Origin of the sequence: Microbulbifer elongatus (genome assembly GCF_020524885.1) — a bacterium.
GTDB lineage: Bacteria > Pseudomonadota > Gammaproteobacteria > Pseudomonadales > Cellvibrionaceae > Microbulbifer > Microbulbifer elongatus_A.
The window spans coordinates 1-56260 of sequence record NZ_JAIVKJ010000004.1 but is presented as its reverse complement, the minus strand read 5'-3'; the positions used below and the strand labels follow the sequence as shown (position 1 = coordinate 56260).

Annotated in this window: 60 protein-coding genes and 1 tRNA gene (1 of these 61 cut by a window edge); 26 read left to right on the top strand and 35 right to left on the bottom strand. The window is 57.8% G+C overall.

Features of this window, described 5'->3' with window-relative positions; all coding sequences use genetic code 11:
* The 4 genes from LC059_RS14800 to pilG all read right to left on the bottom strand — a co-directional run.
* Positions 1-37 carry the 5' end (the start) of a methyl-accepting chemotaxis protein gene (locus LC059_RS14800; RefSeq protein ID WP_226704641.1) on the bottom strand. Its footprint begins 2141 nt before the window's first position, so the window shows 37 of its 2178 coding nt (coding positions 1-37); its start codon is at positions 35-37; its stop codon lies beyond the left edge, outside the window.
* Between the two features lie 264 nt (positions 38-301).
* Entirely contained in the window at positions 302-844 is a 543-nt protein-coding gene (locus LC059_RS14795) for a chemotaxis protein CheW (protein ID WP_226704640.1), read from the bottom strand.
* Positions 845-862: 18 nt separating this feature from the next.
* Entirely contained in the window at positions 863-1225 is a 363-nt protein-coding gene (pilH, locus tag LC059_RS14790; RefSeq protein ID WP_226704639.1) for a twitching motility response regulator PilH, read from the bottom strand.
* A 232-nt stretch (positions 1226-1457) separates the two neighbouring features.
* Positions 1458-1853 carry a twitching motility response regulator PilG gene (gene pilG / locus LC059_RS14785; RefSeq protein WP_010132439.1) on the bottom strand — a complete coding sequence of 132 codons (396 nt, stop codon included), beginning with the start codon at positions 1851-1853 and terminating at the stop codon, positions 1458-1460.
* Between the two features lie 393 nt (positions 1854-2246).
* Between pilG and gshB the strand changes: the two genes are divergently transcribed.
* The 9 genes from gshB (at position 2247) to LC059_RS14740 (ending at position 11296) form a co-directional block, all read left to right on the top strand.
* On the top strand, positions 2247-3203 hold the full coding sequence (gene gshB / locus LC059_RS14780; RefSeq protein ID WP_226704638.1) for a glutathione synthase: 957 nt from the start codon (positions 2247-2249) through the stop codon (positions 3201-3203).
* Positions 3204-3309: 106 nt separating this feature from the next.
* Positions 3310-4257, top strand: a complete 948-nt coding sequence (locus LC059_RS14775; protein ID WP_226704637.1) for an energy transducer TonB — start codon at positions 3310-3312, stop codon at positions 4255-4257.
* 102 nt (positions 4258-4359) lie between these two features.
* Positions 4360-4944, top strand: a complete 585-nt coding sequence (locus LC059_RS14770) for a YqgE/AlgH family protein (RefSeq protein WP_226704636.1) — start codon at positions 4360-4362, stop codon at positions 4942-4944.
* Positions 4945-4951: 7 nt separating this feature from the next.
* Positions 4952-5377 (top strand): Holliday junction resolvase RuvX, encoded by a 426-nt coding sequence (ruvX, locus tag LC059_RS14765; RefSeq protein WP_226704635.1) that lies wholly within the window; start codon positions 4952-4954, stop codon positions 5375-5377.
* Between the two features lie 89 nt (positions 5378-5466).
* Complete coding sequence (gene hemC / locus LC059_RS14760) at positions 5467-6411, top strand: hydroxymethylbilane synthase (protein WP_226704634.1); 945 nt, start codon at positions 5467-5469, stop codon at positions 6409-6411.
* 42 nt (positions 6412-6453) lie between these two features.
* Positions 6454-7257: a uroporphyrinogen-III synthase gene (locus LC059_RS14755; RefSeq protein WP_226704633.1), complete on the top strand. Its 804-nt coding sequence runs from the start codon at positions 6454-6456 to the stop codon at positions 7255-7257.
* 209 nt (positions 7258-7466) lie between these two features.
* A complete protein-coding gene (locus tag LC059_RS14750) occupies positions 7467-9035 on the top strand; it encodes a uroporphyrinogen-III C-methyltransferase (protein WP_226704632.1) in 1569 nt (522 codons plus the stop codon).
* Entirely contained in the window at positions 9032-10285 is a 1254-nt protein-coding gene (locus LC059_RS14745; protein WP_226704631.1) for a heme biosynthesis HemY N-terminal domain-containing protein, read from the top strand. Before LC059_RS14750 ends, LC059_RS14745 begins: the two co-directional genes overlap by 4 nt.
* Before the next feature lie 201 nt (positions 10286-10486).
* Positions 10487-11296 carry a glycosyltransferase family 25 protein gene (locus tag LC059_RS14740; RefSeq protein WP_226704630.1) on the top strand — a complete coding sequence of 270 codons (810 nt, stop codon included), beginning with the start codon at positions 10487-10489 and terminating at the stop codon, positions 11294-11296.
* Between the two features lie 132 nt (positions 11297-11428).
* Here LC059_RS14740 and LC059_RS14735 read toward each other — a convergent pair whose 3' ends face one another.
* From LC059_RS14735 to LC059_RS14725, 3 genes are all read right to left on the bottom strand, one after another.
* Positions 11429-11605, bottom strand: a complete 177-nt coding sequence (locus LC059_RS14735) for a PLDc N-terminal domain-containing protein (RefSeq protein WP_226704629.1) — start codon at positions 11603-11605, stop codon at positions 11429-11431.
* A 57-nt stretch (positions 11606-11662) separates the two neighbouring features.
* A complete protein-coding gene (locus LC059_RS14730; protein ID WP_226704628.1) occupies positions 11663-12064 on the bottom strand; it encodes a hypothetical protein in 402 nt (133 codons plus the stop codon).
* Between the two features lie 857 nt (positions 12065-12921).
* Positions 12922-13707: a sulfotransferase gene (locus LC059_RS14725; protein WP_226704627.1), complete on the bottom strand. Its 786-nt coding sequence runs from the start codon at positions 13705-13707 to the stop codon at positions 12922-12924.
* A gap of 1018 nt (positions 13708-14725) precedes the next feature.
* On the opposite strand from LC059_RS14725, the gene LC059_RS14720 reads away from it, so the two are divergent.
* The 3 genes from LC059_RS14720 (at position 14726) to LC059_RS18140 (ending at position 15872) form a co-directional block, all read left to right on the top strand.
* On the top strand, positions 14726-15052 hold the full coding sequence (locus LC059_RS14720; RefSeq protein ID WP_226704626.1) for a transposase: 327 nt from the start codon (positions 14726-14728) through the stop codon (positions 15050-15052).
* A gap of 85 nt (positions 15053-15137) precedes the next feature.
* Positions 15138-15776 (top strand): IS3 family transposase, encoded by a 639-nt coding sequence (locus tag LC059_RS14715; RefSeq protein WP_226704803.1) that lies wholly within the window; start codon positions 15138-15140, stop codon positions 15774-15776.
* Entirely contained in the window at positions 15777-15872 is a 96-nt protein-coding gene (locus LC059_RS18140; RefSeq protein WP_226704625.1) for an IS3 family transposase, read from the top strand. It begins immediately after the preceding gene.
* Between the two features lie 410 nt (positions 15873-16282).
* On the opposite strand, the gene ubiD is transcribed toward LC059_RS18140, so the two are convergent.
* From ubiD to LC059_RS14645, 13 genes are all read right to left on the bottom strand, one after another.
* Positions 16283-17746: a 4-hydroxy-3-polyprenylbenzoate decarboxylase gene (gene ubiD, locus LC059_RS14705; protein ID WP_226704624.1), complete on the bottom strand. Its 1464-nt coding sequence runs from the start codon at positions 17744-17746 to the stop codon at positions 16283-16285.
* Positions 17747-17913: 167 nt separating this feature from the next.
* Positions 17914-18192, bottom strand: coding sequence for an RNA recognition motif domain-containing protein (locus tag LC059_RS14700; RefSeq protein ID WP_226704623.1), 279 nt, complete (start codon positions 18190-18192; stop codon positions 17914-17916).
* A 297-nt stretch (positions 18193-18489) separates the two neighbouring features.
* Complete coding sequence (rho, locus tag LC059_RS14695) at positions 18490-19749, bottom strand: transcription termination factor Rho (protein ID WP_043319751.1); 1260 nt, start codon at positions 19747-19749, stop codon at positions 18490-18492.
* A 455-nt stretch (positions 19750-20204) separates the two neighbouring features.
* Positions 20205-20531, bottom strand: coding sequence for a thioredoxin TrxA (trxA, locus tag LC059_RS14690; RefSeq protein ID WP_226704622.1), 327 nt, complete (start codon positions 20529-20531; stop codon positions 20205-20207).
* Between the two features lie 217 nt (positions 20532-20748).
* The gene (hemW, locus tag LC059_RS14685) at positions 20749-21975 is read right to left on the bottom strand and encodes a radical SAM family heme chaperone HemW (RefSeq protein ID WP_226704621.1); all 1227 of its coding nucleotides are present in this window, start codon (positions 21973-21975) and stop codon (positions 20749-20751) included.
* Positions 21976-21979: 4 nt separating this feature from the next.
* Complete coding sequence (gene rdgB, locus LC059_RS14680) at positions 21980-22624, bottom strand: RdgB/HAM1 family non-canonical purine NTP pyrophosphatase (RefSeq protein WP_226704620.1); 645 nt, start codon at positions 22622-22624, stop codon at positions 21980-21982.
* A gap of 106 nt (positions 22625-22730) precedes the next feature.
* Positions 22731-23180 carry a DUF4426 domain-containing protein gene (locus LC059_RS14675; RefSeq protein WP_226704619.1) on the bottom strand — a complete coding sequence of 150 codons (450 nt, stop codon included), beginning with the start codon at positions 23178-23180 and terminating at the stop codon, positions 22731-22733.
* A gap of 74 nt (positions 23181-23254) precedes the next feature.
* Positions 23255-23845 carry a methionine biosynthesis protein MetW gene (gene metW, locus LC059_RS14670; protein WP_226704802.1) on the bottom strand — a complete coding sequence of 197 codons (591 nt, stop codon included), beginning with the start codon at positions 23843-23845 and terminating at the stop codon, positions 23255-23257.
* Positions 23845-25080 (bottom strand): homoserine O-succinyltransferase MetX, encoded by a 1236-nt coding sequence (metX, locus tag LC059_RS14665; protein WP_226704618.1) that lies wholly within the window; start codon positions 25078-25080, stop codon positions 23845-23847. Before metX ends, metW begins: the two co-directional genes overlap by 1 nt.
* Positions 25081-25165: 85 nt before the next feature.
* Entirely contained in the window at positions 25166-27142 is a 1977-nt protein-coding gene (locus LC059_RS14660; RefSeq protein WP_226704617.1) for a dynamin family protein, read from the bottom strand.
* A gap of 188 nt (positions 27143-27330) precedes the next feature.
* Entirely contained in the window at positions 27331-27936 is a 606-nt protein-coding gene (locus LC059_RS14655; RefSeq protein WP_226704616.1) for a YggT family protein, read from the bottom strand.
* 23 nt (positions 27937-27959) lie between these two features.
* Positions 27960-28787, bottom strand: a complete 828-nt coding sequence (gene proC / locus LC059_RS14650; protein WP_226704615.1) for a pyrroline-5-carboxylate reductase — start codon at positions 28785-28787, stop codon at positions 27960-27962.
* 70 nt (positions 28788-28857) lie between these two features.
* The gene (locus LC059_RS14645; protein WP_226704614.1) at positions 28858-29553 is read right to left on the bottom strand and encodes a YggS family pyridoxal phosphate-dependent enzyme; all 696 of its coding nucleotides are present in this window, start codon (positions 29551-29553) and stop codon (positions 28858-28860) included.
* 85 nt (positions 29554-29638) lie between these two features.
* On the opposite strand from LC059_RS14645, the gene LC059_RS14640 reads away from it, so the two are divergent.
* Genes LC059_RS14640 through LC059_RS14625 form a run of 4 tightly spaced genes read left to right on the top strand, consistent with a single transcriptional unit; the run spans position 29639 to position 34182 of the window.
* Positions 29639-30673 carry a type IV pilus twitching motility protein PilT gene (locus LC059_RS14640; protein WP_226704613.1) on the top strand — a complete coding sequence of 345 codons (1035 nt, stop codon included), beginning with the start codon at positions 29639-29641 and terminating at the stop codon, positions 30671-30673.
* Between the two features lies 1 nt (position 30674).
* Positions 30675-31823 (top strand): PilT/PilU family type 4a pilus ATPase, encoded by a 1149-nt coding sequence (locus tag LC059_RS14635; RefSeq protein ID WP_226704612.1) that lies wholly within the window; start codon positions 30675-30677, stop codon positions 31821-31823.
* Between the two features lie 25 nt (positions 31824-31848).
* Positions 31849-32466, top strand: coding sequence for a LysE family translocator (locus LC059_RS14630; RefSeq protein ID WP_226704611.1), 618 nt, complete (start codon positions 31849-31851; stop codon positions 32464-32466).
* A gap of 15 nt (positions 32467-32481) precedes the next feature.
* A complete protein-coding gene (locus tag LC059_RS14625) occupies positions 32482-34182 on the top strand; it encodes an amidohydrolase (RefSeq protein ID WP_226704610.1) in 1701 nt (566 codons plus the stop codon).
* Between the two features lie 6 nt (positions 34183-34188).
* Here the strand turns inward: LC059_RS14625 and LC059_RS14620 are convergent, their stop codons facing one another.
* Positions 34189-34950, bottom strand: coding sequence for a LytR/AlgR family response regulator transcription factor (locus LC059_RS14620; RefSeq protein ID WP_226704609.1), 762 nt, complete (start codon positions 34948-34950; stop codon positions 34189-34191).
* The gene (locus tag LC059_RS14615) at positions 34947-36215 is read right to left on the bottom strand and encodes a sensor histidine kinase (RefSeq protein ID WP_226704608.1); all 1269 of its coding nucleotides are present in this window, start codon (positions 36213-36215) and stop codon (positions 34947-34949) included. The genes LC059_RS14620 and LC059_RS14615 overlap by 4 nt, the downstream gene beginning before the upstream one ends.
* Before the next feature lie 126 nt (positions 36216-36341).
* Between LC059_RS14615 and argH the strand changes: the two genes are divergently transcribed.
* The gene (argH, locus tag LC059_RS14610; RefSeq protein ID WP_226704607.1) at positions 36342-37763 is read left to right on the top strand and encodes an argininosuccinate lyase; all 1422 of its coding nucleotides are present in this window, start codon (positions 36342-36344) and stop codon (positions 37761-37763) included.
* A 68-nt stretch (positions 37764-37831) separates the two neighbouring features.
* On the opposite strand, the gene cyaY is transcribed toward argH, so the two are convergent.
* Complete coding sequence (gene cyaY / locus LC059_RS14605; protein WP_226704606.1) at positions 37832-38164, bottom strand: iron donor protein CyaY; 333 nt, start codon at positions 38162-38164, stop codon at positions 37832-37834.
* Positions 38165-38302: 138 nt separating this feature from the next.
* Between cyaY and lptM the strand changes: the two genes are divergently transcribed.
* From lptM to xerC, 5 genes are all read left to right on the top strand, one after another.
* Positions 38303-38533, top strand: coding sequence for an LPS translocon maturation chaperone LptM (lptM, locus tag LC059_RS14600; protein ID WP_226704605.1), 231 nt, complete (start codon positions 38303-38305; stop codon positions 38531-38533).
* Positions 38530-39783 carry a diaminopimelate decarboxylase gene (gene lysA, locus LC059_RS14595; RefSeq protein WP_226704604.1) on the top strand — a complete coding sequence of 418 codons (1254 nt, stop codon included), beginning with the start codon at positions 38530-38532 and terminating at the stop codon, positions 39781-39783. The genes lptM and lysA overlap by 4 nt, the downstream gene beginning before the upstream one ends.
* A 22-nt stretch (positions 39784-39805) precedes the next feature.
* Positions 39806-40636 (top strand): diaminopimelate epimerase, encoded by an 831-nt coding sequence (gene dapF / locus LC059_RS14590; protein ID WP_226704603.1) that lies wholly within the window; start codon positions 39806-39808, stop codon positions 40634-40636.
* Between the two features lie 61 nt (positions 40637-40697).
* Complete coding sequence (locus LC059_RS14585) at positions 40698-41459, top strand: DUF484 family protein (protein WP_226704602.1); 762 nt, start codon at positions 40698-40700, stop codon at positions 41457-41459.
* A gap of 5 nt (positions 41460-41464) precedes the next feature.
* Positions 41465-42391, top strand: a complete 927-nt coding sequence (gene xerC / locus LC059_RS14580; protein ID WP_226704601.1) for a tyrosine recombinase XerC — start codon at positions 41465-41467, stop codon at positions 42389-42391.
* A gap of 140 nt (positions 42392-42531) precedes the next feature.
* Here xerC and LC059_RS14575 read toward each other — a convergent pair whose 3' ends face one another.
* The 5 genes from LC059_RS14575 to LC059_RS14555 form a co-directional block, all read right to left on the bottom strand.
* On the bottom strand, positions 42532-42744 hold the full coding sequence (locus LC059_RS14575; RefSeq protein WP_226704600.1) for a hypothetical protein: 213 nt from the start codon (positions 42742-42744) through the stop codon (positions 42532-42534).
* Positions 42745-43182: 438 nt separating this feature from the next.
* On the bottom strand, positions 43183-43521 hold the full coding sequence (locus tag LC059_RS14570) for a P-II family nitrogen regulator (protein WP_043319767.1): 339 nt from the start codon (positions 43519-43521) through the stop codon (positions 43183-43185).
* 115 nt (positions 43522-43636) lie between these two features.
* Complete coding sequence (locus LC059_RS14565; protein ID WP_226704599.1) at positions 43637-44896, bottom strand: ammonium transporter; 1260 nt, start codon at positions 44894-44896, stop codon at positions 43637-43639.
* 91 nt (positions 44897-44987) lie between these two features.
* Positions 44988-45326 (bottom strand): P-II family nitrogen regulator, encoded by a 339-nt coding sequence (locus LC059_RS14560; protein WP_226704598.1) that lies wholly within the window; start codon positions 45324-45326, stop codon positions 44988-44990.
* A gap of 57 nt (positions 45327-45383) precedes the next feature.
* On the bottom strand, positions 45384-46109 hold the full coding sequence (locus LC059_RS14555) for a TorF family putative porin (protein WP_226704597.1): 726 nt from the start codon (positions 46107-46109) through the stop codon (positions 45384-45386).
* A gap of 437 nt (positions 46110-46546) precedes the next feature.
* Here LC059_RS14555 and LC059_RS14550 point away from each other — a divergent pair, with 437 nt between their 5' ends.
* On the top strand, positions 46547-46768 hold the full coding sequence (locus LC059_RS14550; protein ID WP_226704596.1) for an accessory factor UbiK family protein: 222 nt from the start codon (positions 46547-46549) through the stop codon (positions 46766-46768).
* Between the two features lie 71 nt (positions 46769-46839).
* Positions 46840-48330 (top strand): YifB family Mg chelatase-like AAA ATPase, encoded by a 1491-nt coding sequence (locus tag LC059_RS14545; protein WP_226704595.1) that lies wholly within the window; start codon positions 46840-46842, stop codon positions 48328-48330.
* A gap of 40 nt (positions 48331-48370) precedes the next feature.
* Here LC059_RS14545 and LC059_RS14540 read toward each other — a convergent pair whose 3' ends face one another.
* From LC059_RS14540 to LC059_RS14515, 6 genes are all read right to left on the bottom strand, one after another.
* Positions 48371-48913, bottom strand: a complete 543-nt coding sequence (locus LC059_RS14540; protein WP_226704594.1) for a GNAT family N-acetyltransferase — start codon at positions 48911-48913, stop codon at positions 48371-48373.
* A gap of 17 nt (positions 48914-48930) precedes the next feature.
* A complete protein-coding gene (locus LC059_RS14535; protein WP_226704593.1) occupies positions 48931-49434 on the bottom strand; it encodes a GNAT family N-acetyltransferase in 504 nt (167 codons plus the stop codon).
* Positions 49434-49889: a YaiI/YqxD family protein gene (locus tag LC059_RS14530; protein ID WP_226704592.1), complete on the bottom strand. Its 456-nt coding sequence runs from the start codon at positions 49887-49889 to the stop codon at positions 49434-49436. The genes LC059_RS14535 and LC059_RS14530 overlap by 1 nt, the downstream gene beginning before the upstream one ends.
* The gene (locus tag LC059_RS14525) at positions 49889-50161 is read right to left on the bottom strand and encodes a DUF3565 domain-containing protein (RefSeq protein ID WP_226704591.1); all 273 of its coding nucleotides are present in this window, start codon (positions 50159-50161) and stop codon (positions 49889-49891) included. Before LC059_RS14525 ends, LC059_RS14530 begins: the two co-directional genes overlap by 1 nt.
* Before the next feature lie 56 nt (positions 50162-50217).
* Positions 50218-51648, bottom strand: coding sequence for a hypothetical protein (locus tag LC059_RS14520; protein ID WP_226704590.1), 1431 nt, complete (start codon positions 51646-51648; stop codon positions 50218-50220).
* A gap of 84 nt (positions 51649-51732) precedes the next feature.
* A complete protein-coding gene (locus tag LC059_RS14515) occupies positions 51733-52629 on the bottom strand; it encodes a helix-turn-helix domain-containing protein (protein WP_226704589.1) in 897 nt (298 codons plus the stop codon).
* Between the two features lie 194 nt (positions 52630-52823).
* Here LC059_RS14515 and rep point away from each other — a divergent pair, with 194 nt between their 5' ends.
* Positions 52824-54857, top strand: a complete 2034-nt coding sequence (gene rep / locus LC059_RS14510; RefSeq protein WP_226704588.1) for a DNA helicase Rep — start codon at positions 52824-52826, stop codon at positions 54855-54857.
* A gap of 94 nt (positions 54858-54951) precedes the next feature.
* Here the strand turns inward: rep and LC059_RS14505 are convergent, their stop codons facing one another.
* Entirely contained in the window at positions 54952-55371 is a 420-nt protein-coding gene (locus LC059_RS14505; RefSeq protein ID WP_226704587.1) for a c-type cytochrome, read from the bottom strand.
* 354 nt (positions 55372-55725) lie between these two features.
* On the opposite strand from LC059_RS14505, the gene LC059_RS14500 reads away from it, so the two are divergent.
* Positions 55726-55802, top strand: a tRNA-Arg gene (locus tag LC059_RS14500).
* Positions 55803-56260 lie beyond the last annotated feature (458 nt).

The window sequence follows — 56260 nt, the reverse complement described above, 5'->3', positions numbered from 1 at the left end:
GCAACGCGGAAAATGAACTCTGGGAGCCTGTTTTCATAATTTACTCCTGGCGGACCTGCATATACCTCAGGCCAATTCTTGTTATTACCACTAGTCTGAAGCCTTTTGGCTTCTCATCCCGTACTACCCAACCAAGTGGGCATCCCCAATACAACCGGCTACTGCCGACAACGGTTTGCTGCAGCCGTGAATATTCGCAACTGCAAAGGTTTAACGCACAGCGGGCGCTTCACCTCAGTCGCCACCCCGTTGGTGGTGGCGTGCCCGAATCAACGGACACCAGAAAACAGAAAGCCGCGGCTCAGTGAGCCGCGGCGTCTGCAAACTGAAAATCATTCAAAAGCGCGTGGAGATCGAACACCAGCCAGCGATCCTGCTGCAACTGGAACTGGCCGTTCACCATGGGCGCAAACGGCTCCACCAGATCGGAAGGCGGAAGCTTTCCGTACTCCAGCGCGAGGTGTTGCATCCCGTGAAGCTCGTCGACGACCAGGCCGGCGTAGATCTTGTCATGCTCCAGTACCAGCACGCGGCGGCGCTGGCGTGGACTGGTCAGGTGACCACCAAAAAAGGCGGCCATATCAAATAGCGGCAGCAGGCGGCCACGCACATTGGCCACACCGCGCACCCAGGGCTGGGCCCCGGGAATAAACGTGTACTGCGGGACCTCCAGCAGTTCCACCACATCTTCCATGGCGGCGACGAAGCGGTGTCCCAGCAGAGAAAATCCAATGCCCGTCCAATAAGGTTTGACTTCCTGGCGGGCAGGCAGCCCCTGCGCCTGCGCTTTAGCGCGATTGGCAATATCAACCAGCGCGAGATAAGGGGTTAGTGTTGACTGCACGGAGATTCAACGTCGGCCTCAGGCCAACACCTCCTCGATAGTACCCAGCAACTTGCCCTCGTCCACCGGCTTGGTCAGGTAGGCGCGCGCACCCTGGCGCATGCCCCAGACGCGGTCGGTGTCCTGGTCTTTGGTGGTCACGATCACAACGGGAATGCCGCTGGTCTGATCACCCTTGCTGAGCTGACGGGTAGCCTGGAAACCATTCAGGCCCGGCATCACGATATCCATCAAGATCACGTCGGGACGCTGTTCGCGCGCCACATCCACACCGTTTTCACCATTGGTGGCAGTAAGCACGGCGTGACCATTCTTTTCCAGAATAGTGGTCAGCTTGTGAGTTTCGGTTGGCGAGTCATCGACGATAAGCACTCTGGCCATCTTTTCCCCCGAGATAATGTTTCCATCCTGGCCTTCGGTCACAGCCAGGCGGCTTGTTGTTGGTACCGGCCGCACCACCATTCGAGGTATACGGCCACACGCTTTGTTATTTGGTGCTGACTTTCGTGAAATTCGCGCACTTCAGTGGACACATACCGGGTGAGCGCCAGCAAGACGCCATAGTCTACGCGATTTATGCCAAATGTTTCACGCTTTCAGCGAGAACCTTTCCTCAAGCAGCGTGGTGCGGCTTGGCATGAGCAGAAATTGCGCCCAGCAATTCACTTTTGCTGAACGGCTTGGTGAGATACTGATCGCAACCCACGACTCGACCTTTGGCCTTGTCGAACAGGCCATCCTTACTGGACAGCATCACTACCGGTGTACTGCGGAATTCGCTGTTGTTCTTGATCAATGCACAGGTCTGATAACCATCGAGACGCGGCATCATGATGTCGACAAAAATAATATCCGGACGCGAATCGGCAATTTTCGCCAACGCATCGAAACCGTCAGTGGCGGTAACCACCGCACAACCCGCTTTCTGCAACAGCGTTTCCGCGGTGCGGCGAATGGTTTTACTGTCGTCAATCACCATTACGGTGAGACTTTCCCAGTTGAGCTCCATAGTGTGTTCCCAAATCCCCTTTTACTTATTTTCGAGCGCCGTTGGATATTGTTGTGTAACCGCGGCAGCGCCCTTATGTGCAACCTCATTACGGGGTCTGATCGTCGCCACTGCTAACTATGAAGAGGCCACCGGCCAGCAGACGCAGATCAGGAGGAAACTTTTATCACAGATACCAGAGTGAATCTAGCGACGACCGGGGCCGCGGTCGAGGGATGATCATATTGTGAGCAATGCCGCATTTCTGGCGCATCTGCGACCAGAAATGCGGCTTGCACACAAGGCCCGCTACTCTTACCTTACCCGGATTGACGGTCGCGCCCCGGCCACGAATGCCGCCGCCCCGGCGAACCGCCGTCACCCCGCCCATTATTCAGAAATACGGATACCGGTATGAGCCACACGCTCGGCGTGGTCATGGACCCAATCGCCAACATCTCTTACAAGAAAGACACCACCCTGGCGCTACTGCTGGCGGCCCAGCGCGCGGGCTTTGAGCTGCACTATTTTCTGCAGTCGGACCTGTATCTCGACGGCGGCACCCCCATGGGCAACGGCTCACAGCTGGAAGTGTTTGAAGATCCGCAGAACTGGTTTTCCCTTGGCGAGCGCAAGCCCATGCACCTGGGCGATCTCGATGTGCTGCTAATGCGTGTGGACCCGCCTTTCGACAACGAGTACATCTACTCCACCTATATCCTGGAGGCAGCCGAGCGCACCGGCACCCTGGTTGCCAACAAGCCCCAGTCCCTGCGCGACTGCAATGAGAAAATTTTCGCCACCCATTTTGACGGTTGCTGCCCGCCGCTGATTGTCAGCCGCGATATGGCGCAACTGCGCGCTTTCCACGGTGAACACAAAGACGTGATCTTCAAGCCCCTGGACGGCATGGGCGGCACCGGGATCTTTCACGTCAAACCCGATGGCAGCAACATCGGCGCCATCCTGGAAACCCTCACCGACAATGGCAAACGCCAAATCATGGGCCAGCGCTACATTCCCGAAATCAAGGATGGCGACAAGCGCATCCTGATGGTGGATGGCGAGCCGGTACCCTACTGCCTGGCACGCATCCCCCAAGCTGGGGAAACCCGCGGCAACCTCGCCGCCGGCGGCCGCGGTGAAGCGCGCCCACTGTCTGAGCGCGACCTGTGGATCGCCAAACAGGTGGGCCCGACGCTGAAAGAAAAAGGCCTGCTGTTCGTCGGCCTGGACGTGATCGGCGACTACCTCACCGAAGTAAACGTCACCAGCCCCACCTGCGTGCGTGAAATCGACACCGCCTTCGGCACCGACATCGGCGGACTATTGATGCGCGCGATCACAGACCGCCTGGCGCAAAAAGGGTAAACTGTTCCGCTCCTGCCGGAGCCACAAGCAAACGGAGCCTACTCCGTTGCGGGCACCGGCAGTTTCACGGCAGAAGTATCGGCAAGAAGTAAAAGCAATAACCACAATGACCGCAGCAGCCAGTCAATCCCGTGCAGAGTCCAGCGCTCAGGCCCAGCCCCTGAACACCGCATCGTCCGCCTCCCAGGGGGACCGCTTTACCTTTGCCCTGTTCCTGGCCTGCGCCCTGCACGCACTTCTGATATTCGGTGTGGCATTTACCGCACCCGAAGCCAAGGAAGCGCCGCCCACCCTGGAAGTGACCCTGGCACAGCACCGCTCCCTGGACGCCCCCGAAGATGCCGATTACCTGGCCCAGCACAACCAGCACGCCAGCGGCACTGCGGAAACGCCGAAAGAACTCTCCACCGACCGCCACGCAGAGATAGCCGACACCAACATCCGGCAGGTCAATCCACTGCCCCAGCAACAGGCTGCACGCCCTGCAGACCAATTGCGCCAGCTAATCACCACCATCGGCGACAGCCCGCAGCAGGCCCCGGAGCTGCCGGCCGAAGACAAGCGCTCGGAAGAGAAACGCGGTGACGCCCCCTCTGACCTGCCGCCTACCAACCCGGAGATCGCCAGCCTGCAGGCGCGACTCGACAAGATCCGCCAGACCATCGCGCAGCGTCCGCGGGTACGCCGCCTCACCTCTGTTGCCACCAAGGCCTCCTCGGACGCAGCCTACCTGCACGACTGGCGTCAGAAAGTGGAGGCCATCGGCAACGACAACTTCCCCGAAGAGGCCCTGGCCCGCCAGATCACCGGCGACCTGCGCATGATGGTGCGACTGCTGCCCACCGGTGCGGTGGAAGAAGTGGTGATTCTCGAATCCTCCGGCGAGCGCGTTCTCGACGACGCCGCCCAGCAGATTGTGCGCCTGGCCTCGCCCTTCGCCCCCTTCCCCGCGGAAATCCGCAAAGAGGCCGATCGACTGGAGATCATTCGCACCTGGCGCTTTGAAATGACCGGCTTTTCCACCGCCGCGAGCAAATCACCAAGCCGCGGCTGAGCGCGTATCGGGGCAGGAGCCACTAGACTTAACGTTCGCTTCTCTATATCCGCGCCCGTGCCCGCGCCAAACCATTTTCCGTAACCCAGTGCCGTGAGTCCCATGCAGCCATCCAATATCGACAGCGACCTCACCCACAGCAGCCTACGCGGCCAGTTCTTGATCGCCATGCCCGGCATGCAGGACCCACGCTTTCACCAGGCCGTGGCCTTTATCTGCGAGCACGGTGCCGAGGGCACCATGGGTATCGTCGTCAACGCCCCAAGCAAGGTGACCTGGAAAGAGGTGTTCGAACAGCTGTCACTGGAGGACGCCAGCCTGCGCGGCGATGAGCCGGTCTTGGTGGGCGGCCCCGTGGCACAAGAGCAGGGCTTCGTTCTGCACGGGCGCGGCATGCAGTTCGCCTCCACCGCGGAAGTGTCTGACGAGATCAGCCTCACCGCCTCCAAGGACATCATCGAGTCACTCGCCTGCGGCCGTGGCCCGGACGATGTTTTGCTGGCACTCGGCTACGCCGGCTGGGGACCGGGACAACTGGAACAGGAGATCGCGGAAAACGCCTGGCTGACCCTGCCCGCGGTGCCGGAAATTCTGTTCGCCACCCCCTGGGACAAGCGTTGGCAGACGGCCGCCGCCCGCCATGGCATCGATCTTTCAGGTATCGGCACCCAGTCCGGACACGCGTGAGCAGACCATGAGCAAACCTCTCACCGCCCTTGCCTTCGACTTCGGCACCCGCTCCATCGGTCTCGCCTACGGCCAAAGCCTGACCGGCAGCGCCCGCGAGCTGGAGCCGCTGCCCGCCAAAGACGGCAAGCCCGATTGGGATCAGGTACAGCGCATCGTGAAAGAATGGCAACCACAGGTATTACTGGTAGGCCTGCCGTTGAATATGGACGGCAGCGAGAGCGAGTTTGGCGCACGCGCGCGCAAATTCGGCCAGCGGCTGCACGGCCGCCTCGGCCTGCCGGTGGAATACGCCGATGAACGCCTCAGCACTCGTGCTGCCAAGGACGAAGCCCGCGAGCGCGGCCACCGCGGTGACTACGCCAACCAGCCGGTTGATTCCATCGCCGCACGCATCTTCCTCGAGGACTGGCTGCGCCAGCAGTCCGACTAGCTAGAGAAGGACTAGAGAGCAGCTAGCCCATTCCCACCAGCAAACTGTTAGACTTGCGCGCAAATTTCCAACAGACCTGATTTGCGCACATGTCCGATTCCACTGCCTCCCCCATCAAGACTATCCGCATTGCCACCCGCGAGAGCGCTCTCGCCCTGTGGCAGGCCAATTACGTCAAACAGCAGCTGGAACTACACCACCCCGACCTCAATGTGGAGCTGCTGCCACTGACCAGCCGCGGCGACCAGTTGTTGGATATTCCGCTGAGCAAAGTGGGCGGCAAGGGCCTGTTCGTAAAAGAGCTGGAAAAAGCCATGCTGGAAGGCCGCGCGGATATCGCCGTGCACTCCATGAAGGACGTGCCCATGGAGTTTCCCGAAGGCCTGCACCTGCCAGTGATTTGCGAGCGCGAAGATCCGCGCGACGCCTTTGTAAGTAATCACTACGCTTCTCTCGAAGCGCTCCCCAAAGGAGCGGTGGTGGGCACCTCCAGCCTGCGTCGCCAGTGCCAGGTACTGGCGGTGCGTCCGGACTTGGAAGTGAAATTCCTGCGCGGCAACGTAAATACCCGGCTGGCCAAGCTGGATGCGGGCGACTACGACGCGATCATTCTCGCTGCCGCCGGCCTGCTGCGCCTGGAGATGCGCGAGCGCATCGCCGCGTTTATCGAGCCGGAAGTCCTGCTTCCCGCCGGCGGCCAGGGCGCCGTGGGTATCGAGTCCCGCCGCGACCCCGCTTTGGAGGCTCTGCTCGCCCCCTTGCACCACGCCGACACCAGCCACCACCTGGTCGCCGAGCGCGCCATGGTGCGCCGCCTCAACGGCAGCTGTCAGGTACCCATTGGCTGTTACGCAATTTTTGACGACAGCAGCAAGAGCACGCTGTACGTCCGCGGCCTCGTGGGCAGCCCCGATGGCGCCACCATGCTGAGCGATGAAGTGCGCGGCGACGTGGCAGACGCAGAAGCGCTCGGTACCCGTCTCGCCGAGCAGTTGCTGGAAGCGGGTGCCGACAAGATCCTCGCCGCCATCTAAATTCGCGACTGGCCTCAGAGCACAACTATCCAGAGCACGACGATGGACCTCGCCGGAAAACGTATCCTGGTCACCCGCCCCGCTCACCAGAGCGCAGGGTGGAGCGCGCTACTGCAGTCTGAAGGTGCGGTGGCCGACTGCATACCACTACTGGATATCGAACCGATCGTGCAGGGGGACGGCGCCCAAGCCATCAAAAACCTGATCCTGGATTTCGACCAGTTCGATCACGCCATATTTGTCTCCCAGAACGCCGTGCAATACGGCTTCGACTGGCTCGACAACTACTGGCCGCAGTTGCCCGAGGGTCCTCGCTATTACGCCATTGGTGCCGCCACTGCCCGCGCCATCCGCACGCGCGGCGCAATGCCCGAGACGGGTAACACCGGCGAGCTAGATGACAGCCCGAGCAGCACCATGGACTCGGAAGCGCTGCTGGCCCTGCCGTCACTGCAGCATCCACAGGGCGAGCGTGTGATTCTGTTCCGCGGCCAGGGCGGCCGCACCCTGATTGGGAGCACCCTGGAAGAGCGCGGCGCACGACTGGATTACTGCGAGCTTTACCGACGCACGTTGCCAGCCGAGGCCACCGAGCAGGTACGCAACTACCAACACACCCCCGACGCAATCACCGTGCACAGCGGCGAAACCCTGGACAACCTGCACCGGGTGATCGAATCCACCGGACGCCCGGCCCTGCGCCATGCAGTGCTTATTTGCCCCAGTGATCGGGTCGCCGCCAATGCCCGCGCGCTCGGCTTCCCATACGTGCACGCCGCCATCAACGCTGGCGACACCGGCATGCTGGCCGCACTGAAAGATGCTCTGGCCGCCGACCATTCCTGATTTCACGCCATAGTCGGTAAAAAATTTCATTTCCGCGCCATAGTCCGTATAAAGAACGGCTGCAGTCGCTATAATTTGGCGACAAAATTTCTTTCAACGTTTGCGGCAATCTCCGCCGCGCTTTTACCAAAGCGGCACATGCGGTTCTGCAACCGTTGGAAACGCAGGTGCCAAGCGCACCCCGGCATCCATTCTGAGCAAGCGAGTTCATGAGCGATAAAAAAGCCCCACCGTCCTCCAACCCGGAAAACAGTGGCGATAACAAAGCCGCGGACAAGAAACTACCCCAGGATGTGCCGGTGGTGACCGAAAAAGCAGAACCCAAAAGCAACTTCGCCAAGGCGGCACAATCGACCGGCAAAGACACTGGTAAAGACAAAGGCAAGGGCACAGACAAGCCCGCGAGTAAATCCGCGTCCGGGTCAGCCAAGAAACCACCCCAGGCGCGCACCGCCCAAAAAGGCCGTGGCTGGACCTGGTTCTGGCTACTGATACTGTTCTTGATCGCCGTCGCCGTTGCTGCCTGGTACCTGCTACCCGGCGTACGCCAGCAGGTGGGGCAGCACCTGCAATCACTGCCAGTAATCGGTGAGTATTTCTCCTCCCGCGACCCGATCACCGTGACGGCGCCTGCGCAAAGCACCGCAACTGGCTCCGCTGCGCAGAGCGTTACCGGTAACGACACCCAATCGCCAGCCGACACCGCCACGGATTCTCAGTCCGGAGCCGCAAGCGCAACCCAGCAGCCCCCGGTTCCCGAACAACCCATGCTGCAGCCGGGGGAATCGCGCCCCACACCAGATGACGCGAATTCGTCGCCAGCAACACCCATGGGCACATCACCGGTTCCGCCGCAGCACCAGAACGCACAAATGATCAGTGAGTTGCGTCAGCAACTTTCCCAGCAAAACCAGCAGCTTTCGCAACAGAGTCAGACCATCCAGCAGCTGCAACAGCAGCTTGCGGGTCTGCAGCGCAATGTAACTGCCCAGGGTGCCCGCCTCAGCCAGTTGGGCAACGCCAGCCGCGAAGACTGGCAACTGGCCGAAGCCGATTACCTGCTGCGCCTCGCCAACCAGCGCCTGATGCTGGAGCAGGACAGCCGCGCCGCCCTAGGTCTGCTCAAGGAAGTGGACACCATCGTGCGCCAGGTAGATCTGCCGGATCTCTATGGCGTGCGCCAGCAGCTGGCGCGGGACATTACCGCGCTCAAACTGGTGGAGAACGTGGACCGCGAGGGAATCTACCTGCGCCTGCGCGCGCTGGAAGAACAGATGGTGAAGCTCAATATCCAGCCCCAGTTCGATCTTGCCAAACGGGATGCAGCCGCTGCCCAGACCCAGGCAGACAATACCGAGGTAGGTGAGGACCACTTCCGCTCCAGTTGGGACAATTTCGTAAATTTCCTCAGAGGCTCGGTGCGCATACGCGACGGTGAAGTGGACCCGGTACTGCTCTCCCCCCAGAGCGAAACCCGCTTCCGTCAGAGCCTGCGCCTAAACATGGAACAGGCAGAACTGGCGGTGCTACGCGCCGACGAGACCGTGTTCAAGGATTCCATCTCCCACGCCCGGCAGCTGCTGCTCGACTACGGCGTGGACAACCCCCAACGCCAGGTGATCCTGCGCGAGCTGGAAGAACTCAGCCAGGAAAAAATCAGAACAGAACTGCCCAACCTCAGCGCCTCGCAAAGTGCCCTGCGCAATTACATCGAGCGGATGCACAAGGTCTCCTCGGGGCAGTCCGACGACAGCGGTAACGGAGGCAGCTTCCAGTGAAACGCTTCCTTTTCTTTACCCTGCTATTGCTGCTCGGCGGTGCATTCCTGGCGGAGGCCATGCGCTCATACCCGGGGTACTTACTGCTGACCGTGGGTGGCGACGCAGGCAAACGCATCGAGATGAACCTGTGGGTGGCCATCGGCGGGCTGGTGCTGGGTATCCTGGCGCTGTTCCTCGCCATCTGGCTGCTGCGCAGTCTCGCCCGCGCCATCGAGGGCAGCGTCAGCCGTATCCGCTTCGGTCGCAGCCGGATGGCTCGCCGCCGCCTTACCAACGGCCTGGTGGAGTACATGGAAGGCAACTGGGCGCGCGCCCGCCGCCTGCTGCTGAAAAGCGCCGCACGCTCGGATGCACCCATCATCAACTACCTGGCCGCCGCACGCAGCGCGTTTGAACTGGGCTACCGGGATGAGGCCAACGAACTGCTGGCAAAAGCCGAAGCCACCGGTGACGACACCCAACTCGCCGTCGCTATCAGCCAGGCACGTATGCAACTGCTCGACAAACATTACGAGCAATGCATCGCCAGCCTTCAGCGCGCCATGCAGGAGGAACCCAACCATCCCGCACTGCTGCAATTGCTGCGGCAGGCCTACTACCACATCGGTGAATGGAACGGATTGCGAGAGCTGTTACCGCGCCTGGAAAAGCACGGCACCATGCCGGAGTCCCAGCTCCAGCAACTGGAGCTCGAGGTCTACCAGAACCTGCTGCGCGAAGCGGCCAATCGCAAAGACCGGGAAAAGCTTCGGGAAGTCTGGCAGAGCCTAAACGGCCGCTGGCAGCGCAACATCGAGCTGCGCAACCTCTACGGCGAGATGCTGCACAAAGTGGGTGACGACACCGAAGCGGAAAAACACCTGCGCTGGATTCTGAACCGGGAGTGGCGCGGTGACACTGTGCGGCTCTATGGGCACCTCACCGGCGCCGACGCCAACCAGCAGCTGTCCGTGGCCGATGGCTGGCAAAAAGAATACGGGGAAAATGCGGACTTGCTGACCTGCCTCGGCCGCCTGTGCCTACGCAACGAAATCTGGGGCAAAGCGCGGCAGTATTTTGAAAAAAGCCTGCTGCTGCGCTCCGACCCAGTTACCTCTGCGGAACTCGCCAGGCTCCTGTACGCACTAGGGGAAAAGGAGCAGGCCGCGCGCCTTTACGAACAAGGTCTTTTGCAGGCAGTTTCCGACCTGCCCCAACTGCCGCTGCCGGACCAGGGCACTGGCATGCTCAGCACCAAAGCATCCTGAAGCGCAGCTCAGCCACCCCCCGTTACGGCTGCCCGGCGCAAACCTTGTAAACGAACAATGGCTAGCGGTAAAACACCGCCAGCCATACCTTTGTGTTCCATCGGTCCATCCAGCTCAAATGGCGTCGCTGCTCAGCCACGGATATTCAGGTAGTATCCCACATGCAGCGCCACGTCCTCCTCAGCGAAACAAGGTAACCATATGAAGCTCGGGTGTTGGGTTATTTCATTAAATGAACAGGACCCTCAAACGCAAGAACTACTTTCATCTCTGAAATCTCACGGACTAGACCCCAAGCTTTCTCCAGCTGTGGATGGGCGCAAAATGATGCCTAGCTTACAAGGTGATGAATTTCTCGATGAAAGCGAAGCTAAGATCCGTCATAAGCGTTCACTCACCTCGTCCGAGCTTGGCTGCTATCTGTCCCATTACCGAACAATCAAGCTGGCTTACGATCACGGATACGACCGGGCTTGCATCATGGAAGATGACGTGCTTTTGGAGCCCGACTTTGGCACGTGCCTAAAAAAATTGCTCGATCTGCCCGATGAGTATGAAATGATTCGCCTGATGGCGCTGAAGATACGCAAGCGTAAAATTGTGGCCCCACTGTTTGAGGACCGTCAGCATTTGCATGAAATTGTTCGACCCGAACGCGGCTGGTGTGGCACTCAAGGATATGTGCTCTCTCGCCCCGGCATGAAGAAGATTTTGGACTTTGCTTCTAATATCTATGAACCCATAGATAAATTATACGACCATTTCTTTGAGTTTGACCTGCGACTATTTGGTATAGAACCGCACCTAATTTATGAGCGCATCTGTAGCTCCACTATTTCGAGGACACCAAAAAAATTACCGAAAATGAGGCTCCATGAAAAAATCAAATTTCAAATTTACAAAGCGTATCGAAGTCACATCCGACACTCCTACCTGAAAAAACATGCACAAGAATTCTATCCATGCGGGCTACCAGAGACTCGCACCGGCAACACCATACGAATGAAGTGAGATAGAGGAAAGTAAAAGGCTAGGCTAGTTAAGGTGTAGCAAGTCATACACACAATTTCATTGCCGGCGACAGCGTCCGGCAATGAAATAAGCATGATTTTTCAGTCTCAATTTTGAGCGGTCACAAGGCACTCAGCCGCCGCGGCCACCCGGCCCCATGAAATACCAAATGATCAGGCCGATTATCGGGAACACCAGTACAAGTAATACCCACACCAGCTTCTTGAGACCGCTCGCAGAACTCTGCACAATCTTGATGATGGCGTAGATATCCGCGATCAGAATCAGTAAACCTAACAATCCCTCCATAGGACGAGCCTCCCGCTACGTTTGAATTGGAAAACGACAGTATAGTTACCAGCCAGGTCAATCCACCCGCTTCCAGACTTCAAATTCAACCCGCTCGCCATCATCCCAACGGGCATTGCGCCAGTACTCGCCATCCAGTTCAGCACTAAATGAAAACTGCGCACCGGGCTTCTCACCAAAAGAATTGAACTTCAGCTCTTCCACATAGCGGCCTTCGTTAAAGCTATAGGTGCCAGAACCCGAGGCCCAAAAGTCATCACCTTTCATTGACGTAAAACTGAAATGCGAGCCAGAGATGATCTTTAGAGACCTCAAGCCGATTTCATCGTAAGCGATCATTTCGCCGTGCTCGTTTTTGTACTCGCCGCTGACGAGTTCCCACACACCCTCGACATCAGTAGAGTGAGCGCTGACTGAAAAAAAACATACACCAAAAAAGATGTGAATAAAAAACTTCATGCTGACACCAAGCAAATTTAAAGAACGATAGAAAACAAAAAATAAGATCATTGAAAATGAAGACTAATATCGACATCCACTCTGGAAACTCCAGCCAAACATCACCGGCGAACTTGACCAAGTAACGGGGGCCATAACCCAACCTCCCAACCACTCATACACACGCTTCAATTTTTGACTTTAATAAGCCTGATGCGTCGCTACATTAGCGAACAAAATGCTCACAGATATTTAAATAATACTGAAGCCAAGCGACAAAAACTGGATCGACTAACAATATTTCGTCGGCTCAAATTACGCTCATGCAATTTTGCATTGTCCGAGTTTAAGAATTCCTAAAAATCCCACTAAGCCAAAGACCAACTCAAATATTTATTTCCCACGCTGTAATTAGCATAAAATTTATGGTGGTCACACAAGTGGCGTTAACGATAAGAACAACATCGCATAGGCTATGCTAAGCACAGAAGATAACTTCCGAATATAGTAATTTACTTTCTAAAAAGACCTAATCTCTTAGCTAGACACAGGTACCAGTGGTGTCACCCCACACCAATTCTCAAGGCGTACCCAGCAAAGAATATACCTCATCAAGCTGCGCTCTTAGGATTGCTCGTAATCGTACACCGAACTCCATTAAGTGTATTTCGGCTACGACTAACCCAGCAGGTTGCTGAATTAATTCTGGATGCGCAGCTGATTTAACTGGACACATAGACAGAACAACACAGCTTGGAGGCTTCGTCCGACATATTACTTACTTAATCGAGTTTCTTGCTGACGGCGCAGAGTGAAATTCACGCACTTATGCCATCTTAGACGCTGGATTTATCTGCAGTCGAAAACTTGTTGCATTCTTAATTGAGGTATTTTTCATAGCCCGCCTGCACCAGCGCCTCAACAACCTCGCCATAGTTGACAATATGCTCACGGGGATCTTTGGAAAGGATCTTTTTTTGCGATGACGATACCTTGATATCCTCCACCCCTAAAAACTCGAACAGATCAGAATGCGTCTTCTCCAAAGTTTCAGCGTTTAGGAGATACTCTTCGTAGTCCACTGCTGCCACCCTCGCTACTGGAATACCCTCGACAATTTTGTCTCCCGCTTCCTCCTCTTCTCTGTAGCATTTTATGCTCGTCAGAAGATCCTGAACATCAATCGTGTATTTATTGCTCTCCAAAGGTAGGCTTTCGGCTTTAACCACACCAGATTTTTGCATATTCAATAGTGAAAGGTACCTACTGAAGTGATTTCTGCGAGTTAGATAGATAACCTTGATATCGTCCCTTGTATGCAAATAATTTCCCAATCCACGTTTATCAAGTAGAAAAACGAAATCTTTCATCCCAAGACTTTTGATAGAGGGTTTTCTTTTGAAGTTTATCTCACTCCCTCGCCTAAAATGGCTGATCGCAGATACCGCCTGAGCCGAATAAAACAACGCGTCACTTGAATACAGCGTATCCAGAAAATCCGCCAAACTTCTCCCTGTCTTTTGGTACAGAGAAAATAGACGATATGCCAGAGTCCAATCCCCCAACACCTCCCCCAAATTAACCAGCGAAGGGTGTTTATTCAGTGTGTTCGCTAAAAAATTACTGCCACTTCTTCCATGAGTAAGGATGAAATGTTTATCCATATCAAGCTCTCCATTTTTCAATCACTAACTGTAGATTCACATTGAACCTCAGCCTCTTGAAAATCCACTAAACCAATGCCTTTGAAACTGCCAAATCGCAGAGACGATTTCCCTCACCGTCACTTATTTTCAAAAGACTCGGCAACAATACCAAAGACGCCAATGCTAACAAGTTTAGAGGCTAGAACGCTTACGCTGATAACCTCCACATTCCCTAGCCATAATATTGTACTGAATCTCTCCGCCGGAAACGTAAAAAAATATGCGGCCTGTCAATCTAGACACCCGAAGTCAGTTAAAATAAGAGTCACCAACCTCCACCTCTGATTACCACACATTCTTGATTAGACGATCGAATTCAGAGTTAAATGTTAAGGAATCGCTTATAATTTCGGCAAGAACCCATTTCTTGCCAGCACGCCATTATAAAAAGAACACAAATATCAATAGCTGAAATTTCATTTTCTGAGTGTTACGTTTTATATCTAGCTCTATTTTCTGATGAATATGATTACCGTGAAAAGTCTGAAGCATGCGCACGCGATGGAAAGTAATTTGGGTGGCATTCTCGAAATTCGGGTAAATATCGATGAGTAGAGCCCCTTAAAATGTGATTGACATGGCGCTTAGGGCAACATTTATCTGATAAATCTTCTTACAGCTCGCCGAATGAACGTCTTGAAACTGCACCCAAATCACACAACAATTATACTATTTGGAAAAATATATAGTACAGACTCATAAAACTAATTCGGTACACTCGAAACGAGCTCACTTCCCGGTTGATGAGTTAAATAAATTAGACCTAAGGCTTTATCAGACTACTTTTCCGGTAAAAGCTTAAACACTATAAGCGAATATGTGATTTAAATTTAGCGTACATCCGTACCGGCAGACTCGACTGATCAGCTTGGGGCCATACTCTTATTGTCGTTGGCGGTAGAGGGAAGACTTACCCACGTTTAGTAGACACCCTGTATAGTTAGGTTTCGGCCTAGCACGGAGGTGTATTATGATTATGAGTAAGAAAAGAGCTCAGGCGTATACGGAAGAGTTTCGCAGGGAGGCTGTCAAGCGGGCCGACAAGCCCGGTGCTACAACTGCCTCAGTAGCTCGAGAGCTGGGTGTGAGCGCTCAGCAAATCTACAACTGGCGACGACAGTTCAATCGGCTCTCTGAAAAGCAATTCAATAGCCTGGATGGGGCTGATTACTCCAAGCAGGAGAGTGCTGAAGTACGCAAGCTGAAGAGAGAGCTGCATGAGGCTCGCCAGGAGGTCGAGTTTCTAAAAACGGCAGCTGCGTCTTTGCGAACCACCAAGAGTAAAGTACGCACTGATACGTGAGCATGTAGGGTTTTTCCCAGTCAGCTTGATGTGTCGGTGTTTAGAAGTATCTGCTTCAGGGTATTGAGCGGAGAGCCCGCGGCCTATCCGTAAGAGGTATGTTGCCGAGAAAGTAAGGGACACCTTCAAAGCCTTCAAGGCACGTTATGGTGCCCCCCGGATCACTCAGGAGCTGGTTGAGGCAGGGATACCCTGCTCAACCAACTATATCGCCGGAATCATGCATAGGGATCATATCCGAGCGAGGAGCGGCAAAGGATTTCGCTATAGCCGGCCGGTCAAGAGCAGGATCAACGTTTCCGCCAACCTGTTGAAACGGTGCTTTCAGGTTGATCGGCCAAATCGACGCTGGACCAGCGACATCACTTACATCTGGGCCCGGGACCGGTGGTTGTATCTGGCGGTGGTCATGGACCTGTACTCACGTCGAATAGTGGGTTGGGCACAGGACTCGCAAATGACAGAATTGCTCACGCAGAGAGCCCTGAAGATGGCGCTGGGGCAGAGAGAGTCGAGGCCTGGGCTGATTGTGCATTCGGATCGAGGGGTGCAGTATCATGCTCAGTGCTACCAGGACATGCTCCTGGCCAACCATTGCCGTCCGAGCATGAGCCGTCAGGCCAACTGCTGGGACAATGCTGCGATGGAGTCGTTCTTCATTCGTCTGAAGGTTGAGCTGGTGTATGCGATGAACTTTGAGAGTATCAGTCAGGCGAAGTCTTAGGTGTTCGAATACATCGAAGTTTTCTATAACAGAGTACGTAGGCACTCTACACTGGGCTACGTAAGTCCAGCAGAGTATGAGCGCAGGTGCACGTAATTATGGTGTCTACTGTTTGTGGGTAAGACCAAGGGCTAACAATACAAATTTGGAGCCGATATCTAGCGATGCCAACCTCAGGAATAAATCAACCTCATTCCGTAATAATCTTAATCGATCAGCCTCCGACGATCATGCGATTGCCACTACCACGTTCAGTCATGGCGCGTTTTAAAACTGACATTTGGCAATTGCGCTCCATCGACCGCCCATTTTTTTAGATCTCAATGCGGAACCAGACCTCGTCATTGGATATTTTGACTAATCTCCATCGGCGCTTGTGCACCAGAGGCTTCCGTTCGGGATTTTCGGCTGTTAGGCTTGCTGTTGCACCACTGTGATTTCCTCTGAGGTGTATACACTACTTTCACAATTCGATTCGCCCTCCTTGGCGTTTTTCGTCGGGCTATTTACAGCCCCAGGTCACTCCAGAATTCATCAATTTTCTTCGTCACTTCCGGATCTTTTACGATCGGGCGTCCCCACTCCCTTGTGGTTTCACCTTCCCATTTATTGGTCGCGTCGAAACCGATTTTGGAGCCGAGGCCGGAGACCGGGGAGGCGAAATCCAGGTAATCAATCGGGGTGTTTTCCACCATGACGGTGTCACGTGCAGGATCCATGCGGGTGGTCATCGCCCATATCACATCGTTCCAGTCGCGAGCATTGACGTCTTCGTCGGTGACGATGACGAACTTGGTGTACATGAATTGCCGCAGGAAAGACCACACGCCCATCATCACCCGCTTGGCGTGGCCCGGGTATTGCTTTTTCATGGTGACCACGGCGAGGCGGTACGAGCAGCCTTCCGGGGGCAAATAGAAGTCCACAATTTCCGGGAACTGCTTGCGCAGAATTGGTACGAATACTTCGTTCAGCGCCTCTCCCAGCACTGCGGGCTCATCCGGTGGACGGCCGGTGTAGGTGCTGTGATAGATCGGGTCTTTGCGGTGGGTAATCTTCTCGACCGTGAATACGGGGAAGCTATCGACTTCGTTGTAGTAGCCAGTATGGTCGCCGTAGGGGCCTTCATCGGCCATATCGTCCGGGTAAATATAGCCCTCCAGTACGTATTCCGCGCTGGCCGGCACCTGCAGATCACTGAGCTTCGCTTCCGCCACTTCGGTTTTGCCACCACGCAGCAGGCCGGCGAAGGCGTATTCGGAGAGGGTATCCGGCACCGGGGTGACCGCGCCGAGGATTGTGGCCGGGTCGGCACCGAGGGCCACAGCGACCGGGAAGGGTTCGCCTGGGAACTTTTGCTGCCATTCGCGGAAGTCGAGAGCGCCGCCGCGGTGGGAGAGCCAGCGCATGATCAGGCGGTTCCTGCCGATCAGCTGCATGCGGTAGATGCCGAGGTTCTGGCGCTTCTTTTCCGGCCCCCTGGTAATGACCAGCGGCCAGGTGACCAGCGGTGCAGCGTCGCCAGGCCAACAGGTCTGGATTGGCAGCTTGGTGAGGTCGATGTCCGCGGTATCGATTTCATACTGCTGACAATCGGCCTTGCTGACAACCTTCGGGCCCATGTTCATCACTTGTTTGAAGATGGGCAGCTTTTCCCACGCATCGCGCAGGCCTTCCGGCGGTTGCGGCTCCTTCAGGAAGGCGAGCAGTTCGCCCACTTGCCGCAGTTCGCTGACGGACTCGCGCCCCATGCCCAGCGCAACCCGCTCGGGGGTGCCAAACAGGTTGGCAAGTACCGGGGTGTCGTAGCCGGTAGGGTTTTCAAACAGCAGTGCAGGGCCACCGGCGCGCAGCACGCGGTCGGCAATTTCTGTCATTTCCAAATAGGGGCTGACGGGGTGTTTGATGCGTTTTAGCAGGCCGCGCTTTTCCAGTAGACGGATGAAGTCGCGCAGGTCTTTGTATTTCATGTTTTACCGGTCGACGAGAATTTCGACGGCCAGTGTAAAACAGTCACGACAAAATAGGGAATTGCACCGCGCCGGGAGGCGTGATGTTGTAGCGGGAGAGAGTTTTGAACAACCCGCAGCAGTTGAGGCGCTGCGGGCTGCCGTGCTTCTAGACGGTAAAACGTGTCTTAGAAGCGTGGGCGACGCGGACGGTCACCACGGTCTTCGCGCGGTTTGGCTTCGTTAACACGGATGTTACGGCCAGACAGCGGCTGGTCATTCATTTCTTCGATTGCCTTACGCGCTTCGTCGTCGTTCGGCATTTCTACGAAACCAAAACCTTTAGAACGGCCAGTTTCCCGGTCAGTGATTACAGTAGCCCGGGAGATTTCACCGAACGCACCAAATGCTTCGTGCAGTTCGTCAGAGGTTACGCCGTAGGCCAGATTTCCGATATAGATATTCACAAAAAAGTCTCACTAGAGTCAGTGGGCTGTCGAGCAATACACAAATGGCAACCAGCTCCACCGAGTTCACCATTTGAGACTGATCCTGAATCGCTCGACTTCCCAGCCGCGCGGGACCAATTCGGGACAGTGTTGAAATACTGTTCAACACATCAATGTTGGCCTTTATATGCCTATCGCAATGCCTTTTCAACTGAATTCGGCGTAATTTCGCGCCTGATTCGTCGCATTGCAAAAATTGTCCTCAAGATGCAAAAAAGGCCTGCATCTTGCGCAGGCCCTTATTGTGTATCGGAATTATTTCCGTTTCATGGACAGGAAGAATTCGTCGTTGGTCTTGAAGTCCTTCAGCTTGTCGATGAGGAATTCGGTGGCAGCGAGGTCTTCCATATCGTGCAGCAGTTTGCGCAGGATCCACACTCTCTGCAGCTCGCCCTCCGGCATCAGCAGCTCTTCGCGACGGGTACCGGAGCGGCGCACATTAATGGCCGGGTAAACGCGCTTCTCGGCGATCTTGCGGTCCAGTTGCAGCTCCATGTTACCGGTGCCCTTGAACTCTTCGAAAATCACTTCGTCCATCTTCGAGCCGGTGTCTACCAGCGCGGTGGCGATGATGGAGAGGCTGCCGCCCTCTTCGATGTTCCGCGCAGCACCAAAGAAGCGCTTCGGGCGCTCCAGAGCGTGTGCATCCACACCACCGGTGAGCACCTTGCCGGAGCTTGGTACGGTGGTGTTGTAGGCGCGTGCCAGACGGGTGATGGAATCCAGCAGGATCACCACGTCTTTCTTGTGTTCTACCAGGCGCTTGGCCTTTTCGATCACCATCTCTGCCACCTGAACGTGACGGGCCGGCGGCTCGTCGAAGGTGGAGGCAACCACTTCGCCGCGCACGGAGCGCTGCATCTCGGTCACTTCTTCCGGGCGCTCGTCGATCAGCAGTACGATCAGGTGGCACTCCGGGTTGTTGCGGGTGATGGCCTGGGCCATGTTCTGCAACATGATGGTTTTACCCGCTTTGGGCGGTGCAACAATCAAACCGCGCTGGCCTTTGCCAATTGGCGCCACCAGGTCGATGATGCGGCCGATCAGATCCTCGGAGGAGCCATTGCCGCACTCGAGACCAAGGCGGTCATTCGGGAACAGCGGCGTGAGGTTCTCAAACAGGATCTTGTTGCGCGCATTTTCCGGCTTGTCGAAGTTGATCTCGCTGACCTTCAGCAGTGCGAAGTAGCGCTCACCTTCTTTGGGGGGACGGATCTTGCCGGAAATGGAGTCGCCGGTGCGGAGGTTGAAGCGGCGGATCTGACTGGGAGAAACGTAGATATCATCGGGGCCTGCGAGGTAGGAAGAGTCGGCAGACCGCAAAAAGCCAAACCCGTCCTGAAGAATCTCCAACACCCCTTCGCCGTAGATATCTTCGCCGCTTTTGGCGTGGCGCTTGAGGATATTGAATATGATGTCCTGTTTGCGCGAGCGGGCGAGGTTTTCGAGCCCCATGCCCTTGGCAATTTCAATCAGCTCTTCAATAGGTTTGGTTTTTAATTCAGAAAGGTTCATACCAATTGCTTTATTTAGGTTTCTTCTGTCATTTGGCGCGGACGCACCGGAATTTTTTGCGGGGGGATTTGAAAGTTCGATGTTGATAATGCCCGTATCGACTGGTCGCCGGATAAGCTGACCGCACGCTACTCACTAAATCACAAGCAAAAACACACGCTTGAATACAACTTGAACACAGATAACCGCTCACATTGGCACACTAGGCTTGGCAAAAAGTGCCAGAGGGGAAATCGTTCAACTTGAGGAGTTTGCGCCGGAGAGGCTGTGACGACAGCGGGGTTGGCGACTTGGCTCAGGTCTGGACTGAACAGTTACTTTGATTACTAGGCAGTATAACGGCACTTCGGCATCCTGCAAGGCCTATTTTTTGGGCAGATTAAGCCACCATTGCAGTTGCCGGAAACGACACGGGGCGCCCCCCGGTTGATAGGGGGCGCCCCGCGGGAGCCAGATTAGATCTGGCTGTCGATAAACTCGGTCAGCTGGGCGCGGGACAGAGCGCCTACCTTGGTGCCTTCCACGTTGCCGCCCTTGAACAGCAGCAGGGTCGGGATACCGCGCACGTTGTATTTGGCCGCGGCCTCCTTGTTGGCATCCACGTCCACTTTGACGATTTTCAGCTTCTCGCCGTAGTGGCCGGCCAGATCTTCCAGGACCGGGGCGATCATCTTGCACGGGCCGCACCATTGGGCCCAGAAGTCCACCAGTACCGGGCCGTCGGCCTTCAGTACTTCGCCTTCAAATTCTGCGTCGGTGACGTTGACGATGTTCGCGCTCATAGTGCTTTCCTGTGGTTCTGTTTCTTTGGGCCTAGCGGCTGCGCGGGCACACATGAAGCGGCTGCGCCGGCAAACATAATAAGTACCGCCCGCAGGCCCCGCAAGGCAAATGGTCTCGCCACCGTTGACCTTTACAGGCAACCGTTGGCATTTGGGCGTATATGAGGGCCCGGGGGCGCTTTTCAAGGGGTGGATTTGGCCGTCAGGCCCAATCTGCTCAGCCTGCCCCAAGAAACCGCTGCAGAATCTCGTCTACATAGTCATAGCCAAAGGCTGTGGTAGCGATATTTGGACCCAGGGGCTCCACCAGCTCCATTGCCTGCAGCCGCGGCCATTCGCGCTCGAGGACCGATAGCGGAAGCCCGGTGTAGGCGGTGAAACTCGCCGCGGGCACCCCGGCTTCCAGCCGCAGGGTGTTCATCAGGAACTCCAGCGGGCGCTCAGCCGCAGCCACATCGTTTACTTTGGGCAGCGGGAACTCCACGCCGCCTTCCCCCAGCGCACAACCCAGCGCAAGGTAGTCTTTGGGCGTGCGTGTGCGCTGGGTGCGGATGATGCGGTCGCTTTCCGGCAGGGTAAATTTGCCGTGGGCACCGGCGCCGATGCCAATGTAATCCGCGAACGACCAGTAATTGAGGTTGTGACGGGAGGCCAGCCCGGCGCGGGCGTAGGCCGAAACCTCGTAGCGGCCATAGACCTCACCCGCCAGATAGGCGCGGCCAGCGCGCTGAATAGCCGCAATCTGCTCGGACCCGGGCGTCACCGGCGGTGCGGAGTAGAACGCCGTGTTCGGTTCAATGGTGAGCTGGTACCAGGAAATATGCTCGGCACCCAGCTCCACGGCGCGCTTAAGATCCTGCAACGCATCGGCTTCGCCCTGCCCCGGCAGGCCGTGCATCAGGTCGATATTGATATTGTCGAATCCCGCCGCGCGCGCCTGGGTCGCGGCTGTCTCGGCCTCCGGACCGGAGTGAATGCGCCCCAGGTTCTGGAGCTGCAGCGGATCGAAGCTCTGCACACCAATCGACAGGCGATTGACCCCGGCGCTGTGGTAGCCGGCAAACTTCGCCTGCTCGAAGGTGCCCGGATTGGCCTCCAGCGTGATTTCGATATCCGGCTCAAAGCCCACCAGGGATTCCGCCAGATTCAGGATCCGCTCAATTGCCAGTGGCGAAAAAAGGCTTGGCGTGCCGCCGCCAAAGAAGATTGAGCCCAGCTTGCGCTCCTGTACCCAGCCAAGCTGGCTGCGCAGGTCCCGCTCAAGCTGGTCGACATACTCTGCCTCGGGTAACTGGCTCTCAGCGGTCGCGCTCTGTGCACTGATATGCGAGACAACATGCGAATTAAAATCGCAGTAGGGGCATTTGCGCACACACCAGGGAATGTGCACGTAGAGGCTTAGTGGGGGCAGTCGCAGAGGGAGGGTATCGGTGTTCAAAGGCATCGGCTCAAATCACCTTCTTGCCGCTATCCGCATGGCGCTGCTTCTCTGGTAGCACCATTTCCTCGTGCCACAGCTGTTCAAACTTTTTCACCGCCTGCGCGCGGTGGCTGAGGCGGTTTTTCACCTCTCGCGGCAGCTGGGCCGAGGTGAGCTTTTCCGAGGGCACATAAAACAAGGGGTCGTAGCCAAACCCCTGGTCGCCGGCTGGCCGGGTGAGAATTTGCCCGGACCAGTGTGCGGTACAAACCAGAGGCACCGGGTCATCTGCGCTGCGTACAAAGGCGAGCGCACAGTGGAAGGCAGCGCTGCGCTCTTTCGCGGGCACATCCTCGAGTGCCTCGAGCAACTTGCGATTGTTGTCCTCGTCACTGGCACCAGCGCCCGCATAACGGGCCGAGTAGATACCGGGAGCACCACCGAGCGCATCCACCGCAAGGCCGGAATCGTCCGCAAGCGCAGGCAGGCCGCTGGCGCGGCTGGCGTGACGCGCTTTTATCAGGGCATTCTCGATAAAACTGAGGCCGGTTTCATCGGCCTCCTGCTCGAGGAAATCCGATTGCGGCAACACGGCGATTTGCCAGCCGGAAAACAGTTGGGAAAATTCCTTGAGTTTGCCGGCATTACCGCTGGCAAGAACGATTTTGTCCATGACCTGAATCCAATAAAGTCACAAGAAAGAAGCGGGAATGTTCTGCGTCCAAAACAAAAACAGCGGGCTCACGCGGCCCGCTGTAACGCATTGCGAAGATGGCTAATCAGTTCTTGTGCAGCTGCCGACGGAAGGTGAGCTGCTGGGTGCTGCCGTCCGGCAGAACCAGGTCGATATTGAACGTCAGGTTTTCTTCATTCTCGAACCGGAACGGTGCCAGGTAGTAAACCGCCTTGTTGTCGCGAATCTCCTGAAAATCGAGGTTGCGCGACTGCTGGATCAGGTTGGTGGCATTGCCGGATACACCGGCACTCGTACCCATGGTATCTCCCGCCTTACTCACGGAGATATTGACGAAGGCACGGTCCCCTGCACGTACCAGGTTGTACTGGCGTGCGATTTCCGGAGAGATAAAATCACTGTTGAACACCGAGTAGGTTACCCGGTAGTCGCCAAAAGTCTGGTGATTCTCAATGATCTTTGCCCCTTGGGCCGCAGTCGCCGCTGCCCAGAACAACAGCGCAATTGAGATAAATGCAGCAAACAGACGTTTCACAGCGTTCTCCTTAAAGTTCTGAAACCGGCCCCCTCCCTGAGAGGCGGCGCGTTCAACAACCATCTACCCTTATATTAGCGAGTTAGATGGTAAATCGCCGTTTCTCCGAAAAGATTCGGCAAAAAATCCTTCAAAACCCCGGAAACCGGGGACTCAGAGACTACTTGCCGGTGCAGGATTTTCCAGCTGTGTTCACGGCAAAGCACCTCAAAGTCTTTGAAAGTACAAAAGTGAATATTGGGCGTGTCGTACCATTCGTACGGCAATAAGTCGGAAACCGGCATGCGACCCGAAACTGCCAGGTGCCAGCGCGCCTTCCACTGACCAAAGTTGGGAAAGGTAATAATGCACTCGCGCCCCACTCGCAGCATTTCTTCTACCACCAGGTGCGGGAAGCGCAGGGTCTGCAACGCCTGGGTCATCACTACGGTATCGAAACTCTGGTCAGCGAAGTTCTTCAGGCCGTTGTCGAGGTTTTGCTCGACCACGTTCACCCCGCGCTCGACACACTTCTGGATCTCTTCCGGATCAATTTCCAGGCCGTAGCCACCGACCTGTTTTTCTTTTCCCAGTCGCTCCAGTAACGCGCCATCACCACAACCAAGATCAAGCACCCTCGTTGAAGGCGCAATCCAGTTATGGATGATGTCGAGGTCTTTACGCATCATGCCGGCACCTCACTTTTCTTCCCAGCGCTCTGTACACCGTTCTCTTCACGGGCAACGTTGTTCATGTAGGCCGCAAACAGGTTTTCGTAACGTGCATTCGGTAACAGGAACGCATCGTGCCCCATGGGCGATTCCACTTCGGCGTAACTCACAGGAATATTTGCGTGCATCAGCGCGTCGGCAATTTCCCGCGAGCGCTCCGGCGCAAAGCGCCAGTCGGAGGTAAACGACACCAGGAAGAATTTGCAGCGGGCATTGGAAAACGCCTTTACCGGATCGTCCTCGTACTCGCGTGCCAGATCAAAATAATCCAGTGCGCGGGTCATCAGGATGTAGGTATTCGGATCAAAGCTGCTGGAAAAGGTATCGCCCTGATAGCGCAGGTAACTCTGCACCTGGAATTCCACCAGTTCTTCCACACCTTGCTCAAACGTACCCGAGCGCAGTTCGCGGCCAAATTTTTTGCCCAGGCCATCATCGGAAAGATAGGTGATATGCCCGATCATCCGCGCCACTGCCAGGCCGTGGCGAGGCAGGGTTTCCTGTTCCAGATAGCGGCCATCGCGAAAATCCGGGTCGGATGTGATGGCCTGGCGCGCAGTTTCGTTGAACGCGATATTTTGTGCGGACAGTTTCATTGCTGAGGCAATGACCACGCAGTGGCGCAGCCGCTCTGGATATTCCAGCGCCCAGCGCATTGCCTGCATACCGCCGAGGCTGCCGCCGACCACTGCAGCCCACTGCTGAATACCGAGGTGATCCGCCAACTGCGCCTGACTGTGCACCCAGTCCCGCGCGCGCAGCGGCGGAAAATCCGGACCCCAGGGCTTGCCGGTCTCGGGGTTGATCGAGGTGGGTCCGGTAGAACCGTGGCAGCCACCGAGATTATTCAGCGCCACCACAAAAAACTTGTCGGTATCGATGGGTTTGCCGGGACCGATGTAGTGATCCCACCAACCCGGGCGCTTGTCGTTTTCGCTGTGATAGCCGGCGGCGTGATGATGCCCGGAAAGCGCGTGACAGATGAGTACGCCATTGCTTTTGTCGGCGTTCAGGGTGCCGTAGGTTTCATACACCAGTGTGTATTCATCCAGTACCCGGCCACAGGCCAGCTTGAATGGGCCGGGAAAGGTGTGGCTTTGCGGCTCGACGATGCCGACAGAATTGGCGGGCAGCCCTGTCGGCTTTCCTTTTTGAGGAGGTTGCGCTTCCGTGGTCAAAATCTTTCGCATGTCGTTGCTGGGCGGGGCGCCAAGTTTACGAAAGGTGGGGGCGGGAGTACACCGTCCCGGCCCCCTTTCACAGCCACTGGAAGAATCAGGGAGTAGCCGGCGCCTTTAGCGGGGTTACGTTATTAGCGACCTCGGCCACCGGTGCAGGAGCAAGCGGCTGCGGGGCGCCCTGGGTCTGCTTGAGCAGGTCTTCCAGTCCACCCAGTGCACTGTGATTGCGCACCAGCTCTTCCTCCAGCGCGCGCAGGTCGGTGCGCTTGCTCTGGGTTTTCTGCTTCAGCTCGGTGAGCTTGATCAGGTGGCGGTTGAGCAGGTGCTTCTGGTACTGCACATGTTGTTTCAGCGGCTCCAGTACGCCATCCAGCCAACCATCAACCGTGGATATCATCTGGCTGTACATGCGCCCTACTTCATTCGCGAGCGTCGCCACAAAGCGCTCGGTAAGGCGGTTGCGGCGGGCGAGCAGGAGCTGGGGCGAGCGGCGCAACTGTGCTGCCTGGCGGTGCAGGCCGCGCAGCGCAGCGCGGAATCCGGCGATATCCAGGTGTTGCTCTGCAGAAATGATGTTGTTCAGGGTGGAGCGGTCGTAGATGGCATCGACAAGACGATTGGCCTGGTCCACTTCGCGCTCAAGGTTGGATAGCTGATGCTCGACACCGCCCATAAACCCGTCGATGGCGCGCGCCAGGCCGAGGGGTGACCAGCGTTCGTTCAGTGCGCTGCGGGTTTCATCGATCAACTGTTGCAGCTGCTGGCTGGAAACCGGGGCCAGCAGGGAGGCGCGCTGACGGGCGAGCATACGCTGGCTGGATTTCAGGGTGAGCAGTTCCTGATGGCAGAACTTGTGCTGCTCCTTGGCGGTGGCATGCAGCTGTTTCAGCTCTTCGATCTGCTCCGGGCTGGTGGCACCGTGACGCTTGAGGTGCTCCAGGGTTGCGCGACCGCTGTTGAGGCGACGCTTGAGCAGATCGCGGGTGTCGGCCATCAGGGTCAATGCCTGATGCAGGGAGCGGTGGTTGGCGACTTTGTCGCGGTGCTCCATCAGGCGCTGTACCAGCAGCCTTTCGAAGTCGCCGAAGCAGCTCTGCTTCAGCAGAATCGGATCGCGCTCGGCGCGGGCCAGCAGCGCCTTTTTCGCAGAGACGCCCACCACATTTTCCTGCGGCAGATCCAGCAGCTTGCTCACCTCAGCGCGCATCTTGCGCAGCATCTGCTCGGCATCTTCGTCCGGGTCATCCCACAGCACGTCGATCTTGTTCAGCAGCGCCATCACCGCGGTACCGCGATGTTCCTTCAGTGGTACCAGGTGGGTTTCCCACATATTCAGGTCGGTGCCGCTGACACCGGCGTCGGCGGACAGCAGGAATGCAACGGCCTGGGCGCTGGGGAGCGTAGACAGCGTCAGCTCGGGCTCATTGCCGAGTGCGTTGAGCCCCGGGGTATCGATAATGCGCAGTCCCTGGGCGAGCAGCGGGTGTGGCAGGGAGATCAGCGCGTAGCGCCATGCCGGGATCTGTACCAGGTTGCCATTGCCATCGAGGTGGCGGCGATCGAAACCGTAGCGCGCAGCCTCTTCTGGCGTCACCGCCTTGCTGGCAGCAACCCTCATCAAAGCCTTGCGGGTAGCGTCGGCATCGTCTGGATCGAAATCAAAATTGACCCACTTCTGCGGAATGCGACGGAAGCTTTCCAGACTGGTGTTGGTGGCGAGAGTCTCGATCGGCAGCAGGCGCACGGAAGCCTGTGCGCTGCCGTCACTGAATATTTCTGTGGGGCACATGGTGGTGCGGCCCGGGCGCGAGGGCAGCAGGCGCTTGCCATAGGTGTGCGACAACAGCGCATTGATCAGCTCGGTCTTGCCGCGGGAAAACTCGCCTACCAGTGCTACGGTGAACTGGTCTTCCACCAGCAGCTGGCGCGCCTGTTGCACGACCTGGCGAGCACCGGCGGAGTTGGGGAAATGCTCCTCCAACCAGTCATTGAAATAATTTAGCTGGCCATCGAGCCCCTTTTTCCAACGGTCGTAGTCGGCAATATGCTGGCGCAAGGTCACATCTTCCATGTTTAGGTGTTCTTATTGTTACTGCTAAGGGTATTTACGGATTTTCGTGCCATTTTCCTGCATGCAGCCGGCAAGTGAAAGCCTGTTGGCGGACTTTCGCGAACTGTGTAGAGGAATGGGGGTACGACGGAGGGTGACTGACAGTTAAGTCAGTTCGGGAGCCGGCGAGCGCGACTCCCGGAACAGCATTAAAAGGGGATATGCCAGAACAGGTTGTATACGAGCTGTGGCATTTGCGCGCTTTGCGCAAAGCCCACCAGCAGCTTGTCGGCGACCGTGAGCAGAATAAATACAAAGATCGGGCTGATATCGATCACTCCCAGTGGCGGGATAATCTTGCGCACCGGCGCATAAACGGGCTCCAGCACCTGACGCAACAGCATCAGCGCCGGATGGGTGCTCTGCGGTGCAACCCAGCTGACCACGATTGAAACCAGCATACCCACGAACAGAATAGCAATCAGTGTCATCAGTACACCGAGCAGCGCCCACAGCAGTGCGCTCAGGGGGTTCAGCATCCCGGCACCGGCGAGAAAGCCGGCCCCCATGATCATTACCCATCCCACCAGCATGGCGAGCACAAGTGATGCCATATCAATGCCAAACAGGCCCGGTACGATTTTGCGTAGTGGGCGCAGGAAGGGGTTGGTTACCTTGACGATGCCCTGGGAAATAGGATTGTAGAAATCCGCCCGCCCCACCTGCAGCATAAACCGCAGCAGTACCGCGAACAGAAACAGAATGCCGATAGTGGCGAGAATGAAAACGCCGATGTTACTGAAGGTGTTGACCATCAGAAGTCCTTTTTCCCAATCGATTATTTGTCGAGTTCTTTTGCCATTTCGGCCGCGCGCGCGGCGCAGTCACTCATCGCCTGCTCTACCAGTTGTGGCAGGCCGCCCTCCTGAAAGCGCTTGACCGCCCGCTCGGTGGTGCCGTTGGGGGACATGACATTGCGTTTCAGTTGCGCCACATCCACGTCCGCGGCCACCGCAAGTTTCGCCGCGCCCAGTGCGGTTTGCAAGGTAAGTCGCTCGGCATCCGCGCGATCCATTCCGGCCTTCTCCGCCGCATCGATCATGGATTCCATAAACTGAAAGTAGTAGGCCGGACCGGAGCCGGATACCGCGATCACCTGGTCGATGCCCGATTCCTGCTCCACCCAAAGGGCGATACCCACCGCATCGGCCATCTGGGTCGCGACGGATTTGTGCTCATCGGTTACACCTTCGCCCGCGTACAGGCCGGTAACCCCGGTGCCCACCAGCGCCGGGGTATTCGGCATGGCGCGCACGATCGGCACCCCGGCACCCAGCCAGCGCTGGTATGCGGTTAGCGGAATACCAGCCGCCAAAGTGATCACCAGGGGTTTGCGAGCGCTTACATCCTCGGCAATCGTCTCGCACAATTCCTTCATTACCTGCGGCTTGACTGACAGCACGATCACATCCGCGTCTTTTATCGCTGCCAGATTATCGGTACTGCCATGCACCCCGGTGCGGCGGCAAAAAGCCTTCAGCTTCTGCTCATCGCGGCCGGTGGCGACAATGTTTTCGGCCGGGTAGCCACTGGCCACCATTCCGCCAATCACTGCGCCCGCCATATTGCCGGCGCCGCCGATAAAGACCATTTTTTGATCAGACATTTAATCTCCTAACAGTTTGATAGCACTGCCGGCTGTCATCAGGAGCCCGCGCAGTAGCTTTGCTGTAGTTCTATTTGCGGGCACCGAAGATATCCGTGCCTATTCGCACAATGGTCGAGCCACTGAAGATGGCCGCCTCCATATCCCCGGACATGCCCATAGAAAGCGTATCCAGCGGCTGATCCGGCAGCTGTGACTTCAGCTCGTCCAGCAATCGGGAAAGCTGTATAAAAGGTGTGCGCTGATCCTCAGTTTCCCCGCGAGGTGCCGGAATCGCCATCAGCCCTCTCAGCCTCAAATTCGGCAGCGCCGCCACTGCCGCTGCGAGCGCCGGCAGTTTTTCCGGGCTGACACCAGACTTGCTGTCCTCGTTGTCGATGTTCACCTGCAGGCACACATTCAGCGGCGGCAGGTCAGCGGGACGCTGCTCAGACAGACGCCGTGCAATTTTTAAGCGCTCCAGGGAATGCATCCAGTGAAAGTGCTCCGCTACATCGCGGGTCTTGTTGGATTGCAGGGGGCCGATGAAGTGCCAGATGATGTCGCAGTCCTTCAGTTCCGCCTGCTTTTCCAGCGCCTCCTGCAGGTAATTCTCGCCAAAGTGGCGCTGGCCGGCATCATAGGCCACCCGCAGGTCCGCCGCCGGGCGAGTTTTGGAAACCGCCAACAGGGTGACGGAGTCGGCCTGCCGGTCACAACTACGACAGGCTGTGACGATCCGCTCAGTGACGGAATTGAGGTTTTCGGGGATAGACCCTTTGCGCATATACTGGGACCCAACTTTTGCTCGGCGGGCATTCTATGCGCTCATTGCCGCCGCGTCATATAAGAGAAGAATAAAGGGTAGCAGTATGGACATTACAGAACTCCTCGCCTTTAGCGCCAAACAGAACGCCTCCGACTTGCACCTCTCTGCGGGCCTGCCGCCGATGATCCGGGTCGACGGCGACGTGCGCCGTATCAACCTGCCGCCAATGGAGCACAAGCAGGTGCACGGCCTGATCTACGAGATCATGAACGACAAGCAGCGCAAGGACTACGAAGAGTTCCTCGAGACGGACTTCTCTTTCGAAGTCCCCGGTGTAGCCCGCTTCCGTGTGAACGCCTTCAACCACAACCGCGGTGCTGGCGCCGTATTCCGGACCATTCCCTCCAAGGTACTCACCATGGAAGACCTGGGCATGGGCCAGGTGTTCAAGCAGATCTCCGATACGCCCAGAGGTCTGGTTCTGGTTACCGGCCCGACCGGTTCCGGTAAGTCCACCTCGCTCGCTGCGATGATTGACTACATCAACGACAACAAATACGAGCACATCCTCACCGTCGAAGACCCGATCGAATTCGTGCACGAATCCAAAAAATGCCTGGTGAACCAGCGGGAAGTGCACCGCGATACCCACGGCTTCTCCGAAGCACTGCGCTCGGCACTGCGTGAAGACCCCGACATCATCCTCGTGGGCGAGATGCGAGACCTCGAAACTATTCGCCTCGCACTGACTGCCGCGGAAACCGGCCACCTGGTATTCGGCACCCTGCACACCACCTCCGCCGCCAAGACCATCGACCGTGTTGTCGACGTATTCCCGGCGGAAGAAAAAGCCATGGTGCGCTCCATGCTTTCGGAATCCCTGCAGGCGGTAATTTCCCAGACCCTGCTGAAGCGCAACGGCGGTGGTCGTGTTGCCGCCCACGAGATCATGCGCGGTACCCCTGCGATCCGTAACCTGATCCGCGAAGACAAGATTGCGCAGATGTACTCCGCCATCCAGACCGGCGCCAACGTGGGCATGCAGACCATGGACCAGTGCCTGCAGGATCTTGTGGAAAAACGCATCATCAGCCGCGAAACCGCGCGCGAAAAAGCGAAAATGCCGGAGAATTTCTAAGATGGAAATCGAACGACTGTTACAACTGGTCACCGAGAAAGGCGCGTCCGACCTGTTCATCACCGCCGGCGTGCCCGCCTCCATCAAGCTGCACGGTAAAATCGTCCCCGTTACCACCAGCCCACTGACGCCGGAAAAAGCCCGCGAGATGGTGGTCGGCATCATGAACGAGCGCCAGAAAAAAGAGTTTGCGGAGACCAAAGAGCTCAACTTCGCCATTTCTGTACGCAATGTTGGCCGTTTCCGGGTATCTGCTTTCTTCCAGCGCAACCTGGTCGGCATGGTGCTGCGTCGTATCGAAACCAAGATCCCGACCATCGATGGGCTTGGCCTGCCGGAGCAGCTCAAAGAATTGGCGATGACCAAGCGCGGCCTCATCATCTTTGTGGGTGCAACCGGTACCGGTAAATCCACCTCGCTGGCCTCCATGATCGGCCACAGGAATGAAAACTCGAAGGGTCACATCATCTCCATTGAAGACCCCATCGAATTTATCCATCAGCACCGCGGTTGTATCGTCACCCAGCGCGAAGTGGGACTGGATACCGACTCGTTTGAGACCGCACTGAAAAACACTCTACGTCAGGCACCCGACGTCATCCTCATTGGTGAGGTGCGCTCCCGCGAGACCATGGACCACGCCATCGCTTTCGCCGAAACCGGGCACCTGTGCCTGTGTACCCTGCACGCCAACAACGCCAACCAGGCGCTGGATCGGATCATCCACTTCTTCCCGGCGGATCGTCACCAGCAGTTGTGGATGGACCTGTCGCTGAACCTGCAGGCCATGGTCGCCCAGCAGCTGGTACCGACCCCGGACGGCGACGGCCGTCGCGCCTGTCTCGAGATCATGATCAATACCCCGCTGATGTCGGACCTGATCCGCAAGGGCGAGGTGCACAAAATGAAGGAGCTGATGAAGCGCTCCACCGAGCAGGGCATGCAGACCTTCGACCAGGCGCTGTACGAACTCTACGACCGCGGCGAAATCACCTACGAAGACGCCCTCGCCCACGCTGACTCCGCGAACGACCTGCGCTTGATGATCAAGCTCAAGTCCGAGTCCGACGCCGAGTACCTCAACAGCGCCGCCGACGAGCTGAGCCTCGCCAGCGATTCCGATAGCGGTAACGGTCCGCAGATTTACTGATTAGGTCTGCCGAGAGGGTGCGGTTTTGACACTAGTAAGTGCCGTCGCCCTTTTCGGCGCGATGATCGTTCTGGCCGCGATCCCCGGTCCCGGCATTTTCGCAGTAATGGCGCGTGCCGCCAGCGGCGGCATGCTGCACGGCCTGATCACATCGATAGGTATCGTGTTCGGCGATTATGTGTTTATCGCCCTGTGCCTTTCCGGCCTCGCTTATATCGCGGATGTAATGGGTAGCGCATTCATTGCGATTAAATACCTGGGGGCCGCCTATCTGATCTGGCTGGGCTATAGCCTGTTACGGGCGCACGGGGCGAAAGCGGAGATCGAAACCACCTCGAAGAAATCCCTTGCCTCAAGCCTGCTGCTGGGTTTGACCACCACCCTCAGCAACCCCAAGGCCATACTCTTTTACCTGAGCTTCTTCCCCGCATTCCTTCCCCTGAGCAGCATCACGGTAGTAGATGCACTGATTATTTTCGCAATCGCGACCTTCGCGGTTGGTGGCGTCATGCTGATTTATGCATGGGCGACAGTACGCGCTCGGTCACTCCTAAAAAATCGCTCGGAAAGCAGAGTGTTTAATTTAGTCGGTGGAAGCCTGTTAATTGGCAGCGGACTCTGGATGGCCGCACGCAGTGCCTGACTGCAGGGCAGTTATATGAAGTTTTGTCTCCGAATTTTATTTCCACTCTCATTGTGTGCTTTTTTCGCAGGATGCGATTCTGACGCGGATACAAACAGTCACCCTCCGGATCGCATTTTCGTAAACGGCAACATCCTCACGCTGGATACTGAAAACAGCGCCGCAAAAGCGATCGCAGTTTCCGATGGGAAAATTCTGGCGATAGGCGAGGTCGCCGATATACGAGCACTTGCTAGCAGTGGCACAGAAGTCGTCGAGCTCAACGGAAAAACGTTACTTCCCGGTTTTGTTGCCGCCCACGAACACCCGGCCATCAGTGCGGTGTTCCGTAACTTCCTGGACATGAGTGGTTTTACCCACAGCACCGCCACCGAGGCCTGGCGCGCACTTGAAGCGGCTGTTGCAGTAACACCGGCTGGCAACTGGATCTATGCAAAGGGACTGGACCCGGTCTTGCTGAAGGGACTCGAAACACCCACCCGCAATCAGCTCGATCAAATTGCACCGGAACACCCGGTATTTATTCTCGCCCAGAGTATGCACACCGCCTGGGTAAACTCCGCCGCGCTGGCGGCCATGGGTATCGATGAAAGCTCACCTGCGCCCGGTGAAGGCTCTTACTATGGACGCGATGGAGGTGGACGCCTCAACGGCATGCTGGTGGAGAAGGCGGCGCTGGAGCCATTTATCGCTCCACATAAAAACCCGTTGAAGGTCACCTCCGCTTACGAGGCGGAGCTGACTGACTTGCGAAAAGCGGGTTACACCACTGTGGCGTCGCTGGGATTCAATGTGCCAGCCTGGCTGGCGAAGTGGGCATCCAGCGATAATTTCAAGCCGCGTATTCGCCAGTTTTTTTATTATCGCGGGGAAAACCTGGACAAGCTGAACGGCCACCCGAAAGTCGACAGCGATTACTTCCGCATACTGGGCGCCAAGTTCTGGTACGACGGCTCGCCCTATAGTGGCAGCATGGTTATAGAAGAGCCGTATGCTGAAAGTCCGCTCAGCGAACAGCTCGGCATTGCTCACGGCAGTCATGGGGCGCCGGTCGTCGGCGCGTCGGAACTTCAGGCGCAACTGCATGACTTCGATGGGCGCGACTGGCAGACCGCCACCCATGTACAGGGCGATCGGGCCGCGCAGGAATTTCTGCAAATTCTCCAGCGGGAATTCGATTCCTTATCCGATGCGGAACAACAGGCGTTTATCCACAGACGCCACCGTCTTGAACACGGGCTGATGCTGAATGATGCTGTGTTGCCTCCACTGGCCAAACTGGGCATCACCCCCAGCTTCCATATCAATCACCTTTACTACTACGGCGATGCTTTGAAAGATCAGCTAATCGGGCCAGAGCGCGCGGAAAATCTTTTGCCTTTGCGCACTGCATTTGCCCTCGGCATGCGCCCGACGTTACACGCGGACAGCCCCATGTTCCCGGCAGATCCTTTCAGCCTGATGCAGACCGCCACCACTCGCCAGTCGCGTGCGGGCACTGTACTCGGCACCGATGAAGCCATCACTCCAATTCAGGCACTGCGTGCCATGACCATCAATGGTGCATGGCAGCTGGGTATAGAGCAGGAGGTCGGCTCGCTGGAAGTGGGGAAGTACGCGGACCTGGTCATTGTGGATAAAAACCCGCTGACCACCCCGGTGCAACAATGGCGGGACATTCGCGTAATGGAAACGTGGATCGCCGGAAGACAGTAGGCGTTTTCAGGCCATCTCTGAAAGCAGGGATTTAATACTGGTCAGCAGACGTCGCGATACCGGCGGTGTATGCGCGCAGCCGCCCATGGTTACCCGGTAGCCATCGCAGGTTTTTTGCAGCCCAGTAATGTATTTCCGCGCCACAATCGCACTGCGGTGCACCCGCACAAAGCGGCCGCCGAATTCCGCCTCCAGCTCTTTCAAAGCTTCATCCAGTATGGTTTCACCGCCACTGTGGTGGGCAACAACGTATTTGTCTTCGGCGATAAAACAGCGGATATCGTCTACATCAATCAACTGCACGCCGCGGCGGCTCACCGCTTTTATCTGGCGGCGGCCGCTGCTGCTGGGCAGTGAATTTGTGGGTTCGGCTTGCAGTAGTTGCGGTTTGCTCAGTCTTCGCGCCTGGGCAATCGCCTGTGCCAGTTGTTCCACATTGACGGGCTTGAGCAGGTAACCCGATGGAGCAACCGCAAAGGCAGGGAGCGCAAACTCGTCGTGGGCGGTGCAGAATATGATCGCAGGCGGGTTGGGTCGGTTGGTGATTTGGGTGGCGAGTTGGAGCCCGTTTTCTCCGGGCATTTCGATATCCAGTAACAACAGGTCCGGGTCGAGTGAATCCAGCTGTTGTAACGCGCTTTCCCCATCGGCAGCTTCTCCCAGCAGTTGGCAACCATGAATAGTCTGCAACTGTCGGGCCAACCTGGCCCGTGCCAGTGGCTCGTCATCGACGATCAGCACACCCAGTGGACGTTCGGTAGCACTCATTTGGCCACCTCACCGGAGGGCACTGCTACTGGCTCAGTTGTTCTGGTTTCCGCACTTGCACTTAACGGCAGCCGAATTTCGACGCGGTACTCTTGTTCGCTCTCTGCACCGCACTCTTTATCGTGCGTTCCCGCGGTAAAGCGGAAGCGGTCGCCGTAAAACGCACCAAGACGCTGGCGAATATTTTCCATCGCCATACCGTTGCCCACATGGACATTGCGGTAAGTTTTCGTCCCGGTTTTTGCTTCAGATTCTGCAACAGGATTATGAATCGACAATAGCAGTTCGCGCGTCTCACTGCCAATGACATTTTGACGACGAATGACGTTTTCCCGAATCGAAATTTCAATGGTGCCGCCGCGGCGCAAGCGCGCCACACCGTGCAATACGGCGTTCTCCAGCAGCGGTTGCAGCAGCATGGAAGGCAGTTGTACCGGGCCGGAAAAATTATCCACATGCCAGGACTGTTGCAGACGATCGCCAAGGCGCAAGGACTCTATTTCCAGATAGTGTTTTGCCAGAGCAACTTCCTGCTCCAGCGGCACCATTTTAGAGTCCGCCAGTGATGCGCGAAACAGTGCAGAGAGGTCCTCCACCAATTTTTCCGCGCGTTCCGCGTCCACCGCAATCAGGCTGGCAAGACTGTTCATACTGTTGAACAGAAAATGCGGGCGGATGCGCGACTGCAACGCCTCGATACGCGCGCCCAGCTCCGCCTGCTGCTGGTTATGTAATTGCTGCTGTACATAGGCGTAGCGCAGCACCACCCCCGCACAGATGGCACCCACCAGCAGATTCGCCAGCAGGGCCCAGTAATCAATACCAGCACCTGCCATATCCGCCAGCCACCACTGCTGGGCCAGCAGCACTGCCAGCAGCACTGCAAGCACGGTGGAGTAACTCAGAGCGGCAGCCGTTTTATGGGAAAGGCGAGCCAGACGCGGGCGCAGTCGGCACAGAATGGCAGCGGACGGCAGAATGGCCCACTGCACTGTAAGAGACACAAGCCCCAGGCGCTGCCAGTTGAAGGGGTTCAAACCCTCACCGGCCAGTACAAGCACCAGCGCCAGTAGCTCGCCCATCAGCACCAGGGCGGCCACACCGGTCACATTACACAGGTCGGGAAGGAACGGGGCCGGGTCAGATGAGGAAGCCGAATCGGGACTCCCAGAGCCTTGGCGCGCAGAATCTTTGCCATCAGGGGCAATTTCGCGAATTTGCTGCGCTATAATGCCCGCCGCTTGCGCGGGCCGGGAAGATGCCATACTGCGTTATCTTTTATTCTGGACTCGCTCTCGAGACAGTGAAGATACCGCCATCCCGGATCGACTTCCATATCCCGACTCACAAACCCAATTTGCAAACCCAGTTCACATTCGACCAGAGGCAGCATGAGCAACGATAACTCCTCCACAAATAATGCACAGAACCCGGCAGCCAAGCTGTGGGGCGGCCGCTTCAGTGAAGCCACCGATGCGTTCGTGGAGCGCTTTACCGCCTCGGTCATGTTCGACCAGCGCATGGCTCTGGAAGATATCCAGGGCTCCCTGGCTCACGCGCAGATGCTGTCGGAAGTGGGCGTGCTGACGGAAGACGAATTCAAGCAGATCGAGGGTGGTCTCAAGGACATCGCCGAGGAGATCAAGGCCGGGGAGTTCCCCTGGTCTGTAGCGCTCGAAGATGTGCACATGAACATCGAGGCACGCCTGACCGACCGCATCGGCGCCACCGGCAAGAAGCTGCATACTGGTCGCTCGCGCAACGACCAGGTGGCCACTGACATTCGCCTGTGGCTGCGCAACCGCATCGACCAGATTGCCGCCGAGCTCACCCGCCTGCAGACCGGCCTGGTGGATCTCGCGGAGAAGGAAGCAGACACCATCATGCCGGGCTTTACCCATCTGCAGAGTGCACAGCCCGTCACCTTCGGCCATCACCTGCTCGCCTGGAACGAGATGCTGACCCGTGACTTTGACCGCCTGATGGACTGCCGCAAGCGCGTCAACCGCTCGCCGCTGGGTGCGGCCGCGCTGGCCGGCACCAGCTACCCGATCAACCGCGCGCGCACCGCCGAGCTGCTGGGCTTTGACGCGCCCACCGAGAATTCCCTGGATTCCGTCAGCGACCGCGACTTCGCCATTGAATTCTGTGCTTTCAGCGCCCTGCTGCTGACTCACCTCAGCCGTGCCAGCGAAGAACTGGTGCTGTGGACCTCCAGCCAGTTCGACTTTATCGACCTGCCGGACCGTTTCTGCACCGGCTCCTCGATCATGCCGCAAAAGAAGAACCCGGACGTACCGGAACTGGTGCGCGGCAAGACCGGCCGCGTCAACGGCCACCTGATTGCCCTGCTCACCCTGATGAAGAGCCAGCCGCTGGCCTACAACAAGGACAATCAGGAAGACAAGGAGCCGCTGTTCGACGCCGCCGATACCGCGCTCGACTGCCTGCGCGCCTTCGCCGATATGGCCCCCGCACTGAAACCGAAGAAAGAAAACATGCTCGCCGCTGCCGGCAAGGGTTTCTCCACCGCCACCGACCTGGCGGACTATCTGGTGCGCAAGGGTGTGGCCTTCCGCGATGCCCACGAAATCGTCGGCCAATCAGTGGCTTTTGCTATCGAAAAAGATTGCGACCTGGCGGATCTGAGCCTGGCGGAATTGCAGAAGTTTTCTGAAGTGATTAGCGATGATGTGTTCGACGTGCTGACGCTGGAAGGTTCTGTCGCCGCCCGTGACCATATCGGTGGTACAGCGCCGAACCAGGTACGCGCGGCCTGTGAGCGCGCGCGCAGGTTGATTGCCTCGCGCTAATCAGAATCCAGTCGATAGCGTCCCGCGAATATCACCCTGCAAGGCAGCACCCTGCAGGGTGGGCTTGCTTAGAGACCCAGGGAAACGGAACTCCCCTGCTGTTCGGTCAACACCCGATCCAGCAATGTAGGCAAATCTTCCCCGGTGGTGGAGCACTTCCATCCCGGGTTCTGGAAGCTGAGGTGATACCCCCCCGAGCGCGCCGCCACCCACAACTCCTGTACCGCACTCTGGCGTGACAGAATTACCTGGGTGCCATTGTCCTCCAGCGTGATTGTCATCACCGAATCCGCGCGCTCGTAATCCATATCCACATCGCACTCGTCGAGGGCATCCTCGACCGCAATCAGGGTTTCTTCGATGGCGGCATTGTAGGCAGCGTTGGAGGCCGTCTGGGTCATATTCGGTTACTTTTGTTACTGTGTTGCTGAAGGAAGAGGGTCGCTATACTAGCAGGCTTTTCCAGTCTTCTCGTCCCGCGTGATCGCGGTAGGCAGATAATGGCTGGCAGCTAATAGATAGAATCGGGTAAAACTCAAATGCGCACCCCACTGTGTTTACTGGTCGCCTTCACCGCCGTCACCCTGACGCTCAGTGCGTGTGGCCAGAAAGGCCCGCTTTACCTGCCCCAGGACCCCGCTGCGCCAGCCGCGACCGGCGCGACCGCTGTCCAGGGCCAGCCCGCGGGCAACCAGCAGGACAAAGAACAGAAGCCGTCACAAGAACAACAAACCGAGCAACACACGGAAGCAGAAGCAGTCACCAAATGAACGAATTTTCCTACCAGCAGGGAAGCCTTTGGGCCGAGGGCGTGAGCCTGGAACAGATTGCCGAACAATTCGGCACCCCGACTTACGTCTACAGCCGCGCCCACTATGAAGCGCAGTACCGATCCTACGCCGACGCACTGGGCGATCACCCCGGCCTGATCTGCTACGCCATCAAGGCCAATAGCAATATCGGCATCCTGTCGGTACTGGCTCAGCTAGGTGCGGGATTCGATATCGTCTCCGCCGGTGAGCTGGAGCGCGTACTGCTCGCCGGTGGCGACCCCGCCAAAGTGGTGTTTTCCGGCGTGGGCAAGACCGCAGCGGAAATGCGCCGCGCGCTGGAAGTCGGTGTGCACTGCTTTAATGTGGAATCTGAATCCGAACTGGATCGGCTGGAAGCCGTTGCGGCGGAGATGGGAGTGGCCGCACCGGTGTCCCTGCGGGTAAACCCGGACGTAGATGCCAAGACCCACCCGTATATTTCCACCGGACTGAAAGAAAACAAGTTCGGTATCGATATCGAGCGGGCCCGTGACGTATATGCGCGCATCGCCGACTCCCAGAGCCTCAACGCAGTCGGCGTGGACTGCCACATCGGCTCCCAGCTTACCGAGATCAACCCGTTCCTCGACGCGCTGGACCGCCTGCTGGTGCTTATCGACCAGCTCGCCGAAGACGGCACGACATTGGAGCACCTGGACCTGGGTGGCGGCCTCGGCGTGCGCTACCGCGGCGAAGAGCCGCCGGAAGTCAGCGACTACCTCGGCGCGGTGAAAGAAAAACTCGCCGGCCGCGACCTGGCGCTGGTGCTGGAGCCGGGCCGCTCCATTGCCGCCAACGGCGGCGCCCTGCTGACCCGGGTGGAATACCTCAAGCGCACGGATGAGCACAATTTCGCCATCGTCGATGCCGCCATGAACGACAACCTGCGCCCGGCGCTGTACCAGGCGTGGCAGGACATCGTGGCGGTCACACCGTCCAACGGCAAAACGGAAAGCTGGGATATCGTTGGCCCGGTGTGCGAGACCGGCGACTTTCTCGGCAAACACCGCCCACTGGCGCTGGAACAGGGACAGCTGCTGGCCATGCTGTCCGCAGGTGCCTACGGCTTTACCATGAGCTCCAATTACAACTCCCGCACCCGCGCCGCGGAAGTGCTGGTGGACGGTGACAAGACCTATCTCGTGCGCGCGCGCGAGACGCTGGAAGACCTGGTGCGCGGCGAGACAACGGTACCGGCCAAGGACTGACGGGAAAGGACTGACAAAAATCATGCGGCTTAAATTCACCAAAATGCACGGCCTCGGCAATGACTTTGTGATGGTCGATGGCATCACCCAGCGGGTGAAGCTGTCGCCGGAGAAGGTCCGCCAGATCGCCGACCGCCACACCGGTATCGGCTGTGACCAGCTGCTGCTGGTGGAAGCGCCGCGCGACCCCGATGTGGATTTTCGCTACCGCATCTACAACGCCGACGGCAGTGAGGTGGAGAACTGCGGCAACGGCGCGCGCTGCTTTGCGCGCTTCGTGCGCGACCGCCGCCTCACCAGCAAGGAACAGATCCTTGTGGAGACCGCCGCCGGCATTCTCGAACTGAAGGTCCGCGAGAAGGACCAGGTCAGTGTCGACATGGGCGCGCCGATCCTGGAACCGTCGCAGATTCCATTCCAGGCGGATATCCAGGCGGAAACCTACCCGCTGGAAGTCGACGGCGAAATTTACAACGTGGGCGCCGTATCCATGGGCAACCCCCATGCGGTACTTCTGGTGGAAGACGTCACCAAGGCGCCCGTGGAAACCCTCGGTGCGGCCATCGAATGCCACCCGCGCTTTCCCGCGCGGGTAAACGTGGGTTTTCTGCAGATTGAAGATCGCGGCAAGGCCCGCCTCCGCGTGTTCGAGCGCGGCGTGGGCGAGACCCGCGCTTGCGGTACCGGCGCCTGTGCCGCGATGGTCTCCGCACGCCTGCGCGGACTGGTGGACGAGGAAGTCCACATCACCCTGCCCGGTGGCACCCTGACGATCCACTGGTCGGGACCCGGCGAGCCGGTTACCATGACCGGGCCCACAGCGGCGGTATATCACGGACAGATCGTGCTCTGAGGACACGCGTTACAACCGCGCCCTGAGCACAACCCCGAAAAACCAAATAACGACCCGGACCATGACCGATCACAGCGATGCCCCCCTGCTCGACAGCGAAGTTGAGGCCAACCTGGACCGCCAGGTAGCCGCCGACAGCGAAAACCAACGCAACAAGAAACTGCTTTCGCGGCAGGTGGCCCGCTACCTGATCCAGAATCCCACGTTTTTTGCTGAGCATATGGAGCTGCTGGAAACCATCCAGCTGCCCAAGGAATCCGGCAAGACGGTGTCGCTGATGACACACCAGACCAACCTGCTGCGCGAGCGCAATATCGAAATGCGCCAGCGCCTCGACCAGCTGCTGCAGAGCGCGCGAGAAAACGACCAGCTGTTTTTGCACAGCCGTCGCCTGGTACTGGCGCTGCTAGAAGCGCGCACTGTGGCGGAAGCCGGCAATGCCCTGCTGAAAAGTTTCAAGGAAGATTTCAAGGTAGAGGTGACCGCGCTGACCCTGTTCGGGCCCCTGCCCGGCTCCGGCAAACACCTGGGCGATGTGCGCAGCAGCGCCCGCACCAGTGCCGAGACGGCCATTGGCTCAATCCTGCGCAATGGGCGCATCGTGTGCGGCACCCTGCGCCCGGCAGAAACCGCCTACCTGTTCGGCAAAGCCGCAGACCGGGTTGCCTCCGCCGCCGTAGTGCCACTGGCCGACCAGCTGGGGATCCTCGCCGTCGGCTCCAGCGACCCGAACCACTACCGTTCAAGCCTCGACACCCTGTTCCTGTCGTATATCGGCGAAATTCTCGAGCGACTGCTGCCCGATCTGCTGGCGCGGAGCTGAACCCCATGCAGCTCGCAGCAGCGACGGATGCCTTCCTGCTGCACCTGCAGCAGAAAAACCTCTCACCAAACACCCTCGCCGCCTACCGCCGCGATCTGGACAAACTCCAGCAGCTAGCCGACGCCGAGGGCTTAACCGATATTCAGAAGCTCGACGAAATGCGCCTGCGCAGCTGGCTGGCCCAGCTGCACCGCGGCGGACTTTCCCCCAAGAGCCTGCAACGCTGGTTATCTGCCGTGCGCACCCTGCTGCGTTTCTGCGTGCGCGAAGGCTGGCTGAAAGCCAATGTCGCGGAAGGCCTGCGCGCGCCCAAGGCCGCCAAAAAACTGCCCAGGCTGCTCGATGTGGATGCCGCCGCGCAGTTCGTGGAGAGCCCCCTCGATGTCACTACCAACAACAGCGATGAAAGGCTCACCCTGCGCGACGTCGCGATACTCGAACTCTTCTACAGCAGCGGACTGCGCCTGTCCGAACTGACCGGGCTGAACTGGAGCGACCTGGATTTGGCAGGCGGCGAAGTCCGGGTTACCGGTAAAGGCAACAAGACCCGCCTGTTACCCGTGGGCCAGCACGCCCGTCGCGCACTGGAGGAGTGGCGTCGCTGTGCGCCCGCTGCCGTGGCTGACGAGCGCGGTGCAGAGCCGGTGTTTACCAGTGCCAAAGGTCGCCGACTCGGCAACCGCGCCGTGCAGCAGCGCCTCGCGCACTGGGCCCGCGCCGGCGGCGCGGACCAGCGCGTGCACCCGCATATGCTGCGACACTCGTTTGCCAGCCATATGCTCGAATCCAGCGGCGACCTGCGCGCGGTGCAGGAGCTGCTTGGACATGCGGACATCAGTACCACGCAGATTTACACTCATCTCGACTTCCAGCACCTGGCGCGGGTCTACGACAAGGCACACCCTCGAGCGCACAAATCCGATGACGATTGAGGGAGAAAAAATGAAATGAAACGAAGAGTGGGTATAGTACTTGAAGTGAGAAACTGGACCCCGGCCTGAGCCGGGGTGACGTCAATTCTGTCGTCGTACCGGACAGCGCCGGTATCCAGTATTTGCTGCCGCCAGAAACCTCAGATTGGCCGACTGCCGTACTTCGGTTGCGGCTTGCGCGGCGGGTCTGCAGTAACATCCGGTGCCACCTCATCGATCGCACCACCGCGGGCGAGGAAGGCCTCGACCTCGGCACTCAACTGGCTGCGAGCCCGGTGACGGGAGGAAAGTGTGCGCTCTTCGCCGAATTCCTCATTGTCTTTCGAACGAGCGCTGGACTGATCATCTTTCATGTCAATTTACCCTGTAACTTGATACCCCTTGTTACAGAGGGATTACCCCTGCTGCCGCAGAGAAGTTCCGGAATACTCCGTTCCGGCTGTGCAGATTTGCTTCGTAAACTCGTTTCGGCACTCGGTTCAGCAAAAGTGCCAATCCAAAACTGCAAAATAAATCCGCCGGCCGGAAACTTTCCTGCGGCGAAATATTTATAGGCAGTGTCCAGACAGCCCGCCAGAAAAGGTTCCCGAATTTGGTAGAGTTTTTTTGTGCGATTTTTACCCGATTTATTGCGCTTGGTTATGCAATTTTCTGCGCCGCAACTTTGATGGCGTTAACGTCATCGAAAGTATTTACCCGCCACTCGAAAAATCGCCTCACACTGCCCAAATTTCAGACACAAAAAAGCCCCGCTACGCGGGGCTCATAAAACACTGTGTCGGATTCTTTGATCAGACCGCTTCGCTGCCGGTTTCACCGGTACGGATGCGGATGACTTCTTCGAGCGCAGTGATAAAGATTTTGCCGTCACCGATTTTGCCGGTCTGAGCGGCTTTGGTGATGGCTTCAACGGCGCTGTCGACCATGCTGTCGTCCACCGCCAGTTCCAGTTTTACCTTGGGCAGAAAATCCACCACGTATTCGGCGCCACGGTACAGCTCGGTATGACCTTTCTGACGACCGAAGCCTTTTACTTCAGTCACGGTCATGCCCTGTACGCCAACCTCGGACAGCGCAGTGCGCACGTCGTCCAGCTTAAATGGCTTAACCACAGCCGTAATCAATTTCATTCGCTTATCCCCTGATTATGTTTCTTGCGGGCACCGGCCCGAAAACCGGTGCCGGAAGATTCTTTTGCCGCCGGTGGGGAGTGGTCCCGGTCACCGGCGGCCATCTTATGAGCACTTATTTGCTCATAAATTCCGGATAAGCTTCCATTCCGCACTCGGCCAAGTCAACACCTTGCTGCTCTTCTTCTTCGGTAACACGGATACCGGTGATGAGCTTGAGGGCCAACCAGACGGCGAAGGAAGTCGCGAATACCCAGCCAAAGATGGTGGCAGCGCCGATCAGCTGGCCGCTGAAGGAGGAGCCGTCGTTGGTAACCGGTACCAGCAACAGACCCAGCAGACCAACCACACCGTGCACAGAGATCGCGCCAACGGGATCGTCGATGCGCAGTTTGTCCAGGGTGATGATAGAGAAGACCACCAGGATACCACCCAGGGCGCCGAACAGGGTTGCCTGCAGGGCAGTCGGGGTAGAAGGCTCAGCGGTGATCGCTACCAGACCGGCCAGAGCGCCGTTCAGCAGCATGGTCAGGTCGGCCTTGCCGAACAGGATGCGACCGGTGATCAGCGCGGCAATGGCGCCACCAGCAGCAGCGGTGTTGGTGTTCAGGAATACCATGGCCACGGAGTGTGCGTTGGCAGCATCGCCCAGTTTCAGTACGGAACCGCCGTTGAAGCCGAACCAGCCCATCCACAGGATGAAGGTACCCAGAGTCGCCAGCGGCAGGTTGGCACCGGGGATGGCGTAGATTTCGCCGTTCGGACCGTATTTGCCTTTACGTGCGCCCAGCAGCAGTACGCCAGCCAGAGCAGCGGCAGCACCCGCCATGTGCACGATGCCAGAACCGGCGAAGTCGGAGAAGCCCAGGTCGCCCAGGTTATACAGGCCGAATACTTCAGCACCGCCCCAGGTCCAGGCGCCTTCCATCGGGTAGATGAAACCGGTCAGCACAACCGCGAACACAAGGAAGCTCCACAGCTTCATGCGCTCGGCAACCGCACCGGAAACGATGGACATGGCAGTCGCCACGAATACCACCTGGAAGAAGAAGTCGGACGCACCGGAGTAAACGGAGTCACCTTCGAACCCGTTTTCTGCGGAAGCGGTGAGTACTTCATCCATGCTGAAGGCTTCAATACCGCTCAGCAGCCATCCGCCGTCGTACATGATGGCGTAACCGCTAACCAGGTACATGGTGCACGCAATCGCGAACAGCGCTACGTTTTTGGTAAGAATCTCGGTGGTGTTTTTAGAACGCACCAGGCCTGCTTCCAGCATGGCAAAGCCCGCTGCCATCCACATCACCAGTGCACCACACACGAGGAAATAAAATGTATCAATTGCGTACTGCAATTGAAAAATTTGATTTTCCATTTTTCGCTCCGTTTAACCCAAACTTGCCCGAGTTGCCCCGGAAGTTATTGTCTATTGATCAAAGAATCGTTCTGGCAATCTGTTCTGATATTTAGATCGCATCCGCGCCGGTTTCACCGGTACGAATGCGGATTGCCTGCTCAAGGTTTGCAACAAAGATCTTGCCGTCGCCGATCTTTCCGCTTTGTGCTGCAGTACCAATGGCTTCCAGCACGGCGTCAACCTGGCTGTCGTCAACGGCGATCTGCAACATGGTTTTGGGCAGAAAATCCACCACATACTCAGCTCCACGATAGAGTTCGGTATGCCCTTTCTGCCGCCCAAAACCTTTGACTTCACTCACGGTAATGCCACTTACACCGGCTTCTGCCAGCGCATCGCGCACTGCGTCGAGCTTGAAAGGTTTGATGATTGCGGTTACCAGTTTCATGGTTTCCCCCTAATATGAGAGCCCACTCATGGAGCGGGCTCAGTGCGTTGTGGTCTGTTACCAGCTGTAAGAAGCACCAGCGAGTACAGTCGGCTCACACCAATCAGTGTAGAAGCACTCCTGATCGCTCACATCGGTTCCGACCAGTGAGGCGCTCAGGGCCAGGCCACCAAACTCTTTACCCACGGATACGGAGTAATCGATGTAAGAATCGGAACCGTCGAGGAAAATTTCTTCGTCAAACAGGTTCAGACCGGCGCTCAGGTCCAGAGAAATATCGTTGGCCAGGCCGAAGGAATAGCCAGCGCTCAGGTAGTAGAAAGCACCACTCTGCAGCCAGTAGTCGTCGGAGTAGGCGAAGCCCACAGACGCGTCGCCGAAGCTCAGGCTGCCGTAGACTTCCTGGTAATCTTCGTCCCAGTCACTACCGTGGTAGGCGTAATAGATGTAGCCCACGTCGTAGCCAACACCGCCGGCAGTCTCACCGGCGTAACCGCCGTAGAAGTCCTGCTCGAATTTGGTTTCGTCCATGCCGTAGGCGAAATCTACCTGGGAGGCCCAGGTACCGAGGTACACGCCGTTGCCCAGATCCAGATCCACACCACCCTGAACCGCAGGACCGGTATCGGTCTGGGAAATGCCGCGGAAGCGGTAGTCGCTTACCACGCCAATGTTCGCGCTCAGGCTGGGACCTTCGGCGGCAGTTGCTGCACTGCTGATGGCCACGGCCAGAATGCTTCCGGATACGAGGGCGGCAACTTTGTTATTGAATTTGATTCCCACTGTTTGGTTCTCCTTGATCTCTGTGTGAAATGCTCGTCGTACTTTTTTTATTTCAGCGGCATCGACTTCGCCGGGGAAACGGCACTCGCCGCTCTCGCCCAGGCACTTCACTGAAGACCTATCCCCTGTCTCCATTACCAGGGCGATTTGCATAGGGGTACTTGCAGAGTTAGTGCCAACTTTAAAAACTCATCACAAAATCAGCGTGTTACGGTCGTTTTCAGGGGAAAATCCGGCATCGAGAACGGGGCAGTCAGAAGATTTGCGCAAAAATAGTGCGCACCAAAATGGAACCCGCACCACCAGCGAGCATTGCGAGAGTGCACAGGAAGCGGCGTGAACCAATGCGGCGCAACACAATCGTTGCTTGGTGGTAAAACCCCGCTGCGGTACTATTTCGCTTCGTTTTGTAGCGGTTTCTTAGTGGAGAATTGCGCGTGGCACGGGATAAATTGCAACAGTTGTTAAGTGAACTGCAACAACAGGGGGCAGTAATCAGCAGCGATCTGCGTGATGCACTGGAAGTGGCAATGGGAAAACTGCCACTGGTCAGTCAGCGCGAATTTGATACCCAGGCAGCCAAACTGGCGCGTGCAGAGGAAAAGCTCGCGCACCTGGAAGCGCAAATCCGGGAGCTGGAAAGCCGGCTGGACCACTGATCATCTCTGCATCCCGCGGCACTAGCCCGGAGTAACAATTTCCAAGGCAGACCTTTTTTCAAGGAAGAAAAATGAGCCTATCCATTACCTACGCCCGTGCACAGCTGGGCATACAGGCGCCACTGGTGACGGTGGAGACCCACCTGGCCAACGGACTCCCCGCATTCAATATTGTCGGACTGCCCGAGGCGGCCGTGCGCGAGAGCCGCGACCGGGTCCGCAGTGCCATCATCAACAGCCATTTCGAGTTCCCCCAGCGGCGGATAACCGTCAACCTGGCGCCCGCAGACCTGCCCAAAGCGGGCGGGCGTTATGACCTCGCCATCGCCCTTGGCATCCTCGCAGCCTCCGCTCAGATTCCGGGGGAGACGCTGGAACAGTTTGAATTTATCGGCGAGCTGGCGCTGTCCGGCAGCCTGAGGTCCATCCCCGGAGCACTGCCTGCCGCCATGGCCTGCCGCGATACCGGGCGAACCCTGGTCACCGATACTGGCTCGGCCAGTGAAGCCGCACTGATTGCCACTCCCATCAAGGCTGCGTCTACGCTGCTACAGGTCTGCGCGCAACTGCACGGCCGCGAACCACTGCCGGATGCCACGCAAGATACGAATGTGGTACCGGTAGTTTGCGCAGACCTGGCGGATGTACGCGGGCAGCTCAAGGCCCGTCGCGCGCTGGAGGTGGCCGCTGCCGGCTCGCACAACCTGCTTTTTTACGGGCCGCCAGGCACTGGAAAGACAATGCTGGCCAGCCGCCTGCCTGGGATCTTGCCCCCGCTTGCCGAACACGAACTGATCGAAGTCGCCGCGCTCTACTCCAGTGCCGGGCTCGAGCGTGTGCGCCAGCGCCCCTTCCGCGCACCGCACCACTCCGCTTCTCCCACCGCGCTGGTGGGTGGTGGCAGCAGCCCCCGCCCCGGCGAGATCAGCCTGGCCCACCGCGGAGTCCTGTTCCTCGATGAAATGCCGGAATTCCCCCGCTCCGCACTGGAGATTCTGCGCGAACCGTTGGAAAACGGTGAGGTGCGCATTTCCCGCGCCCGCGCGCAGGTCACATTTCCCGCACACTTTCAGCTGGTGGCGGCGATGAATCCATGTCCCTGTGGATACCTCGGCGAACCCCGCTGCCGCTGCACCCCGGACCAGATCGACCGCTACCGCAATAAACTCTCCGGCCCGCTGCTGGACCGCATCGATATGCAGGTGGAAGTGGCGAGTATGAGTGCCAGCCAGCTGCAGGACTCGCCGCGCGGTGAGAGTTCCGCAGCAGTGCGCGAACGGGTACGGATTGCCCGGGAAATTCAGCTGCAGCGACAGGGGAAGATTAATGGTGAACTGAGCGGTGCCGAGCTGGATGAGTTCTGCCGGCTCGGGCAAGCGGAGAGTGCGCTGCTGCGCGCTTCGGTGGAAAAGCTCGGCCTGTCTGCGCGCAGCTATCACCGGGTATTGAAAGTGGCGCGCACCCTGGCCGATCTGGCCGGGCAGGATGCCATCGGTACCGCGCAGATTGCCGAGGCGCTGGCGTACCGCAATCTGGATAGGAAAACCGTTATCCCCGCATAACAAGAAACCACGCTGTAGGAGCCTGCCTGCAGGCAGGCTCCTACATGGTATTTTTCAGGAAATAGAAAACATGCTCCTGTAGCGGATGTCCCGGCGGTAACCCGGGGTGCAGGAAGTTGTCGCCCCGGGTCATACCCAGCTTTTCCATCACCGCGCGAGAGCGAAGATTTTCCGGTACGGTAAACGAAACGATTTCGCTCAGCCCCAGCTGTTCAAATCCAACTTGCAAGCTCGCCCGTGCCGCCTCCGTGGCATAGCCCATCCCCCAGGCGTCTGCAGACAAGCGCCAGCCGATTTCTACCGCTGGCGCAAACGGCATATCGTCGGAGACATGCTTAATCCCGACAAATCCGACAAACCGGTTGTCCGCGAGCGTCTCCACTGCCCAAAAGCCGAAACCATAATTTTCGATATGTGCAATCTGGCGATCGATTCCGGCATCGCTTTCAGCTGGTGACAGTAGAGCCGGGAAATACTCCATCACCGCGGCGTCGGCATTCATCGCGGCAAAAAGTACCCGGTCACTGTCACGCCACTGGCGCAACTGCAGGCGTGAAGTTTTTGGCTCGATCAAATTAACCACTCGCAGCTCCCGGGTATTCAGGATTCATTCAAGCTCACTGGAGCCACCATGTAGTGGCAGATCTCCAAACCCTCCTCTGGCTCAGGGTATGCGCTTATACGGAACCCCAACTTTTCATAAAGGGCCAGCGCCAGGGGATTGCTCTTTAGTACAAACAGCGAGGCGCGTTGAAGCTTTAATTCTCCGCTGCCATAGGAAACAAGCTTTGCTACCAGTTGCTTCCCAATACCTGCCCCTCGAGATTTCGGTGACACAATCAGCCGCGCAAGATGGCAGCAGTCCAGGCGGTTGTAATACTGTCCAAAAGCCAATAACTGACCGTTGTCATCTTGCAATACGTAGGTCGGTAAATCCTGCCAACGGCAGTCGCGAGAAAAGCTTTGCCGATTAAAAGGGTATTCGAACCAAGAGCCAGCCCACAGCCGGCAGGCCTGTTCACTGTCAACCCAGGACATGATCTCCGGAATGAAGTCCTCGTCAAAGGGGATCAGATTTGTTGTCATCGACATATCAAGCTGCACTACCTCTTTCTCCCCTGCACCAGCCATCGATCCAGCTGATCTGCAAACGCTTTGCGCTCCTGCTGGCCCAGCGGCGGCGGACCGCCGGTGTGGACGCCGCTGGAGCGCAGGGTTTCCATAAAATCGCGCATATTCAGGCGCGCGCGGATATTGGCTTTGGAATATTTTTCGCCGCGGGGGTTGAGAGCGGTGGCCCCCTTGTCGATGACCTCTGACGCCAGGGGGATATCCGCAGTGATGATCAGGTCACCCTCACTGCAACGCTGCACGATTTCATTGTCGGCGACGTCGAAGCCGGAGGTGACCTGCAGTGCGCGGATATATTTTGACGGAGGCACGCGCACGTGCTGGTTGGCCACCAGGGTAAGCTCCGTCTCCGTGCGCTCGGCGGCGCGGAACAGAATCTCCTTGATGACAGTAGGGCAGGCGTCGGCATCGACCCAGATTTTCGGCATTAATCGGTTTCTCGCGGTAGTTTATCCGGCTGCTGATCCGGTTGGTGATCCGGTTGGTAATCCAGGGGAGCTCCCTCATCGCATTTCTTGCACTCGAGCTCGACACCCAGCATGTGCAACCTGCCCTCATGTGTGGTGACCCAGGGGCGATTCTGCCACGGTGGGTCGTGGCGCACATGCTGGTTGTGGCCGCAGGCCAGTTGCGCCACCCAGTGATCTTCCGCGTCGCGGTGGTAACCGCAGATAGGTTGTAACATGTGTGACTGTCGCATAAAGAAGGCACCTCGTTGAGGTGCCTTTATAGACAAATAATCGCGGGAGGTAAAAATCAATCTCCCGCTGAGGTCACCTGTGAGGGTCGTTCGGAGGGGTCCGCCTTTTTCTGCCAGTACGGCAGATCGCCGTTGATAAAGACGAGCAGGAACACCGCTGCGCCCAGTGCTGTCCACACATCGAACATGGCGAGCATAAAACCGATCACCAGTGCACAGACCAACTCCAGTGGCTTTTTCACCAGCGGCGCGGCCACCATGATGCAGGCGAAGGCAGTGAGCGCCAGGGTGAGCATCAGCGCGATGGCCATGATGGGTTTGATCAGACTGATCCAGGGCCAACACAGATAGATCAGCGGCAGACCAAAGCCGTAATAGGAGCCGATACCGCTGTGCAGGTCACGCATCTTGTCCCGGCCACGGCGCCAGGTCTGGATCACCACGGCGTGTACCCCGGTCCACAGCACGCCCTGGTAGGGAAACAGCGGCGCAAATACTGCGGAAACCGCGTTGCGCAGCGCGACCGCGATTTCACTGCGCTCGAAGTTGGTGTCGATGGGATCATCTTCCCGCGCAGCCTGTGCGCTATGGATCATCTCCGTACCGGTGACAAAGTCACCGAACAGTATTACGTAGGCCACAAACGCCAGCGGCAACACGTCCAGGTACATGGACGCCGGCGGCCAGCCGATACTCAGCGGCGACACCTTGGCGAGGGTCTCGGTCACCGGAGGCAAGAACAATCCCCAGCGGATGTCGAACTGGATTTCTCCAGCGATCACCCCCACGAGTGCGGCGGCAACGAACCCGGGCAACAGGCCCAGGCAACAGATGCTATCCAGCCATTTGTAGCGCGCACGCATGTGCTGGACCGGTGCGGAGAAGGTAAAAAGCAGTGATACGAGCAAAGCGGTAACGGCGCTGACGGGATGACTCTCGAACAGTGCCACGTCTTTGATAAACACCCGGTCGAGGGCGGATATCGCCGCACCAAAGATGATCCCCGCCTTCAGCGCCACCGGCAGTGCGCTCATCATCCGTCGCGACAGCCCCGACAGGCTGAACACCAGCGCAATACCCGCGAGGCTCAAAGACAGCGCGGTCATCACCTGGAACCGCTCCGGCCCCTCGGGATAACCGCTGACGATAAATGTGAGTACCAGCGGGAATGCAGGAGTCAGCATGCCCGGAGCGAAGGGTTCCCCAAAAATGATGAACGAGGCGCAGAGCACCGTGTTGGCCAACATCAGCAGCGCCAGCGCCTCTTCAAACGACAGGCCGAAGTAGCCGATCATCACCGGAGCCATTATCAGGCTGGTACCGCTGGCCACCACCAGCCCCTGCACAAGCTGGGATGGCACCAGACGGAGATGCAACAAGGGTACGCGGAACGTGAAGGGCCCCCAGCGCCAGCCGCCGGGTTTAACAGCGCCGGATTTCCGGGGAATGGTGTCCGCCGGGCTGCCGGTGGAAGTGGTCTGGTCCATCGCCTTGCGCTCGTTATTGTTTTTACGCCTTCGAGCTTAGGTGTGGCCAGACCGGGCCGCCATTATTTGCCAGGTAATCTGGTTTCAGGAATTACCTGGACGGCCGACCTCCCCGGAACCCTGCAATGGGCGATAAAGCAGCGGGTGATCTTCCGGCACTGCGGCAAGCTCTGCGTCACTGACGACTCGCTGGCGATCGTCACGGTAGATACGGCCAATCAGCAGGCGCGGGTGCACCAGCTGCGAGGTGGACGACAGGGTATCGTTATACACGGTGAGGTTTACCACGCCTTCGTCCGTTTTCAGCGCCAGCGGATAGTCGCTGGTATGGATCAGGCGCCTCCCCAGCTGCTGCCAGTTTTCGGGTAACGCGCCCGCCGCTTCCAGCCGCTCGAGCACGTCCCAACCCATCGGGTTGTCGCTCTGCAGGGTCTCCATGGTGAGGTACAGGGCCAGGCCGCAGGACAGAGCCAAACCGTTGTGCAGTTGCGGACGCAGGCCCATGGGATTCATCACCAGTTCGTACATATTCGGTTCTTCCAGCAGCACTGGATCAACCCTGGGCAGGAAAAACGCCAGCCAGGCCCGGTTCACCGAAATCACGCGGCCAAAGTTATCCAGCGCGAACGCCGGTTCCGGCTCGGCGCGCGCCAGCGCATTGAGCAGCGATTTGTTCATCCACACCGCCAGTTCCGGGGTCTCGAATACCGACTGGTCGGCGGAGAAGCCCGCCGCGGTGAGCAGATAGGCGCGGTCCCGCGCGCTCAGGCCAAAGCAGTCCGCCAGCGCGGCGGCTACCAAACGCGAGGGTTGCGAGCGCCCGGTCTCGAGGAAGCTGATATGTCGGGTGGATACACCCAGATCCTCGGACAGTTGCTCCTGGGACAAGCCGAGCGTCTTGCGCCAAAAATGCATCAGCCGCCCGAAGGCACTCTCGCTGCGGGATTGCTCCACCAGGGTGAGCGGTGTGTTGGTCTTCATGGTGCGGCCCCGTGTTATCGATTGTTCTTTGCCGCCTCCTCTGAACGGGAGGATTCTCGTCGTCGCACTGGTCAATATAAATCCAACGCCGGACGCAGCCAACCCGGATCGCGGCTGGTAGAATCGCGCCCTGTATCGACCCGATCTAATGTCGGGGCCAGTGGCCCCCAGCAGTACCCGACCCAGTTTCCACTATGACCAAGCTCAATCCCCGCCAGGCGGAAGCCGTGAAATACATCGACGGGCCCTGTCTGGTGCTGGCCGGTGCCGGCTCCGGCAAGACCAGTGTAATCACGCGTAAAATCGCCTATCTGATCGAAGAATGCGGCTATCAGGCGCGAAATATTGCAGCGCTGACGTTTACCAACAAGGCCGCGCGGGAGATGAAAGAGCGGGTCGGCAAGCTGATCACTGGCCCCGATGGCAAGAAGTCCAAGGCCTCCCACGGCCTTACCGTGTCCACCTTTCACAACCTGGGCCTGAACATACTGCGCAAGGAGTATCGCGCCGCCGGCTTCAAGCCCGGCTTCTCCATTTTTGACTCGGAAGACGCCCGCGGTCTGATCAAGGAGCTGATGTTGCGCGACGGCGACCTGGATACCGACCTGCTGGATAGGGTGCAGAACCAGATCTCCAACTGGAAAAACGACATGCTGTCCCCGCGCAAGGCGCTCGAAATGGCCCAGAGCCCGGGGGAACAGGCCATGGCGGTGGCCTACGGGCGTTACTGCGACGCCCTCAAGGCCTACAACTCCGTCGACTTCGACGACCTGATCATGATCCCGGTGCAGCTGTTCGACACCGACCCCGAGCTACTGCAGCGCTGGCGCCGTAAAATTCGCTACCTGCTGGTGGATGAATACCAGGACACCAACAGCTCCCAGTACCTGCTGGTGAAAATGCTGGTAGGTAGCGGCGGCGGCCTCACCGTGGTGGGCGACGACGACCAGTCGATCTACGCCTGGCGCGGTGCGCGCCCGGAAAACATGAGCCAGCTGAAGCAGGACTACCCCAACCTGCGCCTGATCAAGCTGGAGCAGAACTACCGCTCCACCAGTCGCATCCTCAAGGTGGCCAACCACCTGATCGCGCACAACCCGCACGAGTTCGACAAGGCGCTGTGGTCCGACAAGGGCCTGGGTGACGAGATCCGGGTGCTCAAGGTCACCAACGAGAACGAGGAAGCCGAGCGCGTCGCCAACGAGATCTTCCTGCAGAAGGCCCGCCGTGGCGCCAAGTTCATGGACTTCGCGGTGCTGTACCGGGGCAACCACCAGGCGCGACTGATCGAGATGAAGCTGCAGGAAAACCAGATTCCGTACCAGCTCTCCGGCGGCACCAGCTTCTTCGCCCGCGCCGAAATCAAGGACGTCATGTCCTACCTGCGCCTGCTGGTAAACCCGGACGACGACAACGCCTTCCTGCGCATCATCAACACCCCGCGCCGGCAGATCGGCACCAGCAGCCTGGAGGCTCTGGGCAACTATGCCAAGGGTCGCGAGATCTCGATGCTCAGTGCCTGCTCGGAAATCGGCTTCAAGGAGCACATTACCGAGGCGGGCTACGAGCGCCTCAACCGCTTCGCGCACTGGCTCGACGGCGTCGCGCGCAACTGCCGCGACAACAGCCCGGAGTCCGCGTTGCGGGAAATGCTCGACGATATTGACTACGCAGGCTGGCTGTCGCAGAACGCCAGCAGCGAGAAGGTCGCCGAGAAGCGCATGGAGAACGTCTACTGGCTGCTCGACAGCTTGATGAAAACCATGGAAGGCACCGACGACGAGCTGGAGCAGGATGTCCGGCTCGAGCAGGCCATCTCCAAACTGATCCTGCGCGACATGCTCGACCGCCAGGAAGAAGAGGAAGCCACCGATAAGGTCAGCCTGATGACTCTGCACGCCTCCAAGGGTCTTGAATACCCCCATGTATTCATGATCGGCATGGAAGAAAACCTGTTGCCGCATCGCAACAGCATTGAGGACGACAATATCGAGGAAGAGCGCCGGCTGACCTATGTGGGCATCACCCGCGCTCAGAAAACCCTGACCATGACCCTGGCGGGCAAGCGCAAGATGTTCGGTGAAAACCAGGACACCACCCCCAGCCGCTTCCTTGAGGAGCTACCGGAGGAGGATTGTGTGTTTGAAGGGTTCGGCAAGGCCTCGCCGGAGCAGAATCAGGCCAAGGGTGCGGAAACTCTGGGATCGCTACTCAGTATGTTCGATTGACGCAGTGCATCGAAGCAGACTTAGCCCTGCATAGAGATACAAAAAAGGCCGCTCCCAGAGCGGCCTTTTTTATGCGTGCATTGTGAGTGCTTACTTACTTGCTGCCTTCCACCATATGGTCAACAGCGGCTTTCACCTCATCATCGGAACAGGTCATACACAGACCTTTCGCCGGCATCGCGTTGAAGCCGTTGATAGCGTGAGTGTAGAGCGTATCCATACCCTGGGCTACACGCGGGCCCCAGGCGCCAGCATCGCCCATTTTCGGAGCACCGGCCGCGCCAGTCGCGTGACAGGCCGCACAGTGCGCACCATACACGTCGCTGCCGCTGCGGGTACCGCCAGAAGAAGCGCTGGCCGCGGGCGCCGCCGCCGCACACTCATCGCCCTTCATGCAGGTCTTGCCTGCCGGCGCGATGCGCTCCGAGATCTCTTCATCCACAGACTGGGCCACAGCCATTGCCGCACCCGCCGCTACGGCCAGCGCCGCTACAAAATTCATTACAACTTTCATCCAATCCCCCAAAAGGCCCCAAACGGCCTGTAGATTCCGGCGCGTTGCCACATACCTCTACAATTCAGCCGCGCATTATAAGCATAGCGCCGCCTGCTGCGAAGGGCTGCGCACCAACACGGCCCAATCCGGGCCATTAAACCTCCAATATCCTTTGCCCCGCCACGGCCCTTCTGTATAATCCGCCTCCGCGCCAAGATTGTGTAACCCATTGATTTGGCGCAGATTCGACCAACAAGGTCAGAGTTCACCGCCCGTAGCTCAGCTGGATAGAGCGTCGCCCTCCGGAGGCAACAGTCACCGGAAACTAGGGCGCAAAGGGCAACTGTCGTACAATACGGCAACCTAAATTGACCACCCGTAGCTCAGCTGGATAGAGCGCCGCCCTCCGGAGGCGGAGGCCAGAGGTTCGAATCCTCTCGGGTGGGCCATTTCACTTCCTGTCTAAATTTGACCGCCCCTCTGATCTTGGCACACCCTCTCAAAATTCGTCTGTGCCCATATTGTGCCCGTTCTGTGCCCAACTGCATTCGCCCCCAAAACCGGGGAATGCAAATTTGACCGCTGCCCCCTTTTCGTCGACTCCCCGTACCAAACCAGCCCCCTTATGATCGGTAATTTCCCACCTCTGAAATTTACCAGCTCCACATAAAGCATTGTGGCGCGATTGGACAAGGTTAAATTGTCGCTATTTCAATTCATCGGGAGCGCATGCTCTTCTGCGTAAGCAGGTCCTAAGGTTTCCACTTTCTTTGGGTAACTCGGACTGCTAACGAGGCTGTAGAAAAACGAATTTTAATTAAATCGTTTTTAGACCCAACCTCCCGATTGAATTAATGACCACAATTTAAGCACAGACTTTTCACCTAATCACTCAATGCGCGCAATT

What these genes read in the sequence shown, in the direction of transcription:
- LC059_RS14635 (WP_226704612.1), top strand. Translation starts at nt 30,675, where the DNA reads ATGGAAATCGAACGACTGTTACAACTGGTCACCGAGAAAGGCGCGTCC.
- ubiD (WP_226704624.1), bottom strand. Translation starts at nt 17,746, where the DNA reads ATGAAATACAAAGACCTGCGCGACTTCATCCGTCTACTGGAAAAGCGC.
- hemC (WP_226704634.1), top strand. Translation starts at nt 5,467, where the DNA reads ATGTCCGATTCCACTGCCTCCCCCATCAAGACTATCCGCATTGCCACC.
- pilG (WP_010132439.1), bottom strand. Translation starts at nt 1,853, where the DNA reads ATGGAGCTCAACTGGGAAAGTCTCACCGTAATGGTGATTGACGACAGT.
- lptM (WP_226704605.1), top strand. Translation starts at nt 38,303, where the DNA reads ATGCGCACCCCACTGTGTTTACTGGTCGCCTTCACCGCCGTCACCCTG.
- xerC (WP_226704601.1), top strand. Translation starts at nt 41,465, where the DNA reads ATGCAGCTCGCAGCAGCGACGGATGCCTTCCTGCTGCACCTGCAGCAG.
- proC (WP_226704615.1), bottom strand. Translation starts at nt 28,787, where the DNA reads ATGTCTGATCAAAAAATGGTCTTTATCGGCGGCGCCGGCAATATGGCG.
- LC059_RS14750 (WP_226704632.1), top strand. Translation starts at nt 7,467, where the DNA reads ATGAGCGATAAAAAAGCCCCACCGTCCTCCAACCCGGAAAACAGTGGC.
- lysA (WP_226704604.1), top strand. Translation starts at nt 38,530, where the DNA reads ATGAACGAATTTTCCTACCAGCAGGGAAGCCTTTGGGCCGAGGGCGTG.
- LC059_RS14575 (WP_226704600.1), bottom strand. Translation starts at nt 42,744, where the DNA reads ATGAAAGATGATCAGTCCAGCGCTCGTTCGAAAGACAATGAGGAATTC.
- LC059_RS14520 (WP_226704590.1), bottom strand. Translation starts at nt 51,648, where the DNA reads ATGGACCAGACCACTTCCACCGGCAGCCCGGCGGACACCATTCCCCGG.
- pilH (WP_226704639.1), bottom strand. Translation starts at nt 1,225, where the DNA reads ATGGCCAGAGTGCTTATCGTCGATGACTCGCCAACCGAAACTCACAAG.
- LC059_RS14645 (WP_226704614.1), bottom strand. Translation starts at nt 29,553, where the DNA reads ATGCGCAAAGGGTCTATCCCCGAAAACCTCAATTCCGTCACTGAGCGG.
- rep (WP_226704588.1), top strand. Translation starts at nt 52,824, where the DNA reads ATGACCAAGCTCAATCCCCGCCAGGCGGAAGCCGTGAAATACATCGAC.
- LC059_RS14585 (WP_226704602.1), top strand. Translation starts at nt 40,698, where the DNA reads ATGACCGATCACAGCGATGCCCCCCTGCTCGACAGCGAAGTTGAGGCC.
- LC059_RS14730 (WP_226704628.1), bottom strand. Translation starts at nt 12,064, where the DNA reads ATGAAGTTTTTTATTCACATCTTTTTTGGTGTATGTTTTTTTTCAGTC.
- LC059_RS14640 (WP_226704613.1), top strand. Translation starts at nt 29,639, where the DNA reads ATGGACATTACAGAACTCCTCGCCTTTAGCGCCAAACAGAACGCCTCC.
- LC059_RS14565 (WP_226704599.1), bottom strand. Translation starts at nt 44,896, where the DNA reads ATGGAAAATCAAATTTTTCAATTGCAGTACGCAATTGATACATTTTAT.
- argH (WP_226704607.1), top strand. Translation starts at nt 36,342, where the DNA reads ATGAGCAACGATAACTCCTCCACAAATAATGCACAGAACCCGGCAGCC.
- LC059_RS14525 (WP_226704591.1), bottom strand. Translation starts at nt 50,161, where the DNA reads ATGCGACAGTCACACATGTTACAACCTATCTGCGGTTACCACCGCGAC.
- LC059_RS14735 (WP_226704629.1), bottom strand. Translation starts at nt 11,605, where the DNA reads ATGGAGGGATTGTTAGGTTTACTGATTCTGATCGCGGATATCTACGCC.
- LC059_RS14770 (WP_226704636.1), top strand. Translation starts at nt 4,360, where the DNA reads ATGCAGCCATCCAATATCGACAGCGACCTCACCCACAGCAGCCTACGC.
- LC059_RS14740 (WP_226704630.1), top strand. Translation starts at nt 10,487, where the DNA reads ATGAAGCTCGGGTGTTGGGTTATTTCATTAAATGAACAGGACCCTCAA.
- LC059_RS14615 (WP_226704608.1), bottom strand. Translation starts at nt 36,215, where the DNA reads ATGGCATCTTCCCGGCCCGCGCAAGCGGCGGGCATTATAGCGCAGCAA.
- LC059_RS14725 (WP_226704627.1), bottom strand. Translation starts at nt 13,707, where the DNA reads ATGGATAAACATTTCATCCTTACTCATGGAAGAAGTGGCAGTAATTTT.
- metW (WP_226704802.1), bottom strand. Translation starts at nt 23,845, where the DNA reads ATGCGTAAAGACCTCGACATCATCCATAACTGGATTGCGCCTTCAACG.
- hemW (WP_226704621.1), bottom strand. Translation starts at nt 21,975, where the DNA reads ATGCCTTTGAACACCGATACCCTCCCTCTGCGACTGCCCCCACTAAGC.
- LC059_RS14660 (WP_226704617.1), bottom strand. Translation starts at nt 27,142, where the DNA reads ATGGAAGATGTGACCTTGCGCCAGCATATTGCCGACTACGACCGTTGG.
- gshB (WP_226704638.1), top strand. Translation starts at nt 2,247, where the DNA reads ATGAGCCACACGCTCGGCGTGGTCATGGACCCAATCGCCAACATCTCT.
- cyaY (WP_226704606.1), bottom strand. Translation starts at nt 38,164, where the DNA reads ATGACCCAGACGGCCTCCAACGCTGCCTACAATGCCGCCATCGAAGAA.
- LC059_RS14560 (WP_226704598.1), bottom strand. Translation starts at nt 45,326, where the DNA reads ATGAAACTGGTAACCGCAATCATCAAACCTTTCAAGCTCGACGCAGTG.
- LC059_RS14620 (WP_226704609.1), bottom strand. Translation starts at nt 34,950, where the DNA reads ATGAGTGCTACCGAACGTCCACTGGGTGTGCTGATCGTCGATGACGAG.
- rdgB (WP_226704620.1), bottom strand. Translation starts at nt 22,624, where the DNA reads ATGGACAAAATCGTTCTTGCCAGCGGTAATGCCGGCAAACTCAAGGAA.
- LC059_RS14655 (WP_226704616.1), bottom strand. Translation starts at nt 27,936, where the DNA reads ATGGTCAACACCTTCAGTAACATCGGCGTTTTCATTCTCGCCACTATC.
- LC059_RS14570 (WP_043319767.1), bottom strand. Translation starts at nt 43,521, where the DNA reads ATGAAATTGATTACGGCTGTGGTTAAGCCATTTAAGCTGGACGACGTG.
- LC059_RS14625 (WP_226704610.1), top strand. Translation starts at nt 32,482, where the DNA reads ATGAAGTTTTGTCTCCGAATTTTATTTCCACTCTCATTGTGTGCTTTT.
- LC059_RS14775 (WP_226704637.1), top strand. Translation starts at nt 3,310, where the DNA reads ATGACCGCAGCAGCCAGTCAATCCCGTGCAGAGTCCAGCGCTCAGGCC.
- ruvX (WP_226704635.1), top strand. Translation starts at nt 4,952, where the DNA reads ATGAGCAAACCTCTCACCGCCCTTGCCTTCGACTTCGGCACCCGCTCC.
- LC059_RS14720 (WP_226704626.1), top strand. Translation starts at nt 14,726, where the DNA reads ATGAGTAAGAAAAGAGCTCAGGCGTATACGGAAGAGTTTCGCAGGGAG.
- LC059_RS14530 (WP_226704592.1), bottom strand. Translation starts at nt 49,889, where the DNA reads ATGCCGAAAATCTGGGTCGATGCCGACGCCTGCCCTACTGTCATCAAG.
- LC059_RS14755 (WP_226704633.1), top strand. Translation starts at nt 6,454, where the DNA reads ATGGACCTCGCCGGAAAACGTATCCTGGTCACCCGCCCCGCTCACCAG.
- trxA (WP_226704622.1), bottom strand. Translation starts at nt 20,531, where the DNA reads ATGAGCGCGAACATCGTCAACGTCACCGACGCAGAATTTGAAGGCGAA.
- rho (WP_043319751.1), bottom strand. Translation starts at nt 19,749, where the DNA reads ATGAACCTTTCTGAATTAAAAACCAAACCTATTGAAGAGCTGATTGAA.
- metX (WP_226704618.1), bottom strand. Translation starts at nt 25,080, where the DNA reads ATGCGAAAGATTTTGACCACGGAAGCGCAACCTCCTCAAAAAGGAAAG.
- dapF (WP_226704603.1), top strand. Translation starts at nt 39,806, where the DNA reads ATGCGGCTTAAATTCACCAAAATGCACGGCCTCGGCAATGACTTTGTG.
- LC059_RS14505 (WP_226704587.1), bottom strand. Translation starts at nt 55,371, where the DNA reads ATGAAAGTTGTAATGAATTTTGTAGCGGCGCTGGCCGTAGCGGCGGGT.
- LC059_RS14545 (WP_226704595.1), top strand. Translation starts at nt 46,840, where the DNA reads ATGAGCCTATCCATTACCTACGCCCGTGCACAGCTGGGCATACAGGCG.
- LC059_RS14515 (WP_226704589.1), bottom strand. Translation starts at nt 52,629, where the DNA reads ATGAAGACCAACACACCGCTCACCCTGGTGGAGCAATCCCGCAGCGAG.